63 protein-coding genes (2 of these 63 cut by a window edge) are annotated in these 54,281 nt (G+C 60.4%); 24 read left to right on the top strand and 39 right to left on the bottom strand.

Annotated elements, in window-relative coordinates; all coding sequences use genetic code 11:
* The 4 genes from AC1DYQ_RS10595 to AC1DYQ_RS10580 form a co-directional block, all read left to right on the top strand.
* On the top strand, window positions 1–23 hold the 3' end of the coding sequence (locus tag AC1DYQ_RS10595) for an ABC transporter permease (RefSeq protein WP_477686757.1). Its footprint begins 934 nt before the window's first position; only the last 23 of its 957 coding nucleotides appear in the window; the start codon falls outside the window, past its left edge; the stop codon is at window positions 21–23.
* Window positions 23–832, top strand: coding sequence for an ATP-binding cassette domain-containing protein (locus AC1DYQ_RS10590; RefSeq protein ID WP_477686756.1), 810 nt, complete (start codon window positions 23–25; stop codon window positions 830–832). Before AC1DYQ_RS10595 ends, AC1DYQ_RS10590 begins: the two co-directional genes overlap by 1 nt.
* Before the next feature lie 146 nt (window positions 833–978).
* Complete coding sequence (locus AC1DYQ_RS10585) at window positions 979–1,431, top strand: RbsD/FucU family protein (protein WP_477686755.1); 453 nt, start codon at window positions 979–981, stop codon at window positions 1,429–1,431.
* A complete protein-coding gene (locus AC1DYQ_RS10580; RefSeq protein ID WP_477686754.1) occupies window positions 1,428–2,684 on the top strand; it encodes an ROK family transcriptional regulator in 1,257 nt (418 codons plus the stop codon). Before AC1DYQ_RS10585 ends, AC1DYQ_RS10580 begins: the two co-directional genes overlap by 4 nt.
* On the opposite strand, the gene AC1DYQ_RS10575 is transcribed toward AC1DYQ_RS10580, so the two are convergent.
* Together AC1DYQ_RS10575 and AC1DYQ_RS10570 are read right to left on the bottom strand one after the other, a co-directional pair.
* Entirely contained in the window at window positions 2,668–4,518 is a 1,851-nt protein-coding gene (locus tag AC1DYQ_RS10575) for an AMP-dependent synthetase/ligase (protein WP_477686753.1), read from the bottom strand. The two genes, AC1DYQ_RS10580 and AC1DYQ_RS10575, sit on opposite strands and share 17 nt — an antisense overlap.
* A 127-nt stretch (window positions 4,519–4,645) precedes the next feature.
* Window positions 4,646–5,299: a DedA family protein gene (locus tag AC1DYQ_RS10570; protein ID WP_477686752.1), complete on the bottom strand. Its 654-nt coding sequence runs from the start codon at window positions 5,297–5,299 to the stop codon at window positions 4,646–4,648.
* A 190-nt stretch (window positions 5,300–5,489) separates the two neighbouring features.
* Between AC1DYQ_RS10570 and mutL the strand changes: the two genes are divergently transcribed.
* From mutL to AC1DYQ_RS10550, 4 genes are all read left to right on the top strand, one after another.
* Entirely contained in the window at window positions 5,490–7,412 is a 1,923-nt protein-coding gene (gene mutL / locus AC1DYQ_RS10565; protein WP_477686751.1) for a DNA mismatch repair endonuclease MutL, read from the top strand.
* 32 nt (window positions 7,413–7,444) lie between these two features.
* A complete protein-coding gene (locus tag AC1DYQ_RS10560) occupies window positions 7,445–8,401 on the top strand; it encodes an alpha/beta hydrolase (protein ID WP_477686750.1) in 957 nt (318 codons plus the stop codon).
* A 106-nt stretch (window positions 8,402–8,507) separates the two neighbouring features.
* The gene (locus AC1DYQ_RS10555; protein ID WP_477686749.1) at window positions 8,508–9,839 is read left to right on the top strand and encodes an ammonium transporter; all 1,332 of its coding nucleotides are present in this window, start codon (window positions 8,508–8,510) and stop codon (window positions 9,837–9,839) included.
* Between the two features lie 27 nt (window positions 9,840–9,866).
* On the top strand, window positions 9,867–10,226 hold the full coding sequence (locus tag AC1DYQ_RS10550) for a hypothetical protein (RefSeq protein ID WP_477646866.1): 360 nt from the start codon (window positions 9,867–9,869) through the stop codon (window positions 10,224–10,226).
* 43 nt (window positions 10,227–10,269) lie between these two features.
* Here AC1DYQ_RS10550 and AC1DYQ_RS10545 read toward each other — a convergent pair whose 3' ends face one another.
* Window positions 10,270–11,028, bottom strand: a complete 759-nt coding sequence (locus AC1DYQ_RS10545) for a DeoR/GlpR family DNA-binding transcription regulator (protein WP_477686748.1) — start codon at window positions 11,026–11,028, stop codon at window positions 10,270–10,272.
* Between the two features lie 95 nt (window positions 11,029–11,123).
* On the opposite strand from AC1DYQ_RS10545, the gene nudK reads away from it, so the two are divergent.
* From nudK to AC1DYQ_RS10525, 4 genes are all read left to right on the top strand, one after another.
* Window positions 11,124–11,762, top strand: a complete 639-nt coding sequence (gene nudK, locus AC1DYQ_RS10540) for a GDP-mannose pyrophosphatase NudK (RefSeq protein WP_477686747.1) — start codon at window positions 11,124–11,126, stop codon at window positions 11,760–11,762.
* A 63-nt stretch (window positions 11,763–11,825) separates the two neighbouring features.
* Window positions 11,826–13,067, top strand: coding sequence for a multidrug effflux MFS transporter (locus tag AC1DYQ_RS10535; RefSeq protein WP_477686746.1), 1,242 nt, complete (start codon window positions 11,826–11,828; stop codon window positions 13,065–13,067).
* Complete coding sequence (miaA, locus tag AC1DYQ_RS10530; protein WP_477686745.1) at window positions 13,045–14,019, top strand: tRNA (adenosine(37)-N6)-dimethylallyltransferase MiaA; 975 nt, start codon at window positions 13,045–13,047, stop codon at window positions 14,017–14,019. Before AC1DYQ_RS10535 ends, miaA begins: the two co-directional genes overlap by 23 nt.
* Window positions 14,016–14,663 carry an ABC transporter ATP-binding protein gene (locus AC1DYQ_RS10525; RefSeq protein WP_477686744.1) on the top strand — a complete coding sequence of 216 codons (648 nt, stop codon included), beginning with the start codon at window positions 14,016–14,018 and terminating at the stop codon, window positions 14,661–14,663. The genes miaA and AC1DYQ_RS10525 overlap by 4 nt, the downstream gene beginning before the upstream one ends.
* Before the next feature lie 15 nt (window positions 14,664–14,678).
* Here the strand turns inward: AC1DYQ_RS10525 and AC1DYQ_RS10520 are convergent, their stop codons facing one another.
* On the bottom strand, window positions 14,679–15,650 hold the full coding sequence (locus AC1DYQ_RS10520; protein WP_477686743.1) for a threo-3-hydroxy-L-aspartate ammonia-lyase: 972 nt from the start codon (window positions 15,648–15,650) through the stop codon (window positions 14,679–14,681).
* 189 nt (window positions 15,651–15,839) lie between these two features.
* Between AC1DYQ_RS10520 and AC1DYQ_RS10515 the strand changes: the two genes are divergently transcribed.
* From AC1DYQ_RS10515 to AC1DYQ_RS10505, 3 genes are all read left to right on the top strand, one after another.
* Window positions 15,840–18,428, top strand: coding sequence for an ABC transporter permease (locus AC1DYQ_RS10515; protein ID WP_477686742.1), 2,589 nt, complete (start codon window positions 15,840–15,842; stop codon window positions 18,426–18,428).
* A gap of 217 nt (window positions 18,429–18,645) precedes the next feature.
* Window positions 18,646–19,098 (top strand): hypothetical protein, encoded by a 453-nt coding sequence (locus AC1DYQ_RS10510; RefSeq protein ID WP_477686741.1) that lies wholly within the window; start codon window positions 18,646–18,648, stop codon window positions 19,096–19,098.
* Window positions 19,099–19,395: 297 nt separating this feature from the next.
* A complete protein-coding gene (locus AC1DYQ_RS10505) occupies window positions 19,396–19,611 on the top strand; it encodes a hypothetical protein (protein ID WP_477671159.1) in 216 nt (71 codons plus the stop codon).
* Window positions 19,612–19,628: 17 nt separating this feature from the next.
* On the opposite strand, the gene AC1DYQ_RS10500 is transcribed toward AC1DYQ_RS10505, so the two are convergent.
* The gene (locus AC1DYQ_RS10500; protein ID WP_477686740.1) at window positions 19,629–20,537 is read right to left on the bottom strand and encodes a LysR family transcriptional regulator; all 909 of its coding nucleotides are present in this window, start codon (window positions 20,535–20,537) and stop codon (window positions 19,629–19,631) included.
* Window positions 20,538–20,617: 80 nt separating this feature from the next.
* On the opposite strand from AC1DYQ_RS10500, the gene AC1DYQ_RS10495 reads away from it, so the two are divergent.
* The 3 genes from AC1DYQ_RS10495 to AC1DYQ_RS10485 are packed head-to-tail and all read left to right on the top strand — an operon-like array spanning window position 20,618 to window position 22,103.
* Window positions 20,618–21,040 (top strand): DoxX family protein, encoded by a 423-nt coding sequence (locus tag AC1DYQ_RS10495; protein ID WP_477657033.1) that lies wholly within the window; start codon window positions 20,618–20,620, stop codon window positions 21,038–21,040.
* Between the two features lie 21 nt (window positions 21,041–21,061).
* Window positions 21,062–21,745 (top strand): glutathione S-transferase family protein, encoded by a 684-nt coding sequence (locus AC1DYQ_RS10490; protein WP_477686739.1) that lies wholly within the window; start codon window positions 21,062–21,064, stop codon window positions 21,743–21,745.
* 49 nt (window positions 21,746–21,794) lie between these two features.
* Window positions 21,795–22,103, top strand: a complete 309-nt coding sequence (locus AC1DYQ_RS10485; RefSeq protein ID WP_477686738.1) for a hypothetical protein — start codon at window positions 21,795–21,797, stop codon at window positions 22,101–22,103.
* Between the two features lie 30 nt (window positions 22,104–22,133).
* Here the strand turns inward: AC1DYQ_RS10485 and AC1DYQ_RS10480 are convergent, their stop codons facing one another.
* Together AC1DYQ_RS10480 and AC1DYQ_RS10475 are read right to left on the bottom strand one after the other, a co-directional pair.
* Entirely contained in the window at window positions 22,134–22,799 is a 666-nt protein-coding gene (locus AC1DYQ_RS10480) for a glutathione S-transferase family protein (protein ID WP_477686737.1), read from the bottom strand.
* Window positions 22,800–22,997: 198 nt separating this feature from the next.
* Window positions 22,998–23,891, bottom strand: coding sequence for a LysR family transcriptional regulator (locus AC1DYQ_RS10475; protein ID WP_477686736.1), 894 nt, complete (start codon window positions 23,889–23,891; stop codon window positions 22,998–23,000).
* Here AC1DYQ_RS10475 and AC1DYQ_RS10470 point away from each other — a divergent pair.
* The 3 genes from AC1DYQ_RS10470 to AC1DYQ_RS10460 all read left to right on the top strand — a co-directional run bounded on the left by AC1DYQ_RS10470 (window position 23,890) and on the right by AC1DYQ_RS10460 (window position 26,510).
* Window positions 23,890–24,225 (top strand): DUF1127 domain-containing protein, encoded by a 336-nt coding sequence (locus AC1DYQ_RS10470; RefSeq protein ID WP_477686735.1) that lies wholly within the window; start codon window positions 23,890–23,892, stop codon window positions 24,223–24,225. The genes AC1DYQ_RS10475 and AC1DYQ_RS10470 overlap by 2 nt on opposite strands.
* Before the next feature lie 72 nt (window positions 24,226–24,297).
* Window positions 24,298–25,377 carry a PLP-dependent cysteine synthase family protein gene (locus tag AC1DYQ_RS10465; RefSeq protein ID WP_477686734.1) on the top strand — a complete coding sequence of 360 codons (1,080 nt, stop codon included), beginning with the start codon at window positions 24,298–24,300 and terminating at the stop codon, window positions 25,375–25,377.
* Between the two features lie 17 nt (window positions 25,378–25,394).
* Entirely contained in the window at window positions 25,395–26,510 is a 1,116-nt protein-coding gene (locus tag AC1DYQ_RS10460) for a lipocalin-like domain-containing protein (RefSeq protein ID WP_477686733.1), read from the top strand.
* A 48-nt stretch (window positions 26,511–26,558) separates the two neighbouring features.
* On the opposite strand, the gene AC1DYQ_RS10455 is transcribed toward AC1DYQ_RS10460, so the two are convergent.
* Window positions 26,559–26,801: a hypothetical protein gene (locus tag AC1DYQ_RS10455; RefSeq protein ID WP_477686732.1), complete on the bottom strand. Its 243-nt coding sequence runs from the start codon at window positions 26,799–26,801 to the stop codon at window positions 26,559–26,561.
* 168 nt (window positions 26,802–26,969) lie between these two features.
* On the opposite strand from AC1DYQ_RS10455, the gene AC1DYQ_RS10450 reads away from it, so the two are divergent.
* The 3 genes from AC1DYQ_RS10450 (at window position 26,970) to AC1DYQ_RS10440 (ending at window position 29,014) form a co-directional block, all read left to right on the top strand.
* Window positions 26,970–27,881, top strand: a complete 912-nt coding sequence (locus AC1DYQ_RS10450; protein WP_477686731.1) for a LysR family transcriptional regulator — start codon at window positions 26,970–26,972, stop codon at window positions 27,879–27,881.
* Window positions 27,882–27,944: 63 nt separating this feature from the next.
* Window positions 27,945–28,238, top strand: a complete 294-nt coding sequence (locus AC1DYQ_RS10445; RefSeq protein ID WP_477686730.1) for a YciI family protein — start codon at window positions 27,945–27,947, stop codon at window positions 28,236–28,238.
* Window positions 28,239–28,402: 164 nt separating this feature from the next.
* Window positions 28,403–29,014, top strand: a complete 612-nt coding sequence (locus AC1DYQ_RS10440) for a hypothetical protein (protein WP_477686729.1) — start codon at window positions 28,403–28,405, stop codon at window positions 29,012–29,014.
* Between the two features lie 132 nt (window positions 29,015–29,146).
* On the opposite strand, the gene AC1DYQ_RS10435 is transcribed toward AC1DYQ_RS10440, so the two are convergent.
* The 31 genes from AC1DYQ_RS10435 to AC1DYQ_RS10285 form a co-directional block, all read right to left on the bottom strand.
* Window positions 29,147–29,347, bottom strand: a complete 201-nt coding sequence (locus AC1DYQ_RS10435; RefSeq protein WP_477646891.1) for a hypothetical protein — start codon at window positions 29,345–29,347, stop codon at window positions 29,147–29,149.
* 264 nt (window positions 29,348–29,611) lie between these two features.
* Window positions 29,612–30,049, bottom strand: a complete 438-nt coding sequence (locus AC1DYQ_RS10430; protein ID WP_477686728.1) for a hypothetical protein — start codon at window positions 30,047–30,049, stop codon at window positions 29,612–29,614.
* Window positions 30,050–30,145: 96 nt separating this feature from the next.
* Window positions 30,146–30,589 carry a DUF4826 family protein gene (locus AC1DYQ_RS10425; protein WP_477686727.1) on the bottom strand — a complete coding sequence of 148 codons (444 nt, stop codon included), beginning with the start codon at window positions 30,587–30,589 and terminating at the stop codon, window positions 30,146–30,148.
* Window positions 30,590–30,719: 130 nt separating this feature from the next.
* Window positions 30,720–31,298, bottom strand: coding sequence for a pyridoxine/pyridoxamine 5'-phosphate oxidase (locus tag AC1DYQ_RS10420; protein ID WP_477686726.1), 579 nt, complete (start codon window positions 31,296–31,298; stop codon window positions 30,720–30,722).
* A gap of 104 nt (window positions 31,299–31,402) precedes the next feature.
* Window positions 31,403–32,251, bottom strand: coding sequence for a DUF1444 domain-containing protein (locus AC1DYQ_RS10415; RefSeq protein WP_477686725.1), 849 nt, complete (start codon window positions 32,249–32,251; stop codon window positions 31,403–31,405).
* 981 nt (window positions 32,252–33,232) lie between these two features.
* Complete coding sequence (locus AC1DYQ_RS10410) at window positions 33,233–33,820, bottom strand: hypothetical protein (RefSeq protein ID WP_477686724.1); 588 nt, start codon at window positions 33,818–33,820, stop codon at window positions 33,233–33,235.
* A gap of 102 nt (window positions 33,821–33,922) precedes the next feature.
* A complete protein-coding gene (locus tag AC1DYQ_RS10405) occupies window positions 33,923–34,417 on the bottom strand; it encodes a hypothetical protein (RefSeq protein WP_477686723.1) in 495 nt (164 codons plus the stop codon).
* A 97-nt stretch (window positions 34,418–34,514) separates the two neighbouring features.
* Window positions 34,515–35,192, bottom strand: a complete 678-nt coding sequence (locus tag AC1DYQ_RS10400; protein WP_477671182.1) for a DUF1444 domain-containing protein — start codon at window positions 35,190–35,192, stop codon at window positions 34,515–34,517.
* A 96-nt stretch (window positions 35,193–35,288) separates the two neighbouring features.
* On the bottom strand, window positions 35,289–36,110 hold the full coding sequence (locus AC1DYQ_RS10395) for a DUF4261 domain-containing protein (RefSeq protein ID WP_477686722.1): 822 nt from the start codon (window positions 36,108–36,110) through the stop codon (window positions 35,289–35,291).
* A gap of 165 nt (window positions 36,111–36,275) precedes the next feature.
* On the bottom strand, window positions 36,276–36,668 hold the full coding sequence (locus AC1DYQ_RS10390; RefSeq protein WP_477686721.1) for a hypothetical protein: 393 nt from the start codon (window positions 36,666–36,668) through the stop codon (window positions 36,276–36,278).
* A gap of 104 nt (window positions 36,669–36,772) precedes the next feature.
* Window positions 36,773–37,270 (bottom strand): hypothetical protein, encoded by a 498-nt coding sequence (locus AC1DYQ_RS10385; RefSeq protein ID WP_477686720.1) that lies wholly within the window; start codon window positions 37,268–37,270, stop codon window positions 36,773–36,775.
* Between the two features lie 651 nt (window positions 37,271–37,921).
* Window positions 37,922–38,269 carry an iron chaperone gene (locus AC1DYQ_RS10380; protein WP_477686719.1) on the bottom strand — a complete coding sequence of 116 codons (348 nt, stop codon included), beginning with the start codon at window positions 38,267–38,269 and terminating at the stop codon, window positions 37,922–37,924.
* 104 nt (window positions 38,270–38,373) lie between these two features.
* On the bottom strand, window positions 38,374–39,126 hold the full coding sequence (locus AC1DYQ_RS10375) for a transglycosylase domain-containing protein (protein WP_477686718.1): 753 nt from the start codon (window positions 39,124–39,126) through the stop codon (window positions 38,374–38,376).
* Window positions 39,127–39,709: 583 nt separating this feature from the next.
* The gene (locus AC1DYQ_RS10370) at window positions 39,710–40,339 is read right to left on the bottom strand and encodes a glutathione S-transferase family protein (RefSeq protein WP_477686717.1); all 630 of its coding nucleotides are present in this window, start codon (window positions 40,337–40,339) and stop codon (window positions 39,710–39,712) included.
* Between the two features lie 110 nt (window positions 40,340–40,449).
* On the bottom strand, window positions 40,450–40,902 hold the full coding sequence (locus AC1DYQ_RS10365; protein ID WP_477686716.1) for a DUF3592 domain-containing protein: 453 nt from the start codon (window positions 40,900–40,902) through the stop codon (window positions 40,450–40,452).
* A 209-nt stretch (window positions 40,903–41,111) separates the two neighbouring features.
* On the bottom strand, window positions 41,112–41,804 hold the full coding sequence (gene pyrF / locus AC1DYQ_RS10360) for an orotidine-5'-phosphate decarboxylase (RefSeq protein ID WP_477686715.1): 693 nt from the start codon (window positions 41,802–41,804) through the stop codon (window positions 41,112–41,114).
* 82 nt (window positions 41,805–41,886) lie between these two features.
* Complete coding sequence (locus AC1DYQ_RS10355; protein WP_477686714.1) at window positions 41,887–42,561, bottom strand: hypothetical protein; 675 nt, start codon at window positions 42,559–42,561, stop codon at window positions 41,887–41,889.
* Window positions 42,562–42,607: 46 nt separating this feature from the next.
* Complete coding sequence (locus tag AC1DYQ_RS10350; RefSeq protein WP_477686713.1) at window positions 42,608–43,027, bottom strand: DUF3052 domain-containing protein; 420 nt, start codon at window positions 43,025–43,027, stop codon at window positions 42,608–42,610.
* Window positions 43,028–43,681: 654 nt separating this feature from the next.
* Complete coding sequence (locus AC1DYQ_RS10345) at window positions 43,682–44,056, bottom strand: hypothetical protein (RefSeq protein WP_457279018.1); 375 nt, start codon at window positions 44,054–44,056, stop codon at window positions 43,682–43,684.
* Between the two features lie 110 nt (window positions 44,057–44,166).
* The gene (locus tag AC1DYQ_RS10340; RefSeq protein WP_477686712.1) at window positions 44,167–44,427 is read right to left on the bottom strand and encodes a hypothetical protein; all 261 of its coding nucleotides are present in this window, start codon (window positions 44,425–44,427) and stop codon (window positions 44,167–44,169) included.
* Between the two features lie 721 nt (window positions 44,428–45,148).
* Window positions 45,149–45,601 carry a hypothetical protein gene (locus AC1DYQ_RS10335; RefSeq protein WP_477686711.1) on the bottom strand — a complete coding sequence of 151 codons (453 nt, stop codon included), beginning with the start codon at window positions 45,599–45,601 and terminating at the stop codon, window positions 45,149–45,151.
* 130 nt (window positions 45,602–45,731) lie between these two features.
* Window positions 45,732–46,046 (bottom strand): 1-deoxy-D-xylulose-5-phosphate synthase, encoded by a 315-nt coding sequence (locus AC1DYQ_RS10330; RefSeq protein WP_457279021.1) that lies wholly within the window; start codon window positions 46,044–46,046, stop codon window positions 45,732–45,734.
* Window positions 46,047–46,071: 25 nt separating this feature from the next.
* A complete protein-coding gene (locus AC1DYQ_RS10325) occupies window positions 46,072–46,782 on the bottom strand; it encodes a hypothetical protein (protein WP_477686710.1) in 711 nt (236 codons plus the stop codon).
* Between the two features lie 560 nt (window positions 46,783–47,342).
* The gene (locus tag AC1DYQ_RS10320) at window positions 47,343–47,804 is read right to left on the bottom strand and encodes a methyltransferase family protein (protein ID WP_477686709.1); all 462 of its coding nucleotides are present in this window, start codon (window positions 47,802–47,804) and stop codon (window positions 47,343–47,345) included.
* Window positions 47,805–47,882: 78 nt separating this feature from the next.
* Window positions 47,883–48,329: a hypothetical protein gene (locus tag AC1DYQ_RS10315; protein ID WP_477686708.1), complete on the bottom strand. Its 447-nt coding sequence runs from the start codon at window positions 48,327–48,329 to the stop codon at window positions 47,883–47,885.
* Between the two features lie 124 nt (window positions 48,330–48,453).
* On the bottom strand, window positions 48,454–48,951 hold the full coding sequence (locus tag AC1DYQ_RS10310; protein ID WP_477686707.1) for a hypothetical protein: 498 nt from the start codon (window positions 48,949–48,951) through the stop codon (window positions 48,454–48,456).
* A 12-nt stretch (window positions 48,952–48,963) separates the two neighbouring features.
* Window positions 48,964–49,311 (bottom strand): hypothetical protein, encoded by a 348-nt coding sequence (locus AC1DYQ_RS10305; RefSeq protein ID WP_477667528.1) that lies wholly within the window; start codon window positions 49,309–49,311, stop codon window positions 48,964–48,966.
* Between the two features lie 1,519 nt (window positions 49,312–50,830).
* Complete coding sequence (locus AC1DYQ_RS10300; RefSeq protein ID WP_477686706.1) at window positions 50,831–51,277, bottom strand: hypothetical protein; 447 nt, start codon at window positions 51,275–51,277, stop codon at window positions 50,831–50,833.
* A 362-nt stretch (window positions 51,278–51,639) separates the two neighbouring features.
* A complete protein-coding gene (locus tag AC1DYQ_RS10295; RefSeq protein ID WP_477686705.1) occupies window positions 51,640–52,437 on the bottom strand; it encodes a hypothetical protein in 798 nt (265 codons plus the stop codon).
* Window positions 52,438–53,536: 1,099 nt separating this feature from the next.
* Entirely contained in the window at window positions 53,537–53,869 is a 333-nt protein-coding gene (locus tag AC1DYQ_RS10290; protein WP_477686704.1) for a hypothetical protein, read from the bottom strand.
* 78 nt (window positions 53,870–53,947) lie between these two features.
* On the bottom strand, window positions 53,948–54,281 hold the 3' portion of the coding sequence (locus AC1DYQ_RS10285) for a RidA family protein (RefSeq protein ID WP_477686703.1). Its footprint extends 47 nt past the window's final position; only the last 334 of its 381 coding nucleotides appear in the window; its start codon lies beyond the right edge, outside the window; its stop codon occupies window positions 53,948–53,950.

Here is a 54,281-nt window from a genome sequence, read left to right as displayed (position 1 = left end):
TGTCGCGCAAAGGGCCCCGCTGATGAACACCCCCACGCCCCTCCCCACTTCCGCTCCTCTGATCATGCAGGCCAAGGGACTGGTCAAGCGCTATGGCCAGGTCACCGCGCTGGACGGCACCGACTTCGAACTACGCGCCGGCGAAATCCTGGCCGTGATCGGTGACAACGGCGCAGGCAAATCCTCGCTGATCAAGGCGCTGTCGGGCGCTACCGTGCCCGACGAAGGTGAGCTGCTGCTCGACGGCAAGCCGATGCGCTTCAAGTCTCCCATCGATGCGCGCCGTGCCGGGATCGAAACCGTCTACCAGGACCTGGCTGTGGCCCCTGCCATGAGCATTGCGGAGAACCTGTTTCTGGGCCGCGAACTCCTCAAGCCCGGCCCCCTGGGCCGGTGGCTGCGCGTGCTCGACAAGAAGAAGATGCTGGAGCAGGCCATTGCCCGCATGCAGGAGCTCAAGGTCGGGATTCGTTCGATGACACAGGCCGTGGAAACACTTTCGGGCGGCCAGCGCCAGTGCGTGGCCGTGGCTCGCGCTGCCGCGTTTGCGCAGCATGTGGTCATCATGGATGAACCCACGGCTGCCCTGGGCGTGAAAGAGGGCAACATGGTGCTGGAGCTGATTCGCCGGGTGCGCGACAAAGGCCTGCCCGTCATTTTGATCAGCCACAACATGCCGCATGTGTTTGAAATCGCCGACCGCATCCACATCCAGCGCCTGGGCCGTCGTGCGGCAGTCGTGAATCCGAAGACCATCAGCATGAGCGACACCGTGGCCGTGATGACGGGCGCCAAGACGGCCGAAGAACTGCCGGAGTCCGCGCTTGCCTGAAACAGCCCCCACGCTCGGCACTGACGTGTCCTCGCTGCCCCCCGAGGGGGCGCTGCGCCTGCGGCCCGGCGAAGCCGGTTCCGCGGCCCCGGCTGGTGAAGAAGAAGCTTCCACGCTTGTCACACCGCAACGCATGAGGCCCACTCATGCTTAAAGGCATTGACCCTCTGCTCACGCCCGACTTGCTCAAGCTCCTGGCGGAGATGGGTCATGATGACGCGCTGCTGCTGGCCGATGCCAACTTCACGGCCATGAGTGTGGGCGCGGGCAAACCGGTGCTTCGCCTGCCTGGCCACGGCATGGCGCGAACAGTTCGGGCCGTGGCTTCACTGCTGCCTCTGGCTGAAGACGTGGATCATCCGGTGGCTTACATGCAGGTCAGCGGTACCGAGGCTCCCTACCGTTCAGAGCTGCAGCGCGAGGTACTGGCGCTGCTGGCCCCGAACTGGCTGCCGCACCAGCAGGCCGAGGCCGTTGAGCGCTACGCGTTTTATGAACGGGTACGCCAAGCCTATGCGATTGTGGTGACGGGTGAATTGCAGCCTTTTGGCAACTTCATCCTGCGCAAAGGGGTCATCGGCGAAAATCTGCGTCCATGACCGAATCTCCTGTCACTGCGGCCACTCCCGCTACCTCTGCGGAATCCGAAGCAGCCACGCCTGTGTGGCTGCGCCAGCGCGGCTCCAACCACGTGGGCATGCGCCAGTTCAATGAACGCGTGGTGCTGCAGGCCATCCGCCTGCACGGCAGCGTACCGAAAGCCGAACTGGCCCGCCTGACCAACCTGACCGCACAGACCATCGGGCTGATCACTACCCGGCTGGAAGAAGACGACCTGCTGATCCGGCACGATCGCGTGCGCGGGCGCATTGGCCAGCCCTCGGTGCCGCTGGCGCTGAACCCCGACGGCGCCTTCTCCGTGGGGATCAAGATTGGCCGGCGCAGCACCGACTGGCTGCTGGTCGATTTCACCGGGCAGGTCCGCCAACGCCTGTCGCTGGCCTATGCCTTCCCCGATGCCGACACCCTGCTCCCCGTGATCGGCCAGAACCTGCGCACCCTGCGCGAGCAACTCGGTGCACTGGCTCCGCGGCTGGTCGGTGTGGGGGTGGCCGCGCCCTTCCAGCTCGGTGGCTGGCACCGGATGCTGGGGCTGTCAGCGCAGCAGTCGGACCGATGGAACCACATCGACCTCAGCGCCGAAGTGCAGGCCATGACCGAGCTGCCTGTGAGTTTTGCCAAAGACACTTCGGCGGCCTGTGTGGCCGAACTGGTGTCGGGCCGCGGACGCGACCTCAAGAGCTTTCTCTACCTGTTTGTCGACACCTTTGTGGGCGGCGGCCTGGTCATCAACTCACAACTTCACGCCGGCATCCACAACAACGCCGGCGCCGTGGCATCGCTGCCATTGCAGGCGGCCCAGCCACCCGGCGCGCCGCCACAGCTGGTCAGCCAGGCTTCGCTGTGGGAACTGGAGCAGTGTTTCAAGGCACGCGGGCTTGATCCGACTGCAGCCTATGACGAACGCGCCCTGCAGCCGCCGTTCGAGTCCGACACCCAGGCCTGGGTGGCCAGCGCCGCCAATGCACTGGCCCACAGCGTGGTCAGCGCAACGGCCCTGCTGGATATTGATGCCGTGGTGATGGATGGCTCCTTTTGCCGCCCGCTGCTGCAGCGACTGATTGAAGCCACGGGCGCAGCACTCGGCCGCTACAACTGGGAAGGCCTCTGGCCCGCCCAGGTGATCGCCGGCAGCATTGGCTCCGACGCCCGCGCACTGGGCGGCGCCATGCTGCCTCTGCATGCCAACTTCGCACCCGACCGCGACCTGTTTCTCAAGGGTGGGCGCTGATCCGCGCTTCGGGACGGTACATCGCCTCGATTTCGCGCGCATAACGGGCCATCAGATTGTTGCGCTTGAGCTTGAGCGTCGGGGTCATCAGGGTGTTTTCGGGCGTCCACGGCTCCCGCGTAAGGTACACGGCACGCGGCGTCGCATAGCGTGCAAAGTCTTTCGTCTGGATTGCCATGCGCTCCAGCGCAAGCTTGTGGACAGCCGGCAGGTGAAGGCTGGCCGGGTCCTCGGGGTCCAGCGCCAGCGCTGCAGCCACACGCCGCCATTCGGCCGGGTTGACCACTGCCACACAGGCGATGAAGGGGCGGTTTTCACCGACCACAAAGACCTGGTCGAACAGGGAGTCGGCGGCAATCGCCACCTCCAGGTCGCCAGGCGGTACTTTTTCGCCGGTCGACGTCACGATGATTTCCTTCAGGCGTCCCATGATGCGGATACGCCCGCCATCGATCACGGCCTGGTCTCCCGTGCACAGCCAGCCGTCTTCTGTCAGCACGCGGGCCGTGTCTTCGGGGCGTTTCCAGTAGCCCTTCATCACCAGCAGGCCGCGCACCTGCAGCTCCTGGTTGGCGCTGATGCGCACCTCGACACCCGGCAAGGCCCTACCCACCGTGGCCGGGTCGTTGTCGTCCACACCATTGCCCGACACCACGGGCGATGTCTCCGTCATGCCGTACCCCTGCAGCAGCGGCAGGCCCAGCCCGAGGAAACAGCGTGCCACCGCGTGCGACAAGGGCGCACCACCGCTCACGGCCACCCGCACGCGCCCACCAAACTGCGCCCGCAGGGTTCCGGCCACCAGCCGCTCCAGCAGGGGCCAGACCAGGGGATCCAGCCATGCCCACGGACTTTTTTCGCTTTCCGCCAAAAGCAATCCCTGTGCGCGGCAAAACCGCCGCCAGCCGACAGACTGCGCCGCCAGAAACAGGCGTGTTTTAAGCGGCGACTGCGTCAGCGCTTCCTGCAGTTTGGCAAATACGCGTTCGTAAATACGCGGCACCGAAATCAGCACTGTGGGGCGCACGGTTTTCAGGTCCTCGGCCAGCAAGGGCACGGAACGCGCATAAGCCACACAGCTTCCTGCGGCAATGGGCAGGTAATAACCCGCAGTCCGTTCAAACGTGTGCGACAGCGGCAGAAACGACAGGAACACATCGTCCTCCGCCGGTACCACCAGCGACAGGATGGCCCGCACGTTGGACACGATGTTGAGGTGCGTCAGCATCACACCCTTGGGTTTGCCAGTGGTGCCAGAGGTGTAGACGATGGCCGCGAGGTCGTCCTCCTGCGGTGCGGGCAGCAAGCCGGCGTACCCCTCCCCCGCCGCCAGCCAGTCGGCCAGGGGCACAACTGCCACCGCCCCACCCGCCCCGCTCAACGGCGCTTCGGGCGCGGCGACCACCACGCAGCGCAGCGCCGGCAAGGGCGTTCCCACAGCCTCAATGGCCTGCCACTGTGAAAGCGACGACACCATCAGCAGGGAAGCTTCGCAGTCGGCCAGGATGTAGGCAATGCTGCCGGCATTATCAATGGCGTGCAGCGGCACAGGCACCAGCGCCAACGACAGGGCTGCCTGGTCGATGCTCACCGCATTAAGGCCGTTAGGCAACAGGATCGCAACACTTGCACGGGCCGGCAGCTGCGTGGCCGCCAGCGCGCGCCGCCACTGCGCGACCCGCTCGCTGGCCTCAGCCCAGCAGGTGCTGCGCCATTGCCCGGTGACGGCATCAAATTCACGGTAAGCCTCAGCCTCGGGGCTGTGTGCCACGCGAAAGGCCAATAATTCCGGCAGCGTGTGCACTGCGGCAATATCCAGGGGAGTGATGTTCATTCAGGTTTTCCTGCCAGCCAGAAAGGCGGCACTGTCATTTTTTATCACGTGCGCAGTTGCGCGTGACTGCGTTGCATCAAGCCCGCTCAACAACAGGCCTTTTGGGCGGGTGCGTATCAGCGCACCTTCAGGCGCCGGCGTTGCCTGCTTTGCGCCTGGCTTTCCAGGCGCCGAAAATAACAATCAGGCCGGGAATAAAAATCATGGCCCAGATGATTTTGTCGAGATGGGTTTTGACAAACGGAATGTTGCCGAAAAAATACCCTACCGTGATGATGCCGCCGACCCACAGCGCGCCGCCCACAAGGTTGTACAACGTGAACTTGCTGCGTGTCATGTCCGACACGCCTGCGACAAAGGGGGCAAAGGTGCGAAGAAAGGGCATGAAACGCGCCGCGATGATGGTGATGCCGCCATACCGCTCGTAAAACGCGTGGGCCTGGTCAAAAGCCTTTTTGTTGAACCAGCGCGAGTTTTCCCACTGGAACACTTTGGGGCCCAAGGCCCGCCCTATGCTGTAGTTGCACTGGTCGCCCAGTACCGCCGCCACAAACAGCAACGCCACCGCTACCGGAAAACTCATGAGGCCGACGCCGCACATCGCACCCACCACAAACAACAGCGAATCGCCCGGCAAAAAAGGCATGACGACTACGCCAGTCTCCACAAAAATAATCAGGAATAACAGGGCATACACCCATGCGCCGTAGCTGGTGACAAAGGCTTCCAGGTGCTTGTCGACATGAAGAATGAAATCGATGAGAAAGGTGACTAGTTCCATGCCGGCAATTTTGACAGGTATGAAACCAGCAGGCCTGCAGGGCCGGCCAATGCGCTTCATGGCATGCCCCAAACCTTGCAAATCGCCAACAGACTATTACAAGTTGGTGATTGAACCGGTGCGGGAAGGCCTCAGGACGCAGGGGGTTTACGGCATGTCCCTCAACAGCCAAACCCGTAAAATCTGCGCAATGACCCTGCCCGCCCGCCGCCCGATCCGCGAACTCCCCGATGAACTGATCAGCCAGATTGCGGCCGGCGAAGTGGTGGAGCGCCCAGCGTCCGTCGTGCGCGAGCTGGTCGACAACGCACTGGACGCCGGCGCCACGCAGGTGACTGTGCGGCTGCTGGCCGGTGGCGTGCGGCTCATCGTGGTCGAAGACGACGGTTTTGGCATCCCGCGCGAAGAACTTCCCGTCGCCCTGCGGCGCCATGCCACCAGCAAGATTGCGTCGTTGCAGGATCTCGAAGCCGTCGGCACCATGGGTTTTCGGGGCGAGGCGCTGGCGGCGATCAATTCGATCGCAGACATGAGCCTGCTGTCCAGAACCGCCGCGGATGAACACGCATGGCAGCTTGACGGCCGCACCGGCGAACTGAAGCCCGCCGCCCGCAGCCGCGGTACCAGCGTGGAAGTGCGGGAGCTGTTTTACGCCACGCCCGCGCGCCGCAAATTCCTGAAAACCGATGCCACCGAACTGGCCCACTGCATTGAAGCCGTACGCCGCCATGCCCTGGTGCGGCCCGATGTGGGCTTTGCCATCTGGCACGAAGGCAAGCTGGTCGAGCAATGGCGCGCGGCGACAGGCGACAACGCCCACCAGCAGCGCCTGGCCGACGTGCTGGGCAGCGAATTTGTCGAGCAGTCCGTGACCGTCAGCTATGAGAGTTCAGCGCGCCGCGCCGACGGCCTGCCTGCCGTGCGCGTCTGGGGCGTCGCCGGCATTCCGGATGCCGCCCGCTCGCGCGCCGACCAGCAGTTCGCGTATGTCAATGGCCGCTATGTACGCGACAAGGTACTGACCCACGCTGCGCGCAGCGCGTATGAGGACGTGCTGCACGGCCACCGCCAGCCGGTCTATGCGCTGTATGTCGAGATCGACCCGTCCCGCGTGGACGTGAACGTGCACCCGACCAAGATCGAAGTGCGTTTTCGCGACAGCCGCGAGGTGCATCAGGCCGTGCGCCATGCCACCGAGAACGCGCTGGCCATTCCGCGCTCCATGGCAGCTGTCCAGGCCGGCGCGGAAGACGCTGCTGTCACGTCCACCGGATTTCTTGAGCAAAACAAGGCTTTTGCGCAACAGGGATGGGCGCAACCAGCTATCAATTTTGTAGCAAACGGCGGCCACCGGGCCTCCGACTTTGACGCCATGTGGCCGTCATCGCAAGCCGTCGCGCCCAGCCAGCGGGAGCCGGGCGAGGATGCCCTGTACGTCACCATTGCCCCAGCCGGAAATGGCATGGCAAACCCCGGCGTGCCTGAAGGCGCCATCGCCCTGCCCTCCGGCGACTGGCCACTGGGCCGCGCCATCGCCCAGTTGCAGGGCATCTACGTGCTGGCGGAAAACACCCAGGGCCTTGTCATTGTGGACATGCACGCTGCCCACGAGCGCATCGTCTATGAACGCCTGAAAACCCAGATGGACGGTGTCGATGGCGCCGACGGTGCCAGCATCATCAGCCAGCCGCTGCTGATTCCGGCCACCTTTGCCGCCAGCCCCCAGGAAGTGGCCACGGCCGAGGCCAACGCCCAGGCATTGGCAACGCTGGGCCTGGAAATCACGCCTTTTTCGCCCAAGACCCTGGCGGTGCGCGCCGTGCCCACCAGCCTGGCGCAGGGCGATGCGGTGGAGCTGGCCCGCAGCGTGTTGGCCGAGCTGGCCCAGCACGACGCCAGCACCGTCATACAGCGGGCCCGGAACGAGTTGCTGTCGACCATGGCCTGCCACGGCGCCGTGCGCGCCAACCGCAAGCTCACGCTCGACGAAATGAATGCCCTGCTGCGCCAGATGGAAGCCACTGAGCGCTCCGACCAGTGCAACCACGGGCGGCCCACCTGGCGGCAAGTCAGCATCCGGGAGCTTGACACGCTCTTCATGCGCGGACGCTGAACTTTCCGGCGCCCGGCGAATCACTCACTTGCATGAAACGCTGGCACCTCTTTACTTCTTTCCTGATGACGCTGGCGTTGCTGGCGGGCTGCGCCACCCTTGACGAAAAGCAGCGGGCCTGGATCTTTCAGCCCAGCGACCGCACCTGGAGCGGGGGCGCTGCCGCCGCTGTTGGCATGGAAGACGTCTGGATTGACTTCAACGCCGCTGGCGGCAACGGCAGTGGCGTCGACCACCCCGTCCGCCTGCACGGCCTGTGGCTGCCCGCAGACCCGCCTGATGCCGCAGGCAAAACCCCCGTGCTGCTGTACCTGCATGGCGCGCGTTACAACGTCACCGGCTCCGCGCCGCGCATGCGCCGCATGCAGGAGCTCGGCTTCTCGGTCCTGGGGATCGACTACCGCGGTTTTGGCAAAAGCACCTACGAACTGCCGTCGGAAACATCGGCCTACGAGGACGCCCGCGCCGCCTGGGACTGGCTGGCCAAAAAGTACCCCGGCCGTCCCCGTTACATCTTCGGACACTCGCTGGGCGGGCCCATTGCCATCAACTTGGCCACTGAGGTGGCCGATGAAAGCGGCACGATTGTCGAAAGCACATTCACCTCCATCGCCGATGTCGTGAGTACGTCCCAGTGGGGCTGGATGCCGGTGTCGCTGCTCATCACCCAGCGTTTCGAGGCCGTCCGAAAAGTCGGCAAGATCGGCTCCCCCCTGCTGGTGGTACATGGCGGCGAAGACCGCCTGATCCTGCCGGACCTGGGGCGCAAGCTTTATGACGCTGCAGCGCAGCCCAAGCTCTTCTTGCTGGTGCCGGGTGGCTCGCATCACGACACCAACCTGGTCGGCCAGCCCCAGTACCGACAAGCGCTGGCACAGCTGTTCCAGATGGACAGGAGCCTTGCTGACGGTGCGCACAATGAGGCATTGCAGGTGGCCGGTGGCAAGCGCGCCCCAAAACAAGCCGAAATACTACAGAACAAGGAATAATGCCCAAAAACGGGTATTTTTTACTTACCCAACACATGTAGCCGGATGTAACATTCCCCGTACCGCATAGCAGCTGATAACAGCTAAAACAACGAGAGGGGAATGTATGAGCCAAGTCCTGGTTACCCGTAGGCCGTCTGCCTTCACTTTGCTGGCCCCTGTGCTGGCGCTTCTGGCGTCTGCCCCTCTTCATGCCCAGACTGCCGCCGCTGCCGCGGCGCCTGCCGTTGCGAAATTCAATGGCGCAGACACCGCCTGGATGCTCATCTCGACCGTGCTGGTGCTGCTGATGACCATTCCCGGCATCATGCTGTTCTACAGCGGCATGATGCGGGCCAAAAATGCGCTCTCCATCGTGGCGCACACTTTTGCGGCCACCACGGTTGTCACGCTGGTTTGGGCGGGCATTGCCTATTCACTGGCCTTCACGCCCGGCAACCCCTGGATCGGCGACATGAGCCGCGCGCTAAGCGAAGGGCTATTGGGCTCAAAAGTCGGCGCGCATGTTTCGGCGCCTTCCGTGCCGGAATCCGCTTTCTTCCTGTTCCAGCTGGCATTTGCCATCATCACCTTCGCACTGATCATCGGCGCCACCGTGGAGCGCATGCGCCTGAGCGCCACCATTTTCTTTGCGGCCTTCTGGACCATCCTGGTATACGCCCCCGTGGCCCACTGGATCTGGCAGCCCACCGGCTGGCTCGCCAGCATGGGGCACATGGACTTTGCGGGCGGCACGGTAGTGCACATCGCGGCCGGCGTCAGCGGCCTGGTGGCGGCCAAGGTTGTGGGTCCGCGCAAGGGTTTCGGAACCGAACCGATGGTGCCGCACAACCTCTTGATATCCATCATCGGCGCCGGGCTCTTGTGGGCGGGCTGGTTCGGCTTCAATGCCGGTTCGGCCTTTGAAGCCAGTTCGCGCGCCGTGGGCGCCCTGCTGGCCACCCAGGTGGCGGCCTGCGTTGGCGCGTTCATGTGGGGCATTTGCGAATATGTCCAGCGCGGCAAGTTCAGCGTGCTGGGTATGGCAACTGGCGCCATTGCCGGCCTCGTCGCCATCACGCCGGCGTCCGGTTTTGTCGGCGTCATGGGCGCATCGGTGCTGGGCTTTGCGGGCGGCGTCGGCTGCTTCCTGGCCGTGACCCGCTTCAAGCGTGCCACAGGAATTGACGACTCGCTTGACGTATTTGCCCTGCATGGCGTTGGCGGCATCATCGGCACGGTCCTGACCCCGGTCTTTGCGCTCAAGGAAATTGCACCCGTGACCGCCACCGTGTTTACCAACCTCGTGGGAGCCTGCGCCGTTGCAGCTTACGCAGGCGTCGCGACCTGGCTGATTTTGCTGGTGGTCAAGCCCCTTGCAGGCCTTCGCGTCACCGCGGCAGAGGAAGAACTGGGGCTTGACCTTGCCCAGCACGGTGAAATGATTTCAGGTGCTTGAGTTCCCCGCCATCAAGACACGTAAACCATGCTGCTAACCATGACACCGCCTGACGACTCCGATCTCATGGCCTACGCGGTGCGGATGGTCATTCCCATGAAGCGGGAGTTCGGCCGTTCGTTGAACGTCCATCAATTCCTGCATGACCTGCCGTACGCCACTGAAGTAATTCAGGAAGCGCTCAACAGCAAGGACGAGCGCCTGCGCAGCTACGCGGCCTATGCGCAGACCAAGATTTTCGGACCCCGCAGCGGCAGCGAACCGTTGCTGTCAGCGTCCGCAGCATCGCCCGCCGTAGCGGCTGCCGCTCCCGCCGCAAGCGAAACAGAAATCAGCGAAGACCTGCGGGCCAAGGCCATCGCCCGGTACAAGTCGGGCCTGCGCTGAACAGCCTGGCCGCCGCGGCAAAGCCCTGATACCCCAGGCTTGATCAGCCGGCCCTCACCACACGCACGCCGGCACGTCTGGCGCTGCTGATCCACGCTGCCTGCGCGTCGCGGTGAACCACCACCGCTGACACATCGGCCAACGCCATGATGCGGCAGGCCGAGGCCGCGCCAAGTTTTTCGCCCGATGCCAGCAGCACTGTCTCCGAGGCACAGCGGTGCAGCGCCCGCTTGACGGCGGCTTCTTCGGAATCTCCCGTGGTCACGCCCGCCGACGCATGCACGCCGGTCGCCCCCATGAAAAACACATCGGCCCGCAGGCGCGAGAGCTGCTCCATCAGCTCGGCCCCCATGGCCACCATGGAGTGCCGGAAAAGCCGCCCGCCAAGCAGCTGAATCACGATGTGGGGACAACGCGCCAGTTCCATGACAACCGCCGGGCTGTGGGTAAACACCGTCGCATGGAGGTCTTCGCTCAGGTGCCGCGCCATCTGCAACGCTGTGGTGCCGCCGTCGATGATCACCACCTGCCCGGGCTGGACCATGGCCGCCGCCGCCCGGCCGATGGCCTGCTTGTCCAGCGGCGCAATCTGCTCACGCACCGCCACATTGCCGACGGCCGGCGAAGCAGGCAAGGCCCCGCCATGGACACGCTGGAGCTTGCCCGCCTGGGCCAGCTCGCGAAGGTCGCGACGGATGGTGTCTTCCGAAATACCCAGTTCCTGGCTGACGGCCTTGGCAACCAGTTGCCCGTCACGGTCAAGGCGCGTCAGCAGCAGGTGTTTACGTTGGCTGGTCAGCATCGGGTTTCGGCTCCGGTCTCTTGTGCGGTCTGGAACTGGACATTGCACGAAATTTCATGATAATGCACGATATTACACGAAATCAGCCAACCCGAATGAGCCCTTCCTTCCTGATTCCACCGCCCGCACCACACGTGCGCGTGCTCGGCGATGAACGCCTGTCCGACAACTGGTATGTGTTGCGCAAACTCACCATCGAGCTGCGCCGCCGCGGCGGCACGTGGCAGCAGCAGACACGCGAGGTCTACGACCGCGGCAACGGCGCAGCGATCCTTCTTGTCAACGCCCGGCGGCAGACCGTGGTGCTGACAAGGCAGTTCCGGTTGCCGGCCTGGGTCAACGGTTGTGCCGACGGCATGCTCATCGAGGCCTGCGCCGGACTGCTCGATGGCGACGACCCCGAGACCTGCATCCGGCGCGAAGCAGCCGAAGAAACCGGGTTCCGCATCCAGGCGCCGCACAAGGTGTTCGAGGCCTACATGAGCCCGGGCTCGGTCACTGAAAAGCTGCACTTCTTCGTGGCATCCTACGAAAGCTCAGACCGCACCGAAGAAGGCGGCGGCATCGCCAATGAAGGCGAAGACATCGAGGTGATCGAGCTGCCGCTGGAAGACGCACTGGCCATGGTGCGCAGCGGCGCCATCGAAGACGCCAAGACCATCATGCTGCTGCAACACGCAAAAATCACCGGCCTGGACCGCCTGCTCCCTCCGTTCCCTTCTTCCGGGTCCTGAGCTCATTCTGGAGACGGCCGCTCCGAGGGGCCACGCCAGCATTTGTCTGATACGCTCAGCTCAATGGATGTTCCTGTTTCGAAGACCGCGGCGCCCGCCATGTCGCCCGGCATGGTCGTGTTGGTGCTGTCGATGCTGCTGGGCATCCAGCCGGTCACGACCGACCTCTACCTGCCCGCCCTGCCCGCGCTGACCGAAGGCTTCGGCGCGCCGATGTCGCAGGCGCAGCTCACGCTCAGCGCCCTGTTGCTGGCCTTCGGCACATCCCAGCTGATCTGGGGCCCGCTGTCGGACCGCTTCGGCCGCCGCCCCATCCTGCTGTGGGGCCTCTCGGCCTACACCCTCGCATCGATCGGCAGCACGCTCGCCCCCTCGATGGCGATGCTGATCACCTGGCGCATCGTGCAGGGCGCCGCCATGGGCGCGGCAGTGATGTGCGCGCGAGCCATTGTGCGCGACCTGTACCAGCCGCTTGAAGGCGCCCGCGCCATGTCCAAGGGCTTGAGCGGGCTGGGTGTTCTGGCCTGCATCAGCGCTCCACTGGGTGGCCTGTTGTCGGAGCTTTTCGGCTGGCGCATGGCCCTGATGGCGCTGGCCGTGTTCGGCGCGGCCACGCTGGCCCTCATCTCACTGCGGTTTGAGGAAACCCTGGCACAGAAAAACCCGCGTGCGCTGCAGCCGGCCACACTGCTACGCACCTGGGTTCATATTCTTCGCAACCCCACGTTCCTGGCGTTTTCGGTGTTGACCGCGGCGTCCTACGGCGGCCTCTTCACCTTTCTGGCCACCTCGTCGTTCGTGTTTATCAAGGTGCTGGGCCTGACCAAAACGCACTACGGACTCATCATGTTTTCGATGTGTTTTTGCTACCTCACCGGCACCTTCATCTGCCGACGGCTGCTGCCACGCTTTGGCGTGCGGCGCTCGGTGGCGGTGGCCGCGTGCCTCACGCTGGCCGGTGGAACTTTGATGGGTGTGCTGGCCTGGGCCGGCATCCAGAACGTCTGGGCCATCATGCTGCCCTACTACCTGTTCATGCTGGGGCACGGCGTGCACCAGCCCTGCGGGCAGAGCGGCGCGGTAGGCCCCTTCCCCCAGGCGGCGGGTGCAGCCTCGGCCCTCAACGGTTTTCTGATGATGGTCGTGGCCTTCGGCATGGGCGGCTGGCTGGGAACCCACATGGACGGCACGGTGCGGCCGCTGACCAACGGCGTCTGGTTCTGGAGCGCACTGATCGCCGCCACGGCCTGGACCGTGATCCAGAAATACGGAGAGCCTGCCCATGAGGCCGCAGCCAGGGCCTGACATGCGCGGCATCGCGCTGGCCGGGCCGACGGCCTCCGGCAAAACCGCCGCCGCCATGGCCATCGCGCAGCGCCACGCGGTGGAAATCATCAGCGTCGACTCCGCACTGGTCTATCGCGGCATGGACATCGGCACCGCCAAGCCCACACCGGCCGAGCTGGCCGCTGTGCCGCATCACCTGATCGACATCCGTGACCCGCTGCACGCCTACAGCGCGGCCGAATTTGTGGCCGACGCCAACCGGCTGATGGAAGACATTCGCGCGCGCGGCAAGCTGCCACTGCTGGTAGGCGGCACCATGCTGTACTTCAAGGCGCTGTTCGACGGACTGGACGACATGCCCAGGGCCGACCCCGCCACGCGCGCCCTGATTGCCGAAGAGGCCGCCGCGAACGGCTGGCCGGCGCTGCATGCCGCGCTCGCCCTGGTGGACCCGGTCACGGCCGCCCGGCTCGCACCGAACGATTCGCAGCGCATCTCGCGTGCACTGGAGGTTTTCCGCGTGTCAGGCCAGCCGCTGTCATTCTTTCACCAGCAAAACGCTACAAAAAACATAGCTGCTGGCGCACAGCCATCAATGGCTGCAGCCCTTATTTCCCTTGAACCGCAAGACCGGAGCTGGCTCCACGAGCGCATTGCCCAACGCTTCGACGCCATGCTGGCCGGCGGGTTGATGGACGAAGTGAAAGCCTTGCGCGCACGCGGCGACCTCACGCCCGACCTGCCTTCGATGCGCTGCGTCGGCTACCGCCAGGCGTGGGAAGCACTTGACGGTAACTACCCGCTGGCCGAGCTGCGCGACAAAGGCATTTTTGCCACACGCCAGCTGGCCAAGCGCCAGATCACCTGGCTGCGCTCCATGCCGCAGCGCCAGGTCGTGGCCTGCGATGCGGCCGATGCGTTGCAGCAGGTGCTTGCGCTGGTTGACGCTTCTGTGGGGCAGATAACGTGAGCCTTCACCTCAGGGACCTCGCCAAACGCTACGGCACAACTGCCGTGTTCAGCCATGTCACGCTGGATGTTGAGCCCGGCGAATTCGTCGCCATCATCGGCGAATCAGGCGTCGGCAAATCAACGCTGCTCAACTGCATGGCCGGGCTTGATACCTGGGACGAAGGCTCGGTACTGCTGAACGGCCAGGACCTGGGTGCCATGACCGATGACCAGCGTGCGCTGCTGCGGCGGCGCCATGTGGGTTTTGTGTTTCAGGCCTTTCATGTGTTGCCGCACCTGGATGTCGCGCAAAACGTGGCCCTGCCATTGCTGCTGCTCGGCGAGCCGAATGATGCGCGCGTGCAGTCACTGCTGGATGCGGTCGGCCTGGCCGGCATGGGCGGGCGTTTGCCCCAGCAGCTCAGCGGCGGCCAGCTGCAGCGCGTGGCGATTGCGCGCGCCCTGGTGCACCGGCCCAGCCTGCTGCTGGCCGACGAGCCCACCGGCAACCTGGACCCAACGACGGCCGCAAAAGTAATGGATGCGCTGATCGCCCAGACCCGCGAACACGGCGCCTCGCTGGTGCTGGTTACCCATTCGGAAGCGGCCGCCGCGCGTGCAGATCGCCGGCTGCACCTGAGCGCCGACGGCATTCTTCCCTGAGCTGCACGCTGCGCGTCAAGGCTGGGCCAGCAGCTCCGCGTAACGCTTCAAGTCAACGTTTCCGCCGCTGATGATGACGCCCACCTTTTCACCAGGGGCCGCAGGACTGGCCTGCAGCGCGGCGCACGCCCCGGCAAACGCCAGGCAGCCGGTCGGCTCCACCACCATCTTCATGCGCTCGGCAAAAAAGCGCATGGACTCGACCAGCTGCGCATCGCTTACCGTGAGGATGTCGTCCACATCGCGCCGGATGATGCCGAAGGTGTATTCGCCCAGGTACTGGGTCTGCGCGCCGTCGGCAATGGTTTTGGGCGTTTCAATGTGCACGATGCGGCCGGCGCGCAGCGACTGCTGGCCATCGTTGCCGGCTTCAGGCTCTACGCCATAGACCTTGCACTGCGGCGACAGCGCGCGCGCCGAGAGTGCCGAGCCACTGGTAAGCCCACCGCCGCCCAGGCATATGTAGAGACGGTCCAGCGGACCGGTTTCGTCGATCAACTCTTTCGCTGCCGTACCCTGGCCGGCAATCACGTCGGGGTGGTCATAAGGCGGGATCAGGGTCATGCCGCGTTCGGTGGCGAGCCGTTTCGTCAGCGCCTCGCGGTCTTCGGTGAAACGGTCGTACAGCACCACTTCTGCGCCATAACCCCGCGTGGCGGCCAGCTTGGCGGCGGGTGCGTCCTTGGGCATCACGATGACCACGGGCATGCCGAGCAGGCGCGCAGAAAGCGCCATCGCCTGCGCATGGTTGCCCGACGAAAACGCGATCGCACCAGCCTTGCGCTGCACCGCGTCGAACTTCGACAGCGCATTGAACGCGCCGCGAAACTTGAAAGCACCCATGCGCTGGAAGTTTTCACACTTGAAGAAGAACCGGGCGCCCCAGCGCGCATCGGCGGTGCTGGACTGCAGCACGGGTGTGCGGTGCGCATGGCCTTCAAGCCGCGCGGCAGCGGCGGTGACGTCGTCGTAGGTAGGGAGTTGCATGGTGAATACGCTTTCATTCCGGGTGGAAAAATCAGGAATATCCGGGTTCATCCGGAAGACCGATAGATTAGATGACGAGGCGCTTTCCCGACAGAGCCAGAAAGCCCGATTCTGTACCGATACAGATGGCGGGCTTTTTCATTCGCCGGGGCCTGACTCCGCCGCAGCGCTGAAAGGCACAATGGGCGCATGCGCGCCCTGCTCTCAAGCTTCTCCTGGCGGGAACTGCAACACCACCCCTGGCGCAACGCCGCCGCCGTAGTGGCCGTGATGCTGGGCGTGGCCCTGGCGTTTTCAGTACAGCTCATCAATGCGTCGGCACTCAGTGAGTTTTCGCAGGCGGTACGCGCGGTCAATGGCCAACCCGACCTGGAGCTGCGTGCCGTGCAGGGCAGCTTTGACGAGGCGGTGTACGCGCGCGTGGCCAACCATCCGCAAGTCGCACTGGCCAGCCCGGTGCTTGAAATCAGCACGTATGCGCTGGACGACACCTCCCCCACCGGCCGCCTGCCGCTGCGCATCATCGGCATCGACGCGCTGGCGGTGGCCGCCATCGCGCCGTCGCTGATGCCGGTGCCGTCTTCCGACGCGGGACGCTTCGCCCTGTTTGCGCCCGGCAAGGTGTTTTTGAACGCCGCCGCCCGGCAGGCCTTGAGTGCACCGGAGCTGCGCCTGCAAAGCGGCCTGGAACTGCGCAGGGTGGCTGTGGCCGGCAGTGTCGGCGCCGGTGGCGGGCCTCTGGCCGTGATGGACATTGCCGCCGCGCAGGAGCTCTTCGGCAAGGCCGGGCAACTCTCGCGCATTGACCTCAGGCTCAGCGCCGGCGCCGATGCGCGCCGTGTGATCGAGTCGCTGCAGCTGCCGTCCAACATCACCGCCACAGCGCCAGGGGACGCGGCCGAACGCGTCAGCAACCTGTCGCGCGCCTACCGCGTCAACCTGACGGTGCTGGCATTGGTGGCCTTGTTCACGGGCGCCTTCCTGGTGTTTTCGGTGCTCTCGCTGAGCGTGGCCAAACGCGCGCAGCAATTCGCGCTGCTGGGCGTGCTGGGCCTGACCGGACGTGAACGCCTGCAGCTGGTGCTGGCCGAGTCGCTGCTGCTGGGCGTGGCCGGCAGCGTGCTGGGCATCGCGCTGGGCTCCGGCCTGGCTGCGCTGGCGCTGCGGCTGCTGGGCGGGGACCTGGGGGGCGGCTACTTTTCCGGCGTCGCACCCACCTTGCAATGGAACGGCTGGGCCGCACTCACTTACGGTGCGCTGGGAATTGCTGCCGCCGGGGTGGGAGGATGGTGGCCGGCTCGTGCGGCGCAAAAACTGCCGCCAGCGCAAACCCTCAAGGGCCTCGGCGCTGCGGCAGGCACCGGCGGCGGCCACTGGTTCAGTATCATTTTGATAGCTGCTGGCGCTCTGCTGGCGCTGGTTCCGCCGCTATTTGACATTCCACTGGCAGCGTACGTGTCGGTGGGCTTGCTGCTGGTTGGCGGCATCACCGCCTTGCCCTGGCTGATTTCGCTGATCTACAACCGGCTCAGCCCCTGGGTGGCTCACCGGCTGCTGCCGCTGCTGGCTGTGGAGCGCGCGCGCCGCGTGCGCGAAAGCGCCGCGGTGGCCGTGAGCGGCGTGGTGGCATCGCTCAGCCTGGCCGTGGCGCTCACGGTGATGGTGACCAGCTTTCGCGAGTCGGTGACGCACTGGCTGGACGTGGTGCTGCCGGCAGACCTGTATGTGCGCACGGCGCTGGGAACCTCCGCCAGCGACACGGCGTACTTCTCGCCGGAGTTTGTTGATGCGCTGGGCCGCCTGACCGGCGTGGCGCGGGTGGGCAGCCTGCGCACCACGCAGCTGCTGCTGGATACCGCCAGGCCCAGTGTCACGCTGATCGCCCGCCCGCTGGACAACCCGGCCACCACGCTGCCGCTGGTGGGCCAAGCGCTGCCGGTGCCGCCCGGGCACATTGGCATCTATGTGAGCGAGCCGATGGTTGACCTGTACGGGGCACGCCCAGGCACCGTCTTTCGCCCACTTTCACAAGCTTTTATGGCTCTGGCCCAATCAGGACGAGCGCGAGCAGCTCCTGATTTGATAGCAAGCAAGGTGGAATCCGAGACGCCCGTGTTTTATGTGGCGGGCGTCTGGCGCGACTACGCACGCCAGTTCGGCGCCATCGCCATGGCCCATACGGACTTCGAACGCCTGACCGGCGACCGGCGCACCAACGACCTCGCGCTGTGGCTGAAGGAAGGCGCCAGCGACAGCCAGGTGCAGCAGGCCGTGCGCGGCCTGGCCGAACAACAGTCCGGCGCTGGCGCGCTGCTGGAGCTGGCCTCCGTCAGCCAGCTGCGCGCCACGTCGCTCCGGATTTTTGACCGCAGTTTTGCCGTCACCTACTGGCTGCAGGGCGTAGCGATCGCCATCGGCCTCTTCGGCGTGGCCGCCAGCTTCAGCGCCCAGGTGCTGGCACGCCGCAAGGAGTTTGGCCTGCTGGCGCACCTCGGGCTGACACGCCGGCAAATCCTGGCCGTGGTGGCCGGCGAAGGCGCGGCCTGGACGGTGATAGGCGCGCTTGCGGGGCTGGCCCTGGGACTCGCGGTGTCGACCGTGCTGGTGTACGTGGTGAACCCGCAAAGCTTTCACTGGACCATGGACCTGATGGTGCCCTGGCTGCGCCTGGCCCTGCTGTGCGCCGCGGTGGTGGTGGCCGGCACCGTCACGGCCTGGCTGGCGGGCCGCGCGGCCGCAGGCCGGGACGCCGTGCTGGCGGTGAAAGAAGACTGGTAAGCCTTCCTTGCCCCTTTGCGGCATTGCCGCGAAAAGTGCGCCGCGGGCAAGGGCAGCGCCGTGCACCGTCCTACAGGCGTGGAGGCCGGTTTCCGACGCTATCCGGCCGCTCCCGGCATCACACTGTGACTCATGCGGTGGCGGTCAAGTGCGCAGGTGTTTTGCCAGCCCTTGTCTCCCACGCCCTTTTCTCTTTCACATGCCTGCGGAGAACGCGATGACCACCAACACCAGCCCCCAGACCGGCACCAACGCGAACCCGACGGGCAAGTTCGCACGGCATGCTTCCTCCCGGCCGTCCCGCGGCTTGCAGCTCACCCGCAATGACGACGGCAGCGTAACCCTGGCACTCAACCAGCCCCTGAGGCTGCAGGCGGAAGAGCTCGAAGAACTCGTCGCCAGCCTTGCCGGCGTGCGCGCCGACATGGACCCGCCCTACCCGCTGGACTGCCCGCCATTGAGTGCGCTGGAGCCCAGCTACAGCCCACGGCACTGGGTTGCCTGCGACCCGTTGACCGGAAAAATTCTGCTGTTCCTGCGGCACCATCTTTTTGGATGGCTGGGCATTGTGCAAACGCCGGAGACCGCGCTCGACATGCTGAAGTCGGTGGCCGTCGAGATGAAAAACCTGGAGCTCTCCGAGCGCGATCCGCGGCGCGAACTGCACTGAGCATTGCTGCCCACCACGCCATGGCCGCTTCGCCGCGCGAGCCTCGTCTCATCGTGTTTATCGTGCTGTACATCTTGATACGAGGCGCTCCGCGGGTTGGCCAATGAATTCAGGACCTGCGCGCTGCACGGTGCAGCACCTGCCGCCTTCCCATCTTTAGCTTTCTCCAATGCACGCGGCCACGCCGAAAGGCGTTTTCGTTTGCTTACTCATGGTCACGTTTTTGACGCGCGATTGTCATCACAGCGCCGGGATGAACTCCTACCATGGAGGCATTCACCAGAGAGGGCTTGCATCATGAGACCTGCTAAAGCACCGCCGCACGACTACCGCATTGAAAACGTCGATCCGGCCGAGGGCAGCCTGCTGCCGTCGAGCTCGAATCACCTTTTTGCAGACTACTCGCTGGCCGTGGCTGTCGCCGTGAAAAGCGTGGCCGACCCCACGCGACAGGAAGTGCGCGTCGTGCACGTTCCCAGCGGGGAAGTCGTCTTCCGGACTTCAGCGTTTTGACGTCGATGTCCGCCGCATCAGGCCAGCCTGATGCTGTTTGCAAAGTGGTCATACACCACGGAAATTCTCCGCAGGTGGCGCGACTCCGCGTGCGCCAGCAGCCACAGGTCTGACTCGCAGTCGGCCAAGGTGTCCGTCAGCGGCACCAGCCCGGGCTCTCCCGCCAGCATGAAGCGCGGCACAATGCCCACCCCCAACCCCGCCTTGATCGCATCCATTACCGCCACAATGCCGTCCGCATAATGCCGCGGCGTGACCTTGGGCAACTGCTTGCGCCGCCACAGCACCGAGGGGTGCTCCGGAAGCGATTCGTCAGGCGCTATCCAGTCGAGTTTCGCCAACGCATCGAGCAAGGGGATTTTTTTGGACGACACCATCTTCGCTTGCGCTTTGGATCCGCACAGCACAAAGCGCACGGTGCCAAGCTTGCGGCCCACCAGGTGGTCGGGTGGCTTGCGCGTTGCACGCAGCGCCAGGTCCGCATCGCGCCGGCTCAGGCTCACGAGTTCATTGCCGGTGCGCATGTCCAGCTGCAGCAGCGGATGCTGCGCCAGTAGCGGCTTGAGCGAAGGCAGCACCAGCCCGCGTAATACCGCGTCAGTCGTGGTCAGGCGCACCAGGCCTGAAACGCCTTCATGCGGCCGCTGCATGCTGGCGCGCACCGCTTCAAGCTCGGCCTCCACGCGCTCCGCATGCGGCACCAGGCCCAGCATGGGCTCTGTCGGCAGGTAGCCCAGGCGCGACCTTTCGAACAGCCGCTGGCCCAGGTTTTTTTCGATGCGCTGCACCGAGCGGAACACTGTGGACGCATCCGCGCCCAGCCGCCGCGCGGCCTCGGCCAGCGTCATGCCGCGCACCATGGCCAGCAAAATTTCCAGGTCAGAGGCCGTCAGCGCGTATTGCGTTTTTGCAATTGATGTTTTCATGACTGCCAATTTACATTGTATTTTTGCAATCGTAAAGTGGCGGCTCCTTCAACACTACGCCCTTTGCCGGGCTTTACATCATGACCATCGAAACCCCTGAAAACTCCAGCGCCAGCCACGGCGCCACCCTGCTGCGCCTGGCCCTTGGCACCATGTGGGTCACCCACGCGCTGCTCAAAATCTTCGTCTTCACTCTGCCCGGTACGGCGCAGTTTTTTGAATCGGTCGGCCTGCCTGGCTTCATGGCTTACGTCGTCGTGGCGGTCGAACTGGCCGGCGGTGCGGCGCTGCTGCTGGGCTTTTATGGGCGCCAAGCATCACTGCTGCTCGCGCCGGTGCTGCTGGTGGTCGTCTGGGTGCACTGGCCCAACGGCTGGGTGTTTACCAGCCCCAAGGGCGGCTGGGAATACCCGCTGTTCCTGTTGGTCGCCTCACTCGCCCAATGGCTGCTGGGCGACGGCGCCTGGGCCGCACGCCGCAGCCGCCTGCTGGTGCTTCGCTGACCTGTACTGAAAGACATCACCATGAAGCTCACCCTCATCAGCCACACACTGTGCCCCTACGTTCAGCGCGCAGCCATCGTGCTGGCCGAAAAAGGCGTCGCCTTCGAGCGCATCAACGTCGACCTCGCCAACAAGCCCGACTCGTTCAAGGCCGTCTCGCCGCTGGGCAAGACGCCGGTGCTGCAAGTTGACGACGACGCGATTTTTGAATCGGCCGTGATCTGCGAATACCTGGACGACACCTTGCTGCCGCGAATGCATCCGTCGGATGCCCTCAAGCGCGCACAGCACCGCGCCTGGATGGAGTTCGGCTCTGCCCTGCTCAATGCCATTGGCGCGTTCTACAACGCTGCTGACGCGGCGGCTCTCGAGCGGCACCGCGAAGACATTGGGCGCCGATTTTCCCAGCTCGAGGCCGTGCTGCCGGATCAGGGCCCTTATTTCGCCGGTGCATCTTTCTGCATGGTCGATGCCGTGTTCGGGCCCGTGTTCCGTTACTTCGATGTGCTGGACGACGTGGGCGAAACAGGGTTCTTTGAACAGTTGCCAAAGGTGCAGGCCTGGCGAGCCGCTCTCGCTGCGCGTCCCTCAGTCCAGCAAGCGGTGGGCAGTGGCTATACCCGCGAGCTTCATCGCTTCTTCCTGGCCCGCGGCTCCGAACTCTCGCGCAGCATTGCTGAGCGTGAAAGTAGCCTGATGCTATAAAGCGGATGGCTGCTTTTGGACAGAAGCTGACATTGCACTACCCCATCATATGAACTCAGCAAATAGCGAAGACACACATTGGCTTGCAGCCCTCTCCGACATCGATCGAACTCGATTTCTGGCAAAGCTTATCCATGGGCTGACGGTTGGACAAAGGGTGCTTTTTCACGACGACAATCTCGAAGGGGCTCGGCAACTGAACGAAGCCAATCATCAGGTTTCTGGATTTCTTGTCGATGCCCTCGACGGTCGAACGCAGCGAATGCTCGACTCGTCTCTGTTTAAGCCGACTGATGAACAAGCCGGACTGCAATACGCCCAGGCATGGACCTACGCAAAAGGCCGCTTTGGTGGCTGACGACTAAAACGAACACCTGATTTCTTCCGGTCACCTAGCCGAAGACTTGTCAGTGAAAACCGCCAATTGCGCATCAAAAGCACGCTGGTAAGCAGGCCGCACTTCGGCGCGGGCCACATAGGCCAGGAGATTCGGGTATTTCTCCAACAGCCCCGATACACCCGCCCTGCGCAGCACCGTCACCATCAGCAGGTCACCAGCACTGAACGCCCCGTCAAGCCAGTCGGCATTGCCCAACCGGGCGGAAAGCTCGCCCAGCCGCGCATGAACGCTGTCCTCGAGGGCGGGCAGGCGATCCGCATACCAGGGCTTGTCACGCTCGAAGAGCACCGCCATTGATCGGTCAATGATGGGCGGCTCTACCGTGTTGAGCGCGGCAAACATCCAGGTGATGGCGCGTGCGCGGGCATTCGCATCGTCTGGCAGCAGGCCTTTATGGCGCTCTGCAATATGGAACACGATGGCCCCTGACTCGAACAGCGCAAGATCACCCTCTTCATAGGTCGGAATCTGCCCGAAAGGATGAAGCGCACGGTGGGCGGGTTCCTTCATCGTCGCGAACGAAACAAGACGAACATCATAAGGCTGGCCCACTTCTTCAAGCGCCCAGCGAACGCGCATGTCACGCGCCAGCCCACGGCCGCGGTCGGGTGAGCGTTCAAAGGCTGTGATGACGGGGGTTGTCGAAAGGGTCATGGTGGTTTCTCCTTTTGCTGAGATGCCTGGTTGAGTGTTTTGTTGATGCCGGACATGCGATTGACCGGTCACCTACCTCACGACGTTCGGGATAGAGCCCAATCGACATCCCTGCGCTACTTTTTTTGTGACTTCTGAAAAAAATGGGGAAATTGGGCGCCGTCAGCAGCGTAACCGTCGTCGCAGTCGCGCCTCTGCTCAGGCCTGACGAAAACTCGCCAGTGTCTTAAGCAGGTTATGGGTGGCGCCGTCGAGCGCATCCAGCGGCCTGTGGACCATGGCCGTGTGGCGCGTCAATGCAGGCTTGAGCGGCACCAGCTGCACGTCATGCCGCACATTGGATTCCTCCAGTGACTGCTCCCTCGGCAGCACCGCGGCGCCGTAACCGGCGGCCACCAGGCTCTTGATGGCCTCGGAATAATTCAGTTCGATGCGTGCGCGCGGCGTGAAACCCGCGTCGGCAAACCAGGCCATGGTCATGCGGTACATATGGGTCGGGGTTTCGTTGAAGATCAGCGGGCGGGTGGCCAGCCATGCGGGCGTGGCATGTTTGGGCGCCTTCCAGCGCTTGGGTACAAACGCCATCATCGGGTCGCTACGCCAGTGGGTGATAACCATGCCGCGCTGCGCAGGTGGCGGTGTGGCGACCAGGCCGACATCGAGCGTGCCGTCAAGCAAGCGCTGCAGCGTGTCGGCGGAACCAAGAATACTGACCTCGACATCGATGTCGGGGTGGGCTTGTTCCATGGCCTTGAGCACTTGCGGCAAAAAGTACACCAGCACGCCGGTGGTGGTGCCCAGCCGGACCCGGCCGGTGCGGCCCTCGACGTGGCGCTTCACCGCATCGACCGCATCGTCGGCATCGCGCAGCAGGCGGCGGGCCCGCTCAACCAGCACGGCGCCTGCCGGTGTGGGCTCCACACGCCGGCCGCCGCGCACCACCAGCGGCGTGCCCAAACGGCTTTCAAGCTCGCTCACATGCAGGCTCACGGTGGGCTGCGCCAGGTGCAGGCCCTGCGCCGCGGCAGAAAAGGTGCCCAGGTCTGTGATGGCCACCAGCGTTCTTAATTGGTCCAGGTTCAATTCGCGCATGGAAGTGTCTCTATCAGTAATTCTGATAATTTCGATCAGAAAATTCAACTTCCACAATATCATGATTTTCAGCACCATAGGGCACTTCCCACCAGGAGTGCGCGAAATGCTGACGAAGACAATGAGAATTTTTCCGGGAGCCCTGCCCGGCTTTCCAGTCACAAAGCTGGGCCAAAGGTTTCTGGCCGCCCTGCGCAAAAACGCGCAGAGGCGACGGAACCTGAATGAGCTGCGACTGATGAACGACCACCAGCTCAATGACCTCGGCATTGGCCGCGGTGAAATCCCCGGCCTGATGAATGACCCGGGGCCCCGCCGCTGGGAATGGCGCTGAAACCCCCGCGCCGGGCCGGCAAGCCGGTAAAAGACGTTTTACGCCAACAGGTCTTGCTGCGAGAATCGGGCAATGACTTCCCTACAGACCTCCAGCAGTTCCTGGCTCAGCGCCGCCATCGCCCGCATTGAAGCCGACTACCTGCGCAGTGCCGACACCCACCTGATCCCGCTGCCGCTGCCGGAGTTCGCTGCGCGCGGCATTGATTTTTACCTCAAGGACGAATCCACCCATCCCACCGGCAGCCTCAAGCACCGGCTGGCACGCTCATTGTTCTTGTATGCGTTGTGCAACGGGTTGATCCACGAGAACTCCACTGTCGTTGAAGCATCCAGTGGCTCGACCGCAGTCAGCGAAGCCTACTTCGCGCGGCTGTTGGGTTTGCCCTTTGTTGCGGTGATGCCGCGCAGCACCTCGCCCGAGAAGGTGGCGCAGATCGAGTTCTATGGCGGGCGCTGCCACTGGGTGGAAAGCGCGGTGCAGGTATACGACGAAGCGCGCAAAGTGGCACTTGAAACCGGCGGCCACTACATGGACCAGTTCACCTATGCCGAGCGCGCCACCGACTGGCGCGGCAACAACAACATCGCCGAAAGCATGTTCAGCCAGATGGCCCGCGAGCGGCACCCGGTGCCGCGCTGGATTGTGGTGGGCGCCGGCACGGGAGGCACCAGCGCCACCATCGGGCGTTATGTGCGCTACCAGCGCCACGGCAGCCAGCTGTGCGTGGCTGACCCGGTAGGTTCGGTTTTCAGCGCCTATCACCGCACCGGCGATGCCGGTCTCACCGGTGCAGGCTCGCGCATTGAAGGCATTGGCCGCCCGCGCGTGGAAGCCAGCTTTATCCGCACGGTGATAGATCGCATGGTGGAAGTGGCCGATGTGGACTCGCTGGCCGCCATGCAGGCCTTGTCGCAGCTGCTGGGCCGCAGGGTCGGGCCTTCGACCGGCACCAACCTGGTGGGCATGCTTATGCTGGCGCATGAGATGCTGGTGCGCAGCGAACAGGGTTCCATCCTGTCGCTGCTGTGCGACTCCGGCGAGCGTTACCTGCCCACGTACTACAACGCCAGCTGGGTCGCTGAAAAAATGGGCGACTGCACGGCAGCGAACGAGCAGATCAACCGCTTGATGCGGCCGGTGCCGGCCTGAAGAACCCCGGAGCCTGCATGCGCCCGCCCCTGCCCGCCGGTTTGCCGAGACGCCAGCTGTTGCTGGGAGGCGCGGCCGGCCTCTCGGGCCTGGCAGGCCTTGCAAGCCCGGGTGAAGCCCACGCCTTGCCCGCCAAAACACTGGTGTTCCCGCGCGACCGCGGCGCGCACCCCGGCTTTCGCACCGAGTGGTGGTACATCACCGGCCAGGCTACGGCCGGCGCCGCGGGTGGTACAGCGGAGAGTCGCCTCTTCGGCTTTCAGCTGACCTTTTTCCGTTCACGCGTGGACGATACGCAGGGCATGTCGTCAAAATTCGCCGCAAGGCAGCTGGTTTTTGCGCATGCCGCCATCACCGATGTGCAGGGCAACAAGCTCTGGCACGACCAGCGCATCGCACGGGAAGGTTTTGGCATTGCCACCGCCAGCGAGCAGGACATGGCCGTCAAGTTGCGCGACTGGTCCCTGAAAGCCGAAGGCGCAAGGTACACCGCAGAACTCCCGGCCAGCGACTTTGCGCTCAAGCTGCAGTTTGAAGAAACACAGGGTGTGCTGCTGCAAGGCAACAAGGGCTTGTCGCGCAAAGGGCCTGACGAAAAACAGGCCAGTTACTACTACAGCCAGCCGCAGCTTGCTGCGCGCGGCAGCCTGAAAGTCAAAGGAAAAAACTTTGCCGTTACCGGAACAGCCTGGCTGGACCACGAGTGGAGCGAAGAGATCCTGCATTCAGACGCCACGGGCTGGGACTGGATAGGCATGAACCTGCTGGACGGCAGCGCCCTCACCGCTTTCAGGCTGCGGGGCAAAGACGGCAACACGCTGTGGGATGGCGGCTCGCTCCGCTCAACCAAAGGAGGGCTGTACACCTTCAGCCGCGGCGAGGTGATTTTTAAACCCGTACGCCACTGGAAAAGCCCGCTGACGCAAGCGACTTATCCGGTCGAGTGGATCGTCCGCACGCCCGCCGACTTTTATACGGTCAGGGCCGTCATCGACAACCAGGAGCTGGACAGCCGCCAGTCGACGGGTGCGATTTACTGGGAAGGCTTGAGCGAACTGATTGACAGCAACGGCAAGCGCGTGGGGATGGGGTACCTGGAGATGACGGGGTATGCGCAGCGCCTGAAGATGTAGCGCCCCAGACCGGCGCCGGCCGCAGTTGCGGCGCAGCGCCCAAAGGGATCAATAGTCGGCGCGGATCAGGCGCTGGGCGCGCGGGCTCATGTTGCGGCGGATATTTGCCGTCAACCATGGGTAGGGCTGACCAGGCACAGGGGCCACAGATGGCGCGCCCGGCAGGAGGAATTGCGCAGCATTCATCACCTTGCGCAGCAAAGAAGACAACGAAGAAGAAGCCTGCAACGAACGGCCGCCGACAGAGGCGTTGGCGGAAGCGGGCTCAGTGAAAAATGCGGTGCGTGTCATGGAAGGTCCTTTCGAAGTGACGTGAGCGGCAACGATTGCCAAAACAGAGGTCATGACGAGAATATAGGGTTTACGAGTATAAAAGTAAAACGACTTATATTGCGTTTGAGTGCAGAAAAATTGCATTTAGAGCACGACCTCTAAGGCCGGAAAAATGGGAGACACGCCATGGATATCAACCTCGCCCGCACCTTCCTAGAAATCGTGTCTTGCCACAGCTTTGTCCAGGCCGCAGAACGGCTGCATGTCACCCAGACCGCGGTCAGCGCCCGCGTGAAGACCCTGGAGGACCTGCTGGGACGCACGCTTTTCGTCAGGAACAAGGCCGGCGCGTCGCTCACGCCCGCAGGCGAGCAGTTTGTACGGCACGCCATGACGCTGGTACAAGTCTGGGAGCGCGCCCGCCACCAGATGGCCGTGCCACCCGGTCGCCGCGCGCTGGTGACCGTTGGCTGTGAAATCAGCCTCTGGCAACCGCTGATGCTCGACTGGCTGTTCTGGATGCGAAAAAACGCACCCGATCTGGCGCTTCGCACCGAGGTGGGCGTTGCAGAAGACCTGCTGGAACGCGTGGCCCACGGAACACTGGACATCGTCATTGCCTATGCACCGCGGCAGCGCCCCGGCCTCAGGATCGAACTGCTGATCGAAGAAAAACTGGTGCTGGTCACCACCTCGCCCAGGCTCGAGATGCCGCAGCCCGCCGACTACGTCTACGTGGACTGGGGGCGCGAATTCTCGGCACAGCACAGCCTGGCGTTCCCGGAGCTTTCCAGTGTCGGGGTCTCCTCCAGCCTGGGGCCGTTAGGGTTGGAGTACCTGCTTGCGGTGGGCGGTGCCGGCTATTTCCGGCAAAACGTGGTGCGCAACCACATCAAGGAAGGCCGCCTGTTCCGCGTGCCGGGCAAGCCGGAGTTTTTGTACCCCGCTTATGCCGTCTACGCAGCCAACGCAGACATGAAAGTACTGGAACCCGCCCTGGCAGGCTTAAGGCAAGCCGCGGCGGGAAGCCAGGGCGGCAAGGTGCGCACTGCCAAGCCGGCAAAGGCTCCCGGCAAAGGCAAACAACCCTCATCGTGAATCTCACAGCCCCAAGTCCCTCATCTTCATCACTTCATCCATCACTTCAATCAGGATGGCCCAATGCGCTGGATAGCCCTATTTGACGACACACCTGCCATGCTGGCGATCCGGCAGGAGCGTGAACCCCTTCACCTTGCCTATCTTCGGCAACACCAGGACGAAATCCTCATTGCAGGCGGTTTGCGTGAAGCGCCCGGCGACAGCTTTGTAGGGGGCCTCTGGGTCATGGAAGTTGCGTCCAGGGCGCGTGCCGCGGAGCTGGTCGAAAGTGACCCCTACTACGTACCGGCTCATCGCAGCTACCGGTTGCTGACCTGGGGCAAGGCACTGGCCGAGAGACAGGTGATTTTGTAAGCAGAACCCACGAATCGTTGCACCGGTTTCACCGTCAACGACAGAAGGGAATCAGGAGCCAGGGGTGTTAAGCGGCAGTCAGCGCGGGAAAGGGTTGCGTGACTACACTCAACCCATGCTGGCAAGACCTCTGCCAGCGCTTGACACATGCAACCGGAACTGAAATGGACTTTTTTCTCCTGGTGACCTTTGTCGCCATCGGCACCTACCTCCTGAAAGCCCGGGAAGAACGCCAACGCATAGCGCTGCTGGGCAGCCATCTGGGCAATTACCAGATTGAAAAACTCATGGAAACCCTGGCCGACGGTTACCTGCGGGCACTCGGCGAAAAAGAACCCGAGCGGCGCGAGCAGGTCTGGCAACAACTGGCCAACTCCGAAGCGCAACTGGCTGTGCAGTTCAGTAAATTTGCGACAGAGTTTGCCAGGGTGCCTGAACCCGACGCGCGCGTGAGCCGGCTGCCCATCAGTTTTCCATTTGCCACCCTGATCCTGCCGGCCATGAGCTTCGACATGCGCATTGCCCTGGCGATTCACGCCGCCGGCATTGCGCGCGTGGCCCAAAATGCGGCCGGGCTTAGCCCCAAGGCCAAGGCCTTCACGATGTCAGCCGAACTCTTCCTGATGCAGCACACCTGCCACTGGTTTTGCAAATCAAAGGCCATCGCCTCGGCTCGCGTTCTGGTGCGCCACAAGACGCCGCATGCGCAGCTGGTGGATTCCGTGTCGCCGGAGACGCGTGAGGCTTATAGCGTGCTGATCAGTGGCGGTAGATAGTTAAACGGGTAGCTCCTGCTTCCCGACTCATGCTCGCGCTACTGATGTGTGAAACACTTCCACGCCTTTATGGAAAAAACGACGGTGACATCCACAGGTGTTACCAGGGCGCATTTGCCGACGGAAAAAACACTATTCATCAAGGAAATCACCTCGGTAAAAGCTCCAGGCCGTTCCGTCGTGAAGATAGAAGTACCCATCGGCGCAAAAGTCTTTACCGGGAAAAAATTCGCGATACGCCTTGGGCACGAGCCGTGACAGCTGCGCGTCCGTGAGTTCGTCGAACTGCTCGGGCGTAATCGGTTGGCCGACTCTGAGTTTGGGAGATTCCATGGGTGAACCGGGTAGTTGGAGGCGTATGGATGATGAGTGTCATTGTGCGGTGAAATCCTGCCCTTGGCTCTGGCGCAGAAGGTGCGGAAACCTCGGAAGCAGAAAATCGACCCAAAGATTCAGGGAGTAACCGGGCCGCCGCTTCCAGCCGTTCGCCGTAAACCATGGACTGAGCGCGCGCCTCAGCGCAGCGTGTACGACCTTACTGGGCGCATAAATGGTCATCATGACGCCTGACGTTTGAGATGAGAGGGCCAGGTGGCTTCAGGAGAGCCATTGAATGGCCAGCATCACAAAGAGCAATAACCAGACCGCTGAGCTCAACACAGCTGTAAGCCAGTTTGTCCATTTAATGCTCCCCGGGTACATGCGGCCCAGAACAACGGGGCTTGACGCTGCATCGTAGAGCGACCAGCCACCTATGGCGGTAAAAACGGCCACGCCCCACAGGCTTCCTTTTGATGCCGAATTGAAAGAAACCGCCGCAATGGTTGTGGCCAGGGCGAACCAGACAACGCTGATCCAGAGGAATCCTCTGGCCATGTCACCTTTTTCCGCCGGCGCCATCGAAGGCTCGACTTTCTCTACAGCTGCGAGCAATTCCGGCAAGGGTTGCCTGGAACGCAGCGACGCTAGAAGCAATACCGCCTGGACGCCAGACCACGCGAGAAAAATGAAAAGGGCTTGAGTTGTTGATGGCATATGCGAAGAACTTAAGGCTTGCGTGCCCACCCGAAGTAAGGCTTGGGCCTGTGATGCGAGAAGACCGAGGTCATTAGAGAAAAAACTTGAAGCGCGTTAAAGCTCATCTTCTTCCCATACCGCAGGGTCATCGGCCCATTCCAGCAGTAACCCGGCCCTCGATGCAAGCATGGGGGCGAGCTCTTCCATGTTCTCTCCCGTACCAATGACCAACGTTGGGTGCCGCTCTCCACGCGCCATGCATCGAGCCGCGTCCTGCCAGAGCGAAGCGATGGCATGTACCGCCTCCCGTGGAGTTCCAGCCTTGCTTGAGGAAACATAGTCGTTCGGCATATCGCCAGAGATAGCCCACCAGCCCACCGAACCAGGGCTCTCAAGGCTTTCGACGGTCCAAACTGAGACATAGGGGGCAAGGTGCCACGCAGGCTCAACACCGATCCGGCCATGCACCAAGCCTTCTCGCTGCAAGTATTCGGATACTTCAGCACGGCGCTCTGCACACCACTGAGCTTCAACTTCGGGGTTGTCGTAATCGGGCATTGTTAAGGCCTAACATTTGGGCTGAGTGGACTGTAGCAGCAGGCCGCGCGGAACCGGAACTAACAGCACGGTGTCACGTGGCCTGCTGTTGCGGTCCGCTCAGATGATGGGTTACTCCCGGCGAGATACCCTAAGGTTGCAGGAACGCTTGCTCCCAGCTGGAACCAATGCGGGAATAGGCCGTCCGTGCATGCAGGCGGCTCTCTTTGAACTCCAGAAATTCAATGTGCTCGACCCGGAGCCTGAATCCGCCCCAGTTCGCGGGGCGAGGGATTGGCTTGCCGTCGTACGCAGCTACGGCGCGTCCGTATTGATCCGAAAGCGACTCGAGGCTTGCAAGCGGACGGCTCTGCTGAAATGTCGCTGTGGCAATTTGGGCATCCCGCAGACGGCCCGCCCAATGTACTTCGGCCTCCTGTTCCGGTATTACCGTACAAACGCCTTTGATGCGTACTTGCGTGGCGATATGCTCCCACCACAGCGTGATGCCGGTCTTGGGGTTGCGAGCGATGTCCAAGGCCTTGCCAGAGTCCAAATGCGTGCAAAAGACGAAACCCGTCTCTTCCGCTTCCTTCAAATCGACAAATCGCGAACTGGGGTATCCATCCGCATCGATGGTGGAAACACAAACAGCGTTCCTGTGCCAGGACGACCCGCGGCTCCTGGCGTCGAGCCATACAGTTTTGAAGCGCTCAACGGGACTGTGCATATTTTCTCTTGATGTCTAAGGTTTGAGATGAGCGGCTCGACCCGGCATGCCGGGGTGCGCCCTCTTGATGGAAGGGTCAGGCATTGATGCGGCCACCTTGGCACTCACTGTACGGGCATCCATCGCTCAGCGGTCCATTTGAGTACGGTGGTTGGCGAAAGAGGATTGGATGATTTTGCAGCGGTGTCTTTGGAGAGCGCCCGAAGTGCATCTATTGCTGACGGAGTGGATTCCGATATGTACAAGACCATATCCGTTGTTGGAAGAGCTATAACAAGGAGACCTTGCTGAGCATTTGCAAGAGGTGCCCACTGAGAAAGAATGGCGACGCGGCCGACCTCATACACGCCACCTGGAATAGCTCCAATCTGCCCGCTTCCGACGGGCTTCGCGCTGTCAGCGAGAGGTTTCAGTGTGGCCTGCAGATTCTCACCACCAAGTTCAAATAGCTGATTCTGTGACATGTTGAGCTTTCTCAGGTCGCGATCATCAAGCGGTCTCACCGCGCGCGGCGTATCGAGCACGGCTACCGATACCAGCCCTTCAACGAGTGGTTTCGCCTGAAGCGTCGGGCCATCACTACCCAAAGATTCCTGCGCTCGCTTGATATATTCGCTTGACCGGACAACGAGACGCACTGAGCTTTTATCTACCGGCGCATTCTGTTGTTTTAGCACTTGCGCCACGCCCTTGGCATACCGGTCGATTTCGGATACGCAACCAGAATTATTAGAGCGGCAAAAACCGAAAACCCTCTCTAGATTGGCCTGCAAGGCGCCAACCGACAATGTAAGTGGCCCCTTTATTGAGACAGGCGTGTCGCCAACCTCGCGCCGTACTGCTTGTGCGGCAAATTCAGTAAATGTCTGGTCCTCCATTGGTATGGCTTGGGCTGCGGCTTCAACTGAGAAGAAGGCCAACAAACTTGCCGATACTGCACATGCTTTGTTCAAAACTAGCTCCCTTGCAAATTGGTGACGCTGAAAGACGCCGAAAGTTCGACGTGAGCTGTCAGGCTGCAGAGCGAAGGCAATATGCCATCAAGAAAATCGAACGATTGGTCACGGCTCGGCTCTTCCCGTAGCATCGGCGCCTGACTTCACAAACAGGCCGGCAGCGCCGCTGGCCGTCATGAACGCAAAGATTGGCCAGAGTACTCCCTGGCCTACAGATTCAGAAACGATAAGCGCGAGGCCGGCGGCACTTACGCCCAGGCCAATGCATAAAACGAAGCCGTATCGCCGCTTTCTGAAGACACCGATGGAGGCGATGAGGCAGCCCACTCCGAACGCGACGATGGCAGATAGCATTCCAAAGAACATGGGTGAGTTGGGCTCGGCCTGGATGATGGCCGCGCTCCCTACAAGGACCAGCAGTACTCCAGAGAGTGCCAGGAGTGCGGCGAATAGCTTTGCTAGCATGAGGTAGGGAAGAAGGAGCCTAACGTGAAGATGACCGGACCACCAAGACTCGGGGCGAAGCCGCCTCCTGCTGTTGTGGATCCGTGTCGATTGACATGTTATGCATAAGTCACCATAAGTCACTTCTTCGCTCGTTTCGGCCTTAGCGCCCAACCCGCCGCAATCAGGATGAGGCCAAATGCCAGCAAACCCCACACGAGCATACTTGACTCCCTGGTGGGAACGACACGCATGTAGCGCGGAGTCGAAGCGCCAGACCAGAGAACTTGAAGCCAAAGAAAAAAGTCAACTGGCAGCAGGTCGCCAACCCCCAAAAGCAGCAGTAAAGCAATGACTACGACAGAGTAGCCAACGCACCGAAGCCAGGTCGAAGCTCTCATGCCATTTCGGTTCGCATGCCTACGCTGCGAATTGATGCTGGACAACGTTGGAGCTGACCGGACGGCAATACTCGCGGCGAATCGGCCTTCTGCAGTTGTGGGTCCGCATCGAGCGACATGTTGGATTTCGCCGTCACTGCCCTGCCTCCTGACTGAAATGCGGACGAACCAATATAGAAATAACTTGAGCGATAGTCCAAGCCGCCGCATATGCAACGCACGTCAACAGAAACACTGGACTCAACTCAAAGGACATCAACAATGCGCCGGCTGTAGCGGCGGCGAGTGCACCCACTGTCACCGAACCAATGCATCGAACGAACAGCAATCGGCCACTGATTGACTTGGCCGAGCCCGGCAAGAGAACAAGTGTGGGCCCCAAGCATGCCGCCAGTGCCACCCACAAAAATTCGTATTGAAGCGTGAATACGACCCCGATGATTGCCACAGAAGGCACGATACCCGCGGCGATGAGAATCGAGCTCCGAAGTCCAAGCTTTGTCTTTTGAGTCTTCGATATGTCGAAACCGGCAACACGAGCAGTGACTTTCGTTAAGAGGAACATGAAAACACCAAACAGGACGCCACCAATCAAAAATAGGCCCGTTACCAGAAGAAGCGTAAGGACTGGATTCGAACCGCCTCGAAAATCATAAAGAAAGAAGACCAACATGGCCAAGCCCCATGCGAGTCCAAGCAAGGTGAATCGCCAGATAGTCATGTGAGGCCTAACGCTCGAGCAAAGACACGCGCGGAGGCGAGACGGCTTGCCGTAGCGCGTCGGCGCTTGAGCAAGGGGTTAGGCCGCATACGGCGACGTGGCCTACGGCTTGCCGGGGCAACCATCATGTAGCGCTATTTCTTGATACTCGACCGCGTGTTCTTGGGGAAGCGGAACTATCTTCTTGACCTCAAGTAGGCGTGCGTCTTCCAGGCTGAATAGGAACAAGACGCCAGGCTCTTCTGGAAGGCCGGGAGGCAAGGGCGACGTCTTGAACAGAACCTGGATGTAGTCGGGCAGGAATTGCTTGTCGTGATACCAGGACCCAGCCAGGGCAACTCCTTTCCGCGAACTGGCAGGGACAAGTTCGAGCAAGCAGCCTTTTACGACAGTGCTCTTTCCGACGGAAGTTAGTGTCAGCTTCGTGAGCCTTCCTGCTCTGCCCTTCGAGAACTCGATCTGAACGCGCGTTGCTGCGTACCGGGGAGGCAGTTCGGGGATTGCTCCTCCCGAAGACAGCGAAAGTCGTCTGTCTTGATGGGCCGATGCACCAGACGCTGCGATACAAAGGATGAGGGTGATGGTAAAGCGTTTCATGCGGCTTAACGTTTGACATGAGAGGCGGCCGACAGCAGGCGAAGCCCAATGTTGAACGCCCTCCCGATGAAAGGGTTAGGCGTCACGCGGTGCTCCACTACCTCGCCACTGGAGCCTGGAAGACTGACCACTTTCCGTCCTTGAAAAGATACAGCGCAGAAGAAACGCGAAGACGTTCGCTGCTGGAGTGCAAATACTCAACTCCCTTTCGCATTCCCTCGACGGCCTTTTGATCCGACAAGGGTGAGTAGAGTAAACCACCACGCTTCGCAACGAGGGCAACAACACCTTCAGGATGTTGTTTGAGCAGACCCAGCCAAAACTCCCGGTCGAGGAAATAGCTGCTGTCGAGATCGGGCGACGTTCCTTTGACCTGCATGAGATCGTTCCAGGGAGTCGCCTTGGGCTCTCCATACACACGCTTGATGTTGCTGACCGCAAGCTCGAGCGCTGCCTCCGGCGTGAGCCTCAAGCGCTCCAGGTCTTTCGGAGAGGCGTTCGGCATTGACGTGGGTGTATCGAAGACAAAACGAACGTGCATGTCTCCGATGTACGAGTACCATCCCGTTTCGATTTCGATTTCCTTGCCGTCCGCAAGCTTGACCTTGGTTTTGCCCATTGGCACCAGCGATTCGTCCTGCCTGTTCGAACCAACAGACTCCCGTAACACCACCATGAGGTTCGAGGAGCTGTTGTCGAACGACTGAGCCGGTTGTGCGAAAGCGACGGAAGATGCGGCAAAGGAGATGAGAAGTGACAGGAGTTTTCGAATCATGACTGGGTACGCAAAGTTAGATAGTGACGCCGAATGTAATGTATGCCGCAAACCCTGCGGTATAGCCTGGGCTTGCAATCTGATCCGGACATCAAATCATTCTTTTGGGTACATCACTCTGTAGACTGTGACACCTTCCCGCCAATAAGACGGTCCCTGGTGAACCCTGATGTTCAACGCTGGTGAAGCGCCTATCGTTTCCCCGTCTTTAATCACCGGTCCACTGCTGACGAGATACTGGGCCATGTTCATGAGCAGGGAGAAAACTTCCAGGCCATTTCGGTTCACGTCCTTGGCTTCGATTTCCCGCAGGTCAAACTTCTCCATTCCTTGTGTGGACAGCGAGAACCCCTTCTCCAGATCGGTTGAGATACGAAAGTTAGTCCAGAGCCAAACGGGCGGCCCCGCCCGACTGGCCTGCGCGCTCTGTTTCAGGAACGCTTCTCGGGACTGCAAGCTGGCGCCCCAATAGCTTGCGATGGCATTCTGGTCCATCAGCGTTGCCACCACGTCGGTCTGCAAGAGATAAGCGTCCAGCTGATCGAGATTCGTGTCCAGAATACTGACGTAGACGTGGGCTTTGTGCCGGGCAGTCTCTTCGCAGGCCCTCTTCCAGTACCAGGCGCCTTGGCACAAGTCGTCAATCTGGCCTTTTGGCAGGGGCGCATCGATCAGCCCAATCATCACGGTGCCACCCCGCGATCGAAGAAGAATGACCTTTTGGCCGTCTGTTTCCATGTCATCAATCTTGACCCTTCCCTTGAGCCGCACCTCGAGCTGTGCACGGAAGGCCGCTGCATCGGGAAGCCTTGATTCAGCAAGAAGTACAAACGAGCTAGCTCTGACCTTGCTGGGCTCTGCAGCCGTGGCAAGTGTTGAGATGAGGACAAACGCAAGCAGGGCTAGAAGTGAACGCATGGTGTTGTGTGTGATGCTTTCCGCGTATTAAGCCAGTAGTCCGCGTCAGACAGCAAGAGTGGAATTGCCGTCACGTGCACGGCTGAACGCTTTGGAAGGGCCGTGCTGACCGGTCTTCCGATCAGCCCCCCCCGATAGAAGGGTTCGGTGCCCCTTCTAAAGCACTCAAGGTACACCGTGCGGATTGTATTTGCCGGCGACAAGAAAGTAGAGCGCTATGGGCAAGCAGGCAATCCCGATAACCACTCCGATGACACCAAACAAAGAGGTAACCAGGCTCATGGCGATCAGGCCAAGGCCTACGGTGAAGATTGCGACTGCCAGGACAACCCTGATCAACAGCGGCATAGGCCGCCAGTGGGATTCTTCGGCTTCATCCTGAGCTTCGGTTGACGGGCGCAGAAGGACTGAGCTGACGTATCCGGCAACAACGGCACCGACTGCCATCTTGACGAATGGCCACAAGGAGATGCCAGCTCTCAGATCGGTCTTGACGGTGGCGACGACATAGATCAACCAGAAGGCCCAGCACGCACCGACGAGCAGAAGTTTTTGCATGGCTAGTGACACCTAACGTTTGAGACAACCGGCACTGCCCAGCTTGCCGGAGCAACTTCGGTTTATGAAAGAGTCAGGACGTGACAAAGCCACTGCGCTTTTGGTTAGCTCGCGGCCACCTTACGGCCGAACCAGAAGCCAAGAACACCCAACGCTACTGCGATCCAACCAATGGTGTAGCCGCCGCTGTTGCCCTCGACAAGCTTGGCCTTGAACGCAGCTGTATCCCGGTACGCGATTACCTGGCGGCTTGGGGTGCTCAGACTGAACACCGACTTTTCATCCTTCGGATCGAACTTGGCTGTCACGGTTTCGCCGCCCAGCCCGTCCAGCGCGCGCTCAGAATTCGGCTCGCCCACGCGCACAGTCTCGATGCCTGCGGAGGTTTGTATGTCCAGCTCCGCATAGCGGCTCGCCAGTACACCCTTTTTGGTCTTGCGCTCAACAACACGGGCGCTCAGGGCTTTGCCGGTAGCAGTGCTCAATTCGGCCTCGGAAGGGACCTTGTGGCGCGAGGGGCGCTTGCGGTCCTCCGCATACTCGGCACCGAGCCATACCAGGCCCCCAATGAACAACACAAGTGAAATCTTTGTCAGGCTCAAAACCAATTCCCCCCAAATATCAGAAGTACATCAGTGACGAACGCACGGGGTCCTTACCCAGTGCTCGTCGCTTGTCTCGCAAGAATGCAAGGATTCCCATCCCAGGCGGGCCWCCGGTCGTGAGACCTGCGGCTTCATCAGTTCACCTGGGGAGGTAATTCACGGCGATTATCACCATGAGAATCGACCTCGCCAAGAACGCTTTGGAATCTATGGCGTAGATGCGACAGACAAGCACGGGCGCGCATGTGTCCGGTCATCAAATGGGCCCCCTTCCCGCTCGAAATGCTATTGATTTAATAGCTTCTTGCGCCCGTCCAGATTGGTCTGCAGCCAGTTTCCACGCATAAAAAGAGGTCAAAACCGCTCTTTGGAGGCCACTACAGGGTCTTTTGCGAGGTATGGCAGCGCCGAAATCAATTGTTTTTGGGCATTTTCATATGCGAAACAGGCCCCAAGACCAATGCAGATGAGCGCAAGCAGCTACTGATTTGATAGCAAAGACGACGAACAAGGCGCAGTCTTTGTTCCAGCTCATACAGAAGCCGGCCTCGACGTACGCAGCTGCAGCGTCGGCGCGGACAACCCTGCCCTGCCTGCGGCGTGGGGAACTCCGGGAAGCAACGACGGGTCAGGGACCACGCTCATTGCTCACTTGCGGCCGTACTCTCGCGACAGCGCCAGGGCAACCCGGCCAATGAGCTCGATTGGAAGCTCCTCCTTCAGCGGGAAAGACAAGTTACCCTTTTCGCCACGGTATGGCGCGAGTTCCTGCATGAGGCGTGCATCTTGCGTGACGGGCGGATAGACACCAATGTGTTTCTTGAATGCAGCGAAGTAAAAGAACACCCGTCCGCGCTTGAACGCGGGCATGTTGTAGCGTATGCAGCGCGAGGCGCCAGGCACCAAGGCCTCCACTTTTTCCTGAATAGATTGGAGCTGAAGGCGCGACTCAGCGGGCACGCTCGCGAAGTACTCTTCATGTGATGCGAAAGCCATGGCGTAATTTGTGTTGCCTAACGCTTGAGATGTGAGGCGTGACCCGGCTTGCCGGGACGCGTTCTCTCAATTAAAAGGCTGGGCACCACGGCAAGTCAAGTGCGTTAGCTGCCAGCGCGCTCAGGCCTTGCGTCAGTGACAAGCCGCAAGAATGACATGAGAGCTTCTTCCGCCAGTGTTCCGTGTTGCTTTCCGTCGTAGTCAACATCCAGCAGGCTCGCAGGTCGATACTTGCCAGAGAGGTAGGCGTGAATACGTTGAACGCGTTGGGTGTTTTCGGGCGTCCCAGGCTTCAGGTTATCGGGGGCTATGTGCATTGCCACGAGCGACAGAAACTCCTCGTCAGTGAGTTCCGAAAAGCTCTTGCCGAAATATGCCTGTGCGGCGGCCGCATAGCCATGAACAGGCTGGCCGTTCCTGCTGCCCAGGTAGCAGATATTCAGGAACAGTTGCATTTGATCGTTCTTGGAAACCAGCGAATCCAGAGCGTACTGTGCAATCAGCGTCTGGCGAACTTTGGCGATACCTTGCTTGAACCCGCCTGGGAAGTAAATGAGCTTGACCAAACCTTGCGTGATGGTCGTCATTCCTGCGCCGGGAGTTTCAAGATCAACGCCGTGATGCCGGGTGAACGCCGGGTCTTCGACTGCCAACAACATGGCTTGCCTGTCCTTCGACAAGTCTGTGGGTTTCAGCCGGGCCCCAAAGCGCTTCCAGGTTTCGGAAACCAGAGACGGTGTTGCAACCCTGGCAACCCTCACTTCGTTGGCGTAATAGCCGGCCGCAACCACCAGGGCAAGTGCACCTGTACCTGAGAGCCATAAGGCCGCGCGAATGATTGCTTGACCGATCTTCATGTTGTGGCTGATGCTGGAGAGTGATGTGCGAGGGAAGTTGGTGACGCCTAACGCAAAGATGACCAGACTACCGACACAAGCGGCGAAGCCGCCTCCTGCTGTCGTGGATGCGTGTCGATTGACATGTTAGACGGCATCTCCCGTGTCCTTGCCGCCTTCAGACGGCGCGCTCCGCAATTCGGTTGAGCCTCGGCCATTTCGGCCAATATCGAACGGCAACAATGTCCCTGGCACGAAAGCTATAGCGCGTCGTCTGCTTCCCCGCTTGAATCTGAGGCGCACCGGACGTCGAAGTGGCTGTGAATTCATAAGACACGACGTACACCACGCCTCCATCGTCATTCTTCTCTACTGAACGTACCACTGCACCTTTCGTGCTGCGGCCCCAGCGCTCGAGCACATACGACGCGGCAGCGCGAAGGCACAACGACCCGATCACCGCGAGCCCAATTGCGATGCCTCCGAGGAACTGCCATGTGCTATCGAAACCCATGCTGATGCCTTCTAGCGTTTGACATGAAAGGCGGGTCAAAGGACGCACGAAGCGACCTCTGGAGGGTCCGCCCGGCGGAAGAGTCATGTGTCATTTCGGCGGCCCCTCCTCTTGAGCAATGACCTTTTCGACGAGAGGAAGAGCCAGCATTCGCGCCCTGTGATCGAGGATTCGGGGAAGGCGGGAGAGGTCCACCCCGTCACCCTCCAGCCAGCGGGCGAGGGTCAGAAGATACAGATCTGACACAGAGAGCTCTTCTCCCAGAACCCACGGTCCACGTAAATACTCGCCTTCAATAAGCGAGAAGGCGTCGCCCACGGATTGAGGAACCTTCCTTCGCATCGCGTCCCACGCTTCAGGTTCGTCTGCCCATCTGTGACCGCGCATTCGATGGGCGTGGGCGACATGAACCGTGGAGCACAAATAGCTGTTGAAAGCGTTCATCTCCGCAAGTCGAAACGTGTCATCAAGCGGAGCCAGATGCGCGTCCGGGTACGTCTGGGCGATGAACATGAGCATGGCCGGTGTTTCCGTCAGGACCCCGCGTGCAGTCACGAGCGCTGGAACCCGGCCCTTCGGATTGACCTTCAGATAGTCAGCCGCCCGTTGTTCGTTCTTCGAGAAGTCGATCCGGACCAGTTCGTACTCTGCATTTACATGAGCCAGTGCCAGATGCGTTGCCAGCGCACAAGTATTGGGGGTGTAGTAAAGCGTGAGCATGTGACCTCTCAATTTTGAATTGACGATGCAAGGAACTACTTCAAGTGAGGCCTATCGTTGAATTTAAGCGGCCCGCCGCAGTCGGGTCTGCTTGAAGGAAGGATCAGACATCATTTCGCACGCCCTGAAAAGAAGAAGCGGATGACCAACATGGCCAGTCCCGCAAGCAACATATAGCGACCAACGCCCTTCTGGGCATCAGAGGAGTCGTCCTGGTTGATGTCTTGAAGCGTGCTGGGTGCTTCAGGTAGATAACGGACCGTCATGGTGGATGGGACAGAGTTGCTGCGCAAGGCACGGCCAAGCTCCGCAGCAACGCCGACTTCAGTCCGAATTTCGCGACCATCCTCCGTCGTGAAGCGAACATGCGCTGTGTACAGGCTGTCAGCATGGGTATTCTTCTTTTCCTTCCACTCCAGCTTGGTTACCTCGGCCTTTGTCGTCTTGCCGTGATCGCGCAATGCCGAAAACTTGGTGGCGTTCTTGTGACCGGCATACATGAGAAAGACGCCAAACACAACAACACAGACAGCGACCATTGGGCTAAAAAGGATTCGAAACATAGGTGGCTCCTTAGGCCTGACGTAAAAATGATCGGACCACCAACAAATGGGACGGAGCCACGTCCTGCTGTTGTGGCTCCGCGCCGGTTGATATGTTATGCGGCGTGGCGTGTCGCGACTTCATATGCGACCCAAACCAGGAATGTAGCGAGGACGACGCCGAAAAACAAGATGCCGGCTTGCCGTGGTATGTCCGCTTGATTGAAGGGTTAGACGCCATTGTTAAACGACTCGACTGCTGTCCGATACGCTGCCAGTGGCTCCGAAGCACCTGCGATAGCGCGGCCTATGACGATGTGCGTGGCGCCTGCCCTGGCTGCCGCGGCAGGACTGGAGATGCGCACCTGGTCTGTGGCCGCCAGGGAAAGCTGAATGCCGGGGCAGACGATGAGTACCCCGGCAGGCAAGGAACCACGCAAGTAGGCGGCCTCTTCGGCGGAAGCCACGATACCATGGCAGCCTGACTTGCAAGCCAGCGAAGCGAGGCGGAAAACCTGGTCTTTGACTGATGGTGCGAGGCCGATCTCTGGGAGCTCGGCGTCAGAAAGGCTTGTGACGACCGTAAGGCCAAGAACTTTTAGATGGGGGTATGACTCGGCAGCCCTGGCAGCCGCTCGCAGAACAGCCGAACCCGCTGACGCATGGACCGTGACCATTGAAACCCCAAGCTTGCCAGCGGCCTTGACTGCATTGGCTACGGAGTTCGGTATCTCATGAAGTTTGAGATCAAGGAAGACCTGTTTGCCTGCTGACACCAGCTCTCGAACTACCTGCGGTCCAGCCTCTGTGAGCAGCTGAAGGCCGACCTTGTAGTGATCGGCTTCGGGGCCGAGCCGATTGACCAATGCCAACGCCTCAGCCGAGGATTCGAAGTCGAGCGCGACGATGACTGGTGATGGCATATGTGAAATGGAGTCTAACGGTGGAGGCCAGACGCGGCCGCAGATCGTCGCCACTGGGTCGATTTGTTAGCTGTCTTGCTCTTCATCGGGATCGCACCTTGAAGTTTTCGTCAATGTGGACGACCGAATCAGACGAGCCACGGTTCGAACAGTCAAAGCCTTGCAATCTGAGTATCGGAAAGCTGTTGAGGCGAACGTTGACGTCCTTGTGTCTCTTGCCCGCGTGGCGTGAATGAATGGCAGTTTTCGTCAAGTAATTGTTGCTGACCCTGTAGTAAGACCCATCGTTATAGTTCTCGTCAAGAGTCTCTTCGCCGACGAATTCAAGGTCTTTGAGACTCGCGTTGTATCGAAACTGCATGGTGTAACTCGACGCGCGAGCGGCATCCGCATACTCGACCGCCTGAACAAACACAGAATTCTTTTTTATATCGATGTTATAGAACTTGCTCACGCGACAAAACTCGTCAGACACGGAAAGGACTCCATAGCTTCCATCCGGATTTCCCTTGAGAATGAAAAGGCGCTCCTCGCGCTGTGGATTTCCACCTCTCTGCCCAGTGGCCACCAAAGCCAGATCAGCGATTCCGTCACCGTCCAGATCGCCTTCGGCGCTTGTCCAAATGAAATCCAGATGCGGAAAATCGGCCGAGATTACGGAAATGGCCTTCCGTCCCGTTGGCGTGTATTCAGCAGATACAGGCAGGGCTGAGGTGCAGAGAAGAGCAAAGATCAGCAGGAGCTTGGTGGCGACCATGAGTGGTACCTAACGTTTGTCTTGATGGAAGGGTTAGGCCGCATTCTCAGCGAAGCTCCTTGCGAACCACCAACTTGAGTCCCGACCAGACTTCCGTGACGGCGCAGACCTTGATATCTACGAAGCCGAGTGGCAGCGCCAACTCGCGGATAGTGTCTTCTGTGATGGTGGTCGGAACCTTGGCTGCCTTCTTCGGCCAGGAGACCCACAGCGCTGCGTCGGGTTTCAGCTTCTTGCGCAAGACACTCAGAGTCTTTGCCAGTTCTTCTCGCTGCGTGACAAAGGCGTGAGCGATATCTACCTTTGAATCGGGCTGGCTCACAAACTGCACGGCTGGTGGAAGTGGGGCCAACAGACTTTCGTACTCCTCAGGTGCTGCGATGAGCAGCACTCGATGCGCCTCTTTGATGCCGAGTTTCCTGGAAAGCGGCGTTCCAGAGTATCCAGCGGTGTTTGAGGTTGCCATGCGTCTTAACGTTGGACATGAGAGGCGGCACAAGGGTGAAGCCCCTGTGCCGTTCTCTCGATGGAAGGGCTAGTCGCCTGTTTCATCTGCGAGGCTTGGCTTTTTGCCCTTGCGGCGTGTTGGCTCCTGGCCCACAAAGTATGCAAGTACCATGAGTCCCAGACCGAGCAAGATGAAGAATGGAGGTCCAAGGAACAATAACAACACGGCGCCAACCAGGACAAGAAGGGAGAAGCCTGGCGCGTTTTCGGCGCGTGTGGCCTGAACGGCACCCTGCGTTCCGCCTAAAACCGCAACCCACATTGCCCAAGCCGCCACAAATGAGAGCAGCCCTGCCAGGAGCAGAACCCTACGCCATGCCTTGGATGCACTCGGCGCGCCAAACGCTACGGCGGCACCGAGCATCCAGGCGCCAACAGGCGCCGCAGCACCTGGCAGGAGTGATCCGAATGACACCCAACCGAGCAGAGCAACGAGGGCTCCGCCTAAGAGTGCAGGGCCCAGGCGACCGGCAATGGTGAAACTAGGCATGCTTTTTTGGGATGTCATCTGTGCTGGGGGGCTAGGGAGTTTGCTGCGGCCTAACGTAGAAGTGATCGGCAGACCATATGCGCGCGACAGCGTGCCTCGAGGACGTCCGTGTCGACTGCCATGTTATGCATTGCCCGTCCCTTTGGTTAGCTGCTTGCTCCGAATATGAAAGGCCCCGCCAAGTGCCATGAGCAGAAGACTTCCTTCCGCAAACACGGGGCCGATCGCCACGAGGATTCCGAGCCACCGGGCCGCCCCGATCACCAAGAGCGTGATCCCCAGAATCCGTAGCCTCTCGCCACGTTCGATGCCTCGGTCAGCCAACGCGAGCCAAAGGGATACAAGGGCAAATGGCACGGACAGCATCACCCCCGCGACTATAAATGCTGCGGCGTACTGAGCTGGGTGTCCAGCGGACGGCGAACCCGCCAACACCGTAATCGCCGTGGCAGCTAACACCGCCATGAAGCCGAACGCAACACTCAAGATTGTTTGCATTTGCCTACCGTCGGAGGTGACCGGCACGCACCGGCAGCGCGCCGCGAGGTGCACGATCGCCCGCGCGCCTCGCGGCGCGCTGCCGGTGCGTGTCCGTGTCGAACGACCTGTTAGACCGCATCGCTCGGAGGTTTCCGCGGCCTTAACAATGGCAGGAATCCGGTCACCCAGAAGGTGAGCCCAACAGAAGCCAGGAAGGTCGGCAATGCGAGATTGCTATGCATGAACGCCCACCCACTTAGGATTCCAGCCTCCTCGCAGGCCCAAGCCACGAGCAGGGAAATGAACGGGCCGGCGAAAACAGCGACCCCAAGGCGGGCCACAAAGCGCGCGATCCGCGCCAACACTGCTCGTTCTTGCTCGATGTCCATGTGCGGTCTAACGTTGAAGTTGACCGGCACGCAGCGGCGTTGCGCCGTGAGTCGTACGCTCACCAGCACGCCTCGCGGCGCAATGCCGTTGCGCGTCCGTGTCGAACGACCTGTTAGACCGCAGGGGACGCTCGCCTAGAAGCATTCGCATTTCTCCCGGTAGGCGCCTTTCGCAGACATAGGGTAACCCTTGTCTGGTACGACTCTCGAAGACCTCGGCGAACATTGGGCGCGACATTCCTCCCGTGCGTCCCGCGGCGGCGGCAGAACGCTCCCGAGAAAGAAGCTGCCGCCCGTCAGGAAGCCGAGTACGGCCAGCAGTATGAGTGGCCTAGGAACACGAGCCAGGATCTGACGGAGGCGGGATCTGACTTCCATGCGGTCTAACGTAATGTATGCCGCAAAACCTGCGGTATAACTTGGCGCTTGCAATCTAATCTGGACATCAAAACCTCCTGTAAGCCGCTTGCATGCTGGACTTCAAGGCAATATACTGTAAATTCATACAGGTATAAAAATTCCGTGAAACCCCGCAATCCTCCACTGCAGTCTGCCCGCTTGCTGGATCAGGTCCGGGAGCGGGTTCGGTATTTGCACTATAGCCTTGGCACCGAGAAAACTTACCTGTATTGGGTTCGATTTTTGTCAGCCGGCATGGCCGCAACGGCCACATGACGCATCCGCGCGACAGGGGGCACGCGCATCCTTGCTGCTCCTCCGCCTAGCGCCGACGTGCAGGCATCAAGAGCTCAAGGTCTTGAATGGCGGCGGTGGCTTTCGACCTGGCCCAAACTACTGGAATGAGGTTGAACAGTGGAAGCAGAAAAACGAGATAGAAGAAGAGTTGAACGCCCGCAGCAATTTTCATGGTTCCAAGTAGCCGGGTTCGCTGCACAAATTCGGTGTTTTCCAGATCGCCTTCCCATAGCGATAGCTGGCGACAAACGATTATGAACCCGACGATCGCCAGGGCGGACGCCGTGAGGCTCAAAAACCAAAACGTCTTTTCCGGCATTTGCCTGTTGCCCAGGATGTTCAGGTGAAGCAGTAAATCGGCTTGTCTGAGCGCGATCTCGATCAGAAACGGGAGCTGAAGCACTATTGCCGCAGTGAGGAGTTTGCGTGCCAACTGCAAGGTACTTTTGTGCCTGTGAATTTCGCGAAGTGCTGTCATGCTTGTTTGATGATGAGAGATGCGCCGCTGATGAGGCTTAACGTTCGGGCTTCCCGGCGCACAGCAAGCGCCGCGTAGCAGCACCCTGCTGCTGCGTGTCCGAGCCGGGCGAAATGTCAGACATGCCTGGTTACCTGGTTTGCTTTAGATGAATACACTCCGGCTGGCCTCGGACTTTGGCCCAGTACTCAAGCCTGGCATCATCATCAATGTCGATAATGCCGCCGTACATCGTGTCGCCACCTTTCCTCTTGGGGCCAGAGATCCAGTAACGCGCTCCCGTCTCTTCCTCGATGCAGTTGTATTTGTAGCCGGACTTCGTTTTCAGAAAACGCTTCCCCGCGTACGTGTACGAGCGCGTCGAGCGCGACATCTCCACCCAGCCAATGCGGCCGGAACCGCTCAAACCACCTGATTTGTTCTCGATGTACATGATGCGCTTCATGCTCCGGCTCTCTACTCTTAATGTCTCACGTTTGACTTAAGCGGACCGCCGCAGGCAGGTTCGCTTGAAGGAAGGATTCGGCACCACTCAGGTCGGCCAGGCCAAGTTGAATTGGAACTTGGTAGTCCGCGGCAATGAGGCTGGCTCGAAAGGACTTTCGAGGATGGATCGTGAGCTTGTGATCAACGATGGCAATGCGATCGACCAAGCTTGGCGCATCATCGTAGAACTTCACCTCCGCAACTCTAACCATCTTCGAGCGCTGCGTTCTCAGATTTGTGACTTCAACGAATACTTCGGCGGGTTGTGGATGCACGGGAACCGTTTGCTCGACGCGTACACGGTATTGCTTCGTCGCTTTGACCTTAAGGCACACTCTGAGCGCCTCGCCTTCTGACTCGACTGAGTGTCGAAGCACTTCAAGCGCTGGCGCCTCGGTTGGCGCAAGCATGCGCAGTGCTGAAAACGTTGCCTCGGTAACTACAGCCAGTTTTCTTTCGTCCGGCAGGGAGTTGAACGCTGGATCCATTCCGCAGAGCACGAATCGATGCCAATGCTCCGTGGCGTATTCGGTCATCCTGACTGCCCCATCGGGCAGAGATGGTGTAAAGCACAGGTAGAGATGATCAGCGTGGCCGATGGACATTCCAAGTTCTTCGCACTTCATCCCGACGCGCTGGCCAAGAGCTACACATGCGCGTGGGAAACCATAGAGCTTCGATGCGTAGTTCGGCATGGGATGCTCGAACTGAGGGGGATCGATGCTCTCGAAGTACCGAATGTCGCGCAGAGGCTTGGGTGTTTTGGGTGGTGAGCGCATATTGACACCTAACGTTGGAGAGGACCAGCGACCAGAGAACAGGAGCGCCGTAAGCGCGGACGCCCTTGGGCGTCCGTGTGGACCAGCATGTTAGAGCATGCACCTAGAAGCACGTGCCCGCCCATGAACATCCGATGAAGATGGCTGTGAGTAGCACCGGCATAGCCATGGCCAATACGTAAGCCACGGCGATTGCAATTCGGACCCTGAGCGAGCACGGCATGTATTTGATCAGGCCGAACGCGCCGACAAACGGAAGCAGTAACAGTACGGCCAAGAGTATCCATTCGGCAACTGTGCCATGCAACGAGCGAAACCGGGGAAGGAGCAGCACGCATACGCCGAGCGCCATGGGGCCGAATAAGACGGCTAGCGTCAGAAATTTCCAGGATGCAGCTATCGTCGGCCTCATGGACACACTCACATTTGACTTATGCGCCCGCCGAGGGCAAGTCCGCCTGAAGGAGGGTTAGGTCTCACAGCCACCTTCGCACCCTCTGTGTGTACGACGTGTACTCGTTACCAAACATGCGCCGCAGTACCCTTTCTTCGGGTTGGATCTGGAAGCGAGTGACATAGAGAACGAAGAGCGCAGAGCCGGCCAGGAGCGCAGGTGCAGACAAGTAGAAGCTCCATGCCACCAGAAGCAAGGCGAGTGCGACGTACATTGGATTGCGAGTGATCCGATAGACGCCAGACGTGACGAGTGACGATGCGTTCTCCGGCTTCAAAGGATTGACCGTGGTCCTGGCTCGCCGAAACGCGAGGGTGCCAGCGATGCTGAAGTAGCCACCAATGACCGCGACGACGCCGGCTGCGACGATGCGAGTGGCGGGCGACAGTTCAAGCGTCGGCGCAACATTTCTAGCAATCCACATGGTGACCGCAATGATTAGCGCCACTAGCGGCGGTGGGATCTTGAGTTCTAGGGCGCGCATAGCTTGGACTCTGAGGCCTAACGTTTGACATGAGAGGCGGCGCCCGGCTTGCCGGGCCACGTCCTCTCGATGGAAGGGCTAGGCGTCACTGTCGTCAGTGTCTGGTGACTTACCTTGATGAGAAAGCTTGAGCCCGCCTTTCCCGTCCGGTAGCCACACTGCCCCGGTTTCTGAGCTCGCATCAAAAAACCCAAGTTGATGCTTGGCTGCAAGGCTAAAGACCTGCTCATATGCGGCTTCTGCCTTGGACCAGGCGAACGCGGCGTAGATTGCTTCCTTCCCGACGCTATAGTCGGTGACAGCCGAATCATCCTCTGGAAACTCTTCCGAAGAGAAGGGGCCGTTCATTGCCGGGTACGACTTGATCATCTCAAGGAACCAAGCCTGAAGCTCTGGTGTGGAGACCTTTGGATCGTCGTAGCTGTGATCCTCAGACCATTCGGATGTCTCTTCCCACCAGGAAAGAAATGCCTCGCGTTCATTCGGCGCCTTAGCGGGTGCAAAGACAAGCAAGTCATAGCTCATTCAGGGTCTCCAGGTGTAAGCAGTTCGGCTATGCGCCTTGTGACGCCTAACGTTAGATAACCGGCGCACAACACTTCGCGGCGACGCCGCCTCCTGCTGTTGTGGGTCCGTGTCGATTGATAGGTCAGGCTTCACCTGGTACTCTTCCAAGAAGATCGACGATTGAGTTCCAATAGCTTGAGTTGGGCATTGAGTCCATCATCTGAAAGCCAAGATTAATGGGGCGCCAAACTGCTCCGCCTATCAGGCGAACAGCCAGGAACGGATAGTCGAAGAAGTCCTCTTCATTTGGGGGTTGATCTGGCTTAAACCACTCGCCGTGCCTGGCCCTAAGCAAAACCTCACCAGCAAACGAACCGAAGGCATAGATGGACTTTGCTACCTGTTCCATCCTGGCACCGCCGGTTTTCCATTCTTCCAGAACGGAGTCGACTCGGCGCAGTGTGGATGGGGCAAAGGAGGAAATGTCGACGGCGTAGATCTTTTGCGTCATCCGAATGGCATCGCTGGCATATCCATCTATTGTTTCGATGGATGGCTGAAAGTGCAATGGAATCAATGCTTCCCCCGAGGATTGTGTGAAATCTAACGTGTATGTGAGCGGTCGCCACAGGCGATCCACTCAACGGGCGTGTCAGGAATCATCCTTTTCGAATGCTTCATTTGTGAGTTCCTCGTCAAGTAGCTCGTGCATCCAAGAGCCACCACCAGAGTAGACCAACTCCGCGTAGTCTGGCTTCTTACCTGTGCCTTTCGTAAAAGCCAGTACGGGGTGCACATATTCCGCGCCAGTATTCATCACCCTCGACCCATCGACGATGCATGCCAAATGGAACGCCAGGTTTTCAGTCAACTCCCGCAGCTTCTTCTCCTTCTTCACTCCAGCTTCGACGAAGCCATCGCGGACCGTTATCAGGATCTCCAGCAGCATGCGTCGTTGGTGCGCCTCAAAGGCTGAAGAATCATTCACAAGGGTGCTCATTGATGACTCCTAACGTGAAGATAATCGGCGCCCACCCAAGGTGGCCGCGAAGCAGCAGGACGCCTTTGGGCGTCCGCGTTGACTGACCTGTCAGGTTTCAATGCCACAATTTCACCGACTCCATACGAATAGTGCGATCCCCATCAGAGATACCAACAGGACGAACAAGAGCACAAGATATGAAGGGTAACCTAGCCAGCCGAAGTAGCGCAATTCCCGGCTTTGAAAGATCGTGTTGCATCCAGGGCAGCGAACTCCGAATAGGACTACCCCAGGTACCTCGCCCGCGCTCGTTGGAAGTAGCATTCCGAAAAGGCGAGCCACGGTAATCTTCAATCGATGAGCGCGCCCCATGAAGGACTTCCCGCACTCTGGACACACATCATGCTTCTCCATGAAACCCTAACGTAAAAATGAACGGACCACCAACACTTGCGGCGCCGCCGCCTCCTGCTGTTGTGGCTCCGTGTCGATTGACCAGTTAGATGTGCACGCAGGAGCCAACTTGCTCATTGAGTACCTCCTGGCATTGGATCAGAACCATCACCCGGCGGAGGCGCTTTGCGTCTGCGAGGCTCCGCGTCGGCCAAGTGCACAAGCAAAACGCAGACTACTCCAAGGACAGGCAATAGCCACACGATCAGGCATTGAAAGGTCTTCTGAGTCGTAGTCAGTGCCGGCGAAAGCACAACCCATGCAGCGAGGGCAAGGTTCGCCACGACCAGAACGACGACGCATATGGCGAGTGTGTTCATCATCTAACGTCGGAAATGACCGGCGGCGCATAGGCGGGGGAGCCCGCCGCGACGACGTCCGTGTCGATTGACTTGTTAGGACTCAACGCCCCCTCCCCAAATGAGGTTCACGGGGGATTGCGACAGAGCGCCTGCGCAGTGCTCGCATGACTGTCACGAACCGAAAACCAGAATACACACCAATGATCCCCAGAGCGCTGAGGAAGAACTTTCCCATTTGGACATTCTCACGTTCAGCCTCCAAGCGTGTACTTGGTGAAACCAGTTCCTTTCCATTTATCCACAGGCCGTAGGTCTTTCGCGAGCCGTCCGCTTGCGGCGAAAACGAATGACGTTCTGGAATCCACACTCGTATCACAGGTCGCTGTCCCCACTCAACCGGCACGGAGGAGACTGCATCAGTCCAGAATCGGCCGGGGTAGCCGTCAACCTCAAAGGAAACCACTGAGTTGCCTCGACGTGGAGGCGGCAGTTGGACGATTGCATGCGCGGCTCCGCGAACCTCGACCAACGACGTTCCCGACATGCTCGGATAAGTCGCATACGTGCTGAAGCCGAACAACACGGAAGTGACCAAAAAGCAAGTCATCAGACCGAAGCCAACAAGTTGCATCACGCGCATGTTGAGTCCTCACGTTGGCGCTGTCCAGCACGCAGCAAGCGCCACGAAGCGGCAACCTGCTGCTGCGTGTCCGCGACGAGCAACCAGTTAGCCGCCAGTAGGCCGCCGGGCGTATGTGATACAAATGCCATCTACTACAACCTTAGATTTTGGTGTTGCGCCAGACCTGCAACTCGTTATGCGAATGCGCGTAGTTGTCCCCGAACACAGCGAAATGCTTGCCATCTGGTGATACAACAGGTAGCGACGTGTCCGGCAGGATGGTGACACGCCCAACCCCTTCGTCGATGAGGAAGATCTTGTGGTTCTCCCAGCTATGACTGCTTACGATGAACCAGCCGAGCGCTGCCACGTAACCTTCAAAGAGAGGCTGATCTTCCCCATCACACGGGATTCCGCGAAACGCCTTGATCCTTCCGCCCTTCAGCTTGATCGCAAGTGTCATCTCTGTACGTGATGCCGCGAGCGTCACTCTTTCACTGAAGGGTTCAATCTTCTTTCTTTGATCCGCGAAAGCTTTCGAATGGTATTCACCAAGGTAGCCATCGCCGATGTCATACCCGCAGAGGCAGGTTAGTTGACTGTCCATTATTCAGGCAAAATTCTACTCTGTAGTACCGCATCTGAATGCCGTTCATTCGGTAGCTCCATTCGCTCGCAACTTTGCCGAGTACACGATACGACTTGGCAATGAATAGAAACTGATGCGCTGCCAGTGCAAGGGCACTGAATAGCGCCGTCATTGCTACGAAAGTAAGGATCGCGACCGCGACGGATGCCACCATTTGCGCCCTCTAACGTTTGAGGTAAGCGGCAGAACCCGGTACCACGGGGGGCTGTCCGCTTGACCGAATGGTTAGACCGCATTCTGGCCGAGTATGCGTCGGACTTCTGCGAGAACAAGGCCGCGCCAGCCAGGAAATGGCGCGAGTGCAAGTCCCGGACCGGGAATCAGCGTTTGCCAAATGGCCACAGCTGGTGAATGGCATCCCATGGTCCTTGAGCGAAGCGAAAATGCGGCGCCTCCCCCTTTTTTAGTATGTCCTCCGCTGTAATCAAGTGATTGACCCGATCGATGACCTCCTGCGCTTCGATCGACACACTGTGCAAATTGATTTTCTCGGTACGCAGCTGGGCGCGCAGGCGCTCCAGCGCCTTGCGGAACGCTGGAAGCTGATGCAATTGATCGCGAGTCACGATGGTGCTGGTTATGACCAACAGCTGAAGCACACCTCTCTTGTTCATCAACGGACGCACCCGCGTCTCGCTATCAACAGAAGCCGCCACCTTTGTCACAGCAGCATCTATGAGCTTCATCACGGACTCGAACGGATCGGCCGGAGGCGCCGGAGGAACTACTGGTCTATCGTCATATAGACGGACCGGGCGAGCTGCAGTCGAGGATTTGATAAAGACATCAATGTCGCCCGGCAGGATCATGAAGCGAAACGCCACCGCTGCCTTGCCGAACTCGTCCTCAAGCTGTTGCCATCCGGCGGGGGGCAATGCGAGGAAGGCTAAGGTCAGCCCGATGGAGTCGACGCAACAACGAAGCTCCCCAACATGCGGTTGCCTCGACTGGGTGTGCCAGATCAGGTCGTCTTCATGATTGAGCATGTCATCCCAGCTGCAGCTTGCGGGGGGCCTAGCCAGCATGCGTCGGGCCAGTTTCAATTGATTGTCTGGTGTCATGTCGAACCGGATGCTGAGTTTGTATTTTTGGTTTGAAGCAGTGCTACGGAATTCCAAACAACGGTCATTGAAACAGCACTACTTCACGCTCTAACGTAGAAATGACCGGCCCGCCAACACGAGCGGCGAAGCCGCAGCCTGCTGTGGTGGGTCCGCGTCGATTGACATGTTAAGGCTCACCGGCCGAGCGCCAGCTCCCAAGGTTTTCATGTCTCGAACCTCAGACACGTGGCGATCTTCGAGGAGCGGCTGCGGGCTGTGCGGCCTGAGTCGACAGATAGTGAGCTGTTCCAAGCTAGGGCTTCCGATCTTTGGCACGTTCAATACTCCCCGTGACCAGGTTGTCCGTTCGTACCGACACCAGGGAGCCCACTGGGAACCAACTGGCAGGAACCGAAACTGCCTCAGGCAAGCAATCTGCGCCGATCCCGGCGAAGTAAATCGAGTGCTCGGATCCGACGGATAGAGTTCCAACGGTAGCTTGTGAAACTCGAACGCGCAGTGCGTGCACCTTCGTCGCTGGCCACCCTGGTAGTCGCGGAGGAGCCTCTACCTCGGCCATCCCAAGCACCACTGCATTGAACTCGTGCCGTCGAACCGGGACTGGGGAATTGACTGGCTTGCCCGCCATGTCGAGCACAAGTGGCGGGGGCGCCGGACTACATGCAATTGCCGGCACATAGCAGATCACAAGGGCAAGTGCCGCAGTGCAGGCAAAGAAATGCATGTGAGCTTTAACGTCGGCCGTGAGTGAACCGCGACGGCGCACTCAGCCTTGAAGAATGGCGACCACGTTGGCCGCCGTTGTGGGTCCATTCGACGAACCTGTTAAGCCTCGCCGTCCAACCGATCACACTGTTCAATTTGCACTCCTCGGCTTGTTCGCGTCGTCTTCATTCCAAAGACTGTACACGCGACCATGCCCATATTCACTCTCCAGCCGTTCCGTCGCATCGTCGAGACTTCTAGCCACTACGGTGACACGAAAGACAGCGGCAAGCGGGCCTGAATGCGAGATTAGCGCTTCGTACGGTCGTAGTTTCAGGTGCGCGTCCATCGCGTGACTTCTCTTGAGGTTTAACGTCGGCGCTGTACGGCACGCAGCACGCGCCGCAAAGCGGCATTCTGACGCTGCTTGTCCGCGACGAGCACCCTGTTAGATTGAATTTCTTTTCCTGAGCTTGTGAAGTGCATAGCCAGTGAATCCTTGATGTATGAAACCGAATAGTGCCATGAGAGGTATCCACGCGGCAAAGTATTGGGGCATAGCCAGTAGCAGCATCAGGCAAGCCAACAGGCCCGCTCCAAACGTTAAGTCGCGCCAAGCAAACCATCGCGCAAATGCTTCAATGCCTTCAGGCGGGCGCGAAATCCATTGATGTGTAAGTTCAACGCGGCCTTTGACTCCCATCTGATAGGCGCGCCAGAGAAGAAATGACGCCATACCAACAGGCAGGACCAGAAATACTAAAACCGTGAGCGCGTACATTTGAAAATCTAACGTTTGACATGAGGGGCGGCCACAAGCAGGCCAAGCCTGATTGTGGACGTCCCCTCGATGGAAGGGTTAGGCCTCGGCGACTGCCGCAATGGAGACCTTCAGACCAGGGATGCGTGCAGGAAGCTTGGCGCCCTGGCGAGCTGGCGGATTCGAAGGAAACCACCTGAGCCATTCCTCATTCATTCCCGGGAAGTCGTCTTCGTCCGCTAGCACGACTGTGACACTGACAAGCTTGTCTAGCGAACTACCCGCTTCCTCAAGAATGGCCTGTATGTTGGTCAGGCACTGCCGAGTTTGCTCCTGAATGGTTGCGCCTTTGATCGCGCCCGTACCCGGATCGGCCGGGGCTGTGCCAGAGACGAACACCAGGCCGGCTGCTTTGACGGCTTGACTGTAGGCC

The organism is Polaromonas sp. P1_F4 (genome assembly GCF_056405675.1).
This window is presented reverse-complemented; position numbering and strand designations above follow the sequence as displayed.

Bases quoted from the DNA above. Each gene is read 5' to 3' on its own strand.
- AC1DYQ_RS10520 (WP_477686743.1), bottom strand. From the start codon at position 15,650: ATGCAACTCCCTACCTACGACGACGTCACCGCCGCTGCCGCGCGGCTT.
- AC1DYQ_RS10470 (WP_477686735.1), top strand. From the start codon at position 23,890: ATGGAAGTGTCTCTATCAGTAATTCTGATAATTTCGATCAGAAAATTC.
- AC1DYQ_RS10480 (WP_477686737.1), bottom strand. From the start codon at position 22,799: ATGACCCTTTCGACAACCCCCGTCATCACAGCCTTTGAACGCTCACCC.
- AC1DYQ_RS10320 (WP_477686709.1), bottom strand. From the start codon at position 47,804: ATGCGCGCCCTAGAACTCAAGATCCCACCGCCGCTAGTGGCGCTAATC.
- AC1DYQ_RS10485 (WP_477686738.1), top strand. From the start codon at position 21,795: ATGAACTCAGCAAATAGCGAAGACACACATTGGCTTGCAGCCCTCTCC.
- AC1DYQ_RS10395 (WP_477686722.1), bottom strand. From the start codon at position 36,110: ATGCGTTCACTTCTAGCCCTGCTTGCGTTTGTCCTCATCTCAACACTT.
- AC1DYQ_RS10390 (WP_477686721.1), bottom strand. From the start codon at position 36,668: ATGCAAAAACTTCTGCTCGTCGGTGCGTGCTGGGCCTTCTGGTTGATC.
- AC1DYQ_RS10410 (WP_477686724.1), bottom strand. From the start codon at position 33,820: ATGACTATCTGGCGATTCACCTTGCTTGGACTCGCATGGGGCTTGGCC.
- AC1DYQ_RS10515 (WP_477686742.1), top strand. From the start codon at position 15,840: ATGCGCGCCCTGCTCTCAAGCTTCTCCTGGCGGGAACTGCAACACCAC.
- AC1DYQ_RS10465 (WP_477686734.1), top strand. From the start codon at position 24,298: ATGACTTCCCTACAGACCTCCAGCAGTTCCTGGCTCAGCGCCGCCATC.
- AC1DYQ_RS10400 (WP_477671182.1), bottom strand. From the start codon at position 35,192: ATGATTCGAAAACTCCTGTCACTTCTCATCTCCTTTGCCGCATCTTCC.
- AC1DYQ_RS10420 (WP_477686726.1), bottom strand. From the start codon at position 31,298: ATGCACAGTCCCGTTGAGCGCTTCAAAACTGTATGGCTCGACGCCAGG.
- AC1DYQ_RS10495 (WP_477657033.1), top strand. From the start codon at position 20,618: ATGACCATCGAAACCCCTGAAAACTCCAGCGCCAGCCACGGCGCCACC.
- AC1DYQ_RS10440 (WP_477686729.1), top strand. From the start codon at position 28,403: ATGGACTTTTTTCTCCTGGTGACCTTTGTCGCCATCGGCACCTACCTC.
- AC1DYQ_RS10290 (WP_477686704.1), bottom strand. From the start codon at position 53,869: ATGTACGCGCTCACGGTTTTAGTATTTCTGGTCCTGCCTGTTGGTATG.
- AC1DYQ_RS10325 (WP_477686710.1), bottom strand. From the start codon at position 46,782: ATGCCGAACTACGCATCGAAGCTCTATGGTTTCCCACGCGCATGTGTA.
- AC1DYQ_RS10500 (WP_477686740.1), bottom strand. From the start codon at position 20,537: ATGAAAACATCAATTGCAAAAACGCAATACGCGCTGACGGCCTCTGAC.
- AC1DYQ_RS10405 (WP_477686723.1), bottom strand. From the start codon at position 34,417: ATGAAACGCTTTACCATCACCCTCATCCTTTGTATCGCAGCGTCTGGT.
- nudK (WP_477686747.1), top strand. From the start codon at position 11,124: ATGAGCCCTTCCTTCCTGATTCCACCGCCCGCACCACACGTGCGCGTG.
- mutL (WP_477686751.1), top strand. From the start codon at position 5,490: ATGACCCTGCCCGCCCGCCGCCCGATCCGCGAACTCCCCGATGAACTG.
- AC1DYQ_RS10345 (WP_457279018.1), bottom strand. From the start codon at position 44,056: ATGCAAACAATCTTGAGTGTTGCGTTCGGCTTCATGGCGGTGTTAGCT.
- AC1DYQ_RS10585 (WP_477686755.1), top strand. From the start codon at position 979: ATGCTTAAAGGCATTGACCCTCTGCTCACGCCCGACTTGCTCAAGCTC.
- AC1DYQ_RS10580 (WP_477686754.1), top strand. From the start codon at position 1,428: ATGACCGAATCTCCTGTCACTGCGGCCACTCCCGCTACCTCTGCGGAA.
- AC1DYQ_RS10430 (WP_477686728.1), bottom strand. From the start codon at position 30,049: ATGCCATCAACAACTCAAGCCCTTTTCATTTTTCTCGCGTGGTCTGGC.
- AC1DYQ_RS10305 (WP_477667528.1), bottom strand. From the start codon at position 49,311: ATGAGCACCCTTGTGAATGATTCTTCAGCCTTTGAGGCGCACCAACGA.
- AC1DYQ_RS10350 (WP_477686713.1), bottom strand. From the start codon at position 43,027: ATGGCAACCTCAAACACCGCTGGATACTCTGGAACGCCGCTTTCCAGG.
- pyrF (WP_477686715.1), bottom strand. From the start codon at position 41,804: ATGCCATCACCAGTCATCGTCGCGCTCGACTTCGAATCCTCGGCTGAG.
- AC1DYQ_RS10330 (WP_457279021.1), bottom strand. From the start codon at position 46,046: ATGAAGCGCATCATGTACATCGAGAACAAATCAGGTGGTTTGAGCGGT.
- AC1DYQ_RS10550 (WP_477646866.1), top strand. From the start codon at position 9,867: ATGCTGCTAACCATGACACCGCCTGACGACTCCGATCTCATGGCCTAC.
- AC1DYQ_RS10380 (WP_477686719.1), bottom strand. From the start codon at position 38,269: ATGGCTTTCGCATCACATGAAGAGTACTTCGCGAGCGTGCCCGCTGAG.
- AC1DYQ_RS10375 (WP_477686718.1), bottom strand. From the start codon at position 39,126: ATGAAGATCGGTCAAGCAATCATTCGCGCGGCCTTATGGCTCTCAGGT.
- AC1DYQ_RS10450 (WP_477686731.1), top strand. From the start codon at position 26,970: ATGGATATCAACCTCGCCCGCACCTTCCTAGAAATCGTGTCTTGCCAC.
- AC1DYQ_RS10590 (WP_477686756.1), top strand. From the start codon at position 23: ATGAACACCCCCACGCCCCTCCCCACTTCCGCTCCTCTGATCATGCAG.
- AC1DYQ_RS10490 (WP_477686739.1), top strand. From the start codon at position 21,062: ATGAAGCTCACCCTCATCAGCCACACACTGTGCCCCTACGTTCAGCGC.
- AC1DYQ_RS10300 (WP_477686706.1), bottom strand. From the start codon at position 51,277: ATGGACAGTCAACTAACCTGCCTCTGCGGGTATGACATCGGCGATGGC.
- AC1DYQ_RS10435 (WP_477646891.1), bottom strand. From the start codon at position 29,347: ATGGAATCTCCCAAACTCAGAGTCGGCCAACCGATTACGCCCGAGCAG.
- AC1DYQ_RS10545 (WP_477686748.1), bottom strand. From the start codon at position 11,028: ATGCTGACCAGCCAACGTAAACACCTGCTGCTGACGCGCCTTGACCGT.
- AC1DYQ_RS10535 (WP_477686746.1), top strand. From the start codon at position 11,826: ATGGATGTTCCTGTTTCGAAGACCGCGGCGCCCGCCATGTCGCCCGGC.
- AC1DYQ_RS10445 (WP_477686730.1), top strand. From the start codon at position 27,945: ATGCGCTGGATAGCCCTATTTGACGACACACCTGCCATGCTGGCGATC.
- AC1DYQ_RS10570 (WP_477686752.1), bottom strand. From the start codon at position 5,299: ATGGAACTAGTCACCTTTCTCATCGATTTCATTCTTCATGTCGACAAG.
- AC1DYQ_RS10460 (WP_477686733.1), top strand. From the start codon at position 25,395: ATGCGCCCGCCCCTGCCCGCCGGTTTGCCGAGACGCCAGCTGTTGCTG.
- AC1DYQ_RS10315 (WP_477686708.1), bottom strand. From the start codon at position 48,329: ATGAGCTATGACTTGCTTGTCTTTGCACCCGCTAAGGCGCCGAATGAA.
- AC1DYQ_RS10340 (WP_477686712.1), bottom strand. From the start codon at position 44,427: ATGGACATCGAGCAAGAACGAGCAGTGTTGGCGCGGATCGCGCGCTTT.
- AC1DYQ_RS10475 (WP_477686736.1), bottom strand. From the start codon at position 23,891: ATGCGCGAATTGAACCTGGACCAATTAAGAACGCTGGTGGCCATCACA.
- AC1DYQ_RS10355 (WP_477686714.1), bottom strand. From the start codon at position 42,561: ATGGTCGCCACCAAGCTCCTGCTGATCTTTGCTCTTCTCTGCACCTCA.
- AC1DYQ_RS10365 (WP_477686716.1), bottom strand. From the start codon at position 40,902: ATGTTTCGAATCCTTTTTAGCCCAATGGTCGCTGTCTGTGTTGTTGTG.
- AC1DYQ_RS10510 (WP_477686741.1), top strand. From the start codon at position 18,646: ATGACCACCAACACCAGCCCCCAGACCGGCACCAACGCGAACCCGACG.
- AC1DYQ_RS10335 (WP_477686711.1), bottom strand. From the start codon at position 45,601: ATGACAGCACTTCGCGAAATTCACAGGCACAAAAGTACCTTGCAGTTG.
- AC1DYQ_RS10560 (WP_477686750.1), top strand. From the start codon at position 7,445: ATGAAACGCTGGCACCTCTTTACTTCTTTCCTGATGACGCTGGCGTTG.
- AC1DYQ_RS10555 (WP_477686749.1), top strand. From the start codon at position 8,508: ATGAGCCAAGTCCTGGTTACCCGTAGGCCGTCTGCCTTCACTTTGCTG.
- AC1DYQ_RS10425 (WP_477686727.1), bottom strand. From the start codon at position 30,589: ATGCCCGATTACGACAACCCCGAAGTTGAAGCTCAGTGGTGTGCAGAG.
- AC1DYQ_RS10455 (WP_477686732.1), bottom strand. From the start codon at position 26,801: ATGACACGCACCGCATTTTTCACTGAGCCCGCTTCCGCCAACGCCTCT.
- AC1DYQ_RS10370 (WP_477686717.1), bottom strand. From the start codon at position 40,339: ATGCTCACGCTTTACTACACCCCCAATACTTGTGCGCTGGCAACGCAT.
- miaA (WP_477686745.1), top strand. From the start codon at position 13,045: ATGAGGCCGCAGCCAGGGCCTGACATGCGCGGCATCGCGCTGGCCGGG.
- AC1DYQ_RS10505 (WP_477671159.1), top strand. From the start codon at position 19,396: ATGAGACCTGCTAAAGCACCGCCGCACGACTACCGCATTGAAAACGTC.
- AC1DYQ_RS10575 (WP_477686753.1), bottom strand. From the start codon at position 4,518: ATGAACATCACTCCCCTGGATATTGCCGCAGTGCACACGCTGCCGGAA.